The organism is Leptolyngbya sp. CALU 1928 (assembly GCF_056784215.1).
The window spans coordinates 57,672-115,342 of the sequence record NZ_JBXBCE010000002.1 but is presented as its reverse complement, the minus strand read 5'-3'; the positions used below and the strand labels follow the sequence as shown (position 1 = coordinate 115,342).

General features: G+C 48.0%; 51 protein-coding genes and 1 tRNA gene (2 of these 52 cut by a window edge). 26 read left to right on the top strand and 26 right to left on the bottom strand.

The window, feature by feature from the left end:
• The 4 genes from AC1S5B_RS16110 to AC1S5B_RS16095 form a co-directional block, all read left to right on the top strand.
• Positions 1–319, top strand: the end of a protein-coding gene (locus tag AC1S5B_RS16110) for a hypothetical protein (RefSeq protein ID WP_482036722.1). Its footprint begins 464 nt before the window's first position; only the last 319 of its 783 coding nucleotides appear in the window; its start codon lies off the left edge, out of view; it ends in the stop codon at positions 317–319.
• 261 nt (positions 320–580) lie between these two features.
• Positions 581–2,803 (top strand): tetratricopeptide repeat protein, encoded by a 2,223-nt coding sequence (locus AC1S5B_RS16105; RefSeq protein ID WP_482036721.1) that lies wholly within the window; start codon positions 581–583, stop codon positions 2,801–2,803.
• A 205-nt stretch (positions 2,804–3,008) separates the two neighbouring features.
• Positions 3,009–3,389 carry a DUF6972 family protein gene (locus AC1S5B_RS16100; protein ID WP_482036720.1) on the top strand — a complete coding sequence of 127 codons (381 nt, stop codon included), beginning with the start codon at positions 3,009–3,011 and terminating at the stop codon, positions 3,387–3,389.
• Entirely contained in the window at positions 3,337–3,615 is a 279-nt protein-coding gene (locus tag AC1S5B_RS16095) for a hypothetical protein (RefSeq protein ID WP_482036719.1), read from the top strand. The genes AC1S5B_RS16100 and AC1S5B_RS16095 overlap by 53 nt, the downstream gene beginning before the upstream one ends.
• Before the next feature lie 70 nt (positions 3,616–3,685).
• Here the strand turns inward: AC1S5B_RS16095 and AC1S5B_RS16090 are convergent, their stop codons facing one another.
• From AC1S5B_RS16090 to pgeF, 7 genes are all read right to left on the bottom strand, one after another.
• Complete coding sequence (locus AC1S5B_RS16090; RefSeq protein ID WP_458648376.1) at positions 3,686–4,048, bottom strand: ribulose bisphosphate carboxylase small subunit; 363 nt, start codon at positions 4,046–4,048, stop codon at positions 3,686–3,688.
• Positions 4,049–4,107: 59 nt separating this feature from the next.
• Positions 4,108–4,524: a RuBisCO chaperone RbcX gene (rcbX, locus tag AC1S5B_RS16085; protein WP_482036718.1), complete on the bottom strand. Its 417-nt coding sequence runs from the start codon at positions 4,522–4,524 to the stop codon at positions 4,108–4,110.
• A gap of 158 nt (positions 4,525–4,682) precedes the next feature.
• The gene (locus tag AC1S5B_RS16080) at positions 4,683–6,113 is read right to left on the bottom strand and encodes a form I ribulose bisphosphate carboxylase large subunit (protein ID WP_482036717.1); all 1,431 of its coding nucleotides are present in this window, start codon (positions 6,111–6,113) and stop codon (positions 4,683–4,685) included.
• A gap of 519 nt (positions 6,114–6,632) precedes the next feature.
• Positions 6,633–9,350, bottom strand: a complete 2,718-nt coding sequence (locus AC1S5B_RS16075) for a hypothetical protein (protein WP_482036716.1) — start codon at positions 9,348–9,350, stop codon at positions 6,633–6,635.
• An 876-nt stretch (positions 9,351–10,226) separates the two neighbouring features.
• Complete coding sequence (locus tag AC1S5B_RS16070) at positions 10,227–11,420, bottom strand: aminotransferase class V-fold PLP-dependent enzyme (RefSeq protein ID WP_482036715.1); 1,194 nt, start codon at positions 11,418–11,420, stop codon at positions 10,227–10,229.
• A gap of 94 nt (positions 11,421–11,514) precedes the next feature.
• Positions 11,515–11,586, bottom strand: a tRNA-Asn gene (locus tag AC1S5B_RS16065).
• Between the two features lie 142 nt (positions 11,587–11,728).
• Positions 11,729–12,511 (bottom strand): peptidoglycan editing factor PgeF, encoded by a 783-nt coding sequence (gene pgeF, locus AC1S5B_RS16060; RefSeq protein ID WP_482036714.1) that lies wholly within the window; start codon positions 12,509–12,511, stop codon positions 11,729–11,731.
• A 272-nt stretch (positions 12,512–12,783) separates the two neighbouring features.
• On the opposite strand from pgeF, the gene AC1S5B_RS16055 reads away from it, so the two are divergent.
• The gene (locus tag AC1S5B_RS16055) at positions 12,784–13,917 is read left to right on the top strand and encodes a M23 family metallopeptidase (protein ID WP_482036713.1); all 1,134 of its coding nucleotides are present in this window, start codon (positions 12,784–12,786) and stop codon (positions 13,915–13,917) included.
• Positions 13,918–13,933: 16 nt separating this feature from the next.
• Here AC1S5B_RS16055 and ribE read toward each other — a convergent pair whose 3' ends face one another.
• On the bottom strand, positions 13,934–14,626 hold the full coding sequence (gene ribE, locus AC1S5B_RS16050) for a riboflavin synthase (protein WP_482036712.1): 693 nt from the start codon (positions 14,624–14,626) through the stop codon (positions 13,934–13,936).
• A gap of 369 nt (positions 14,627–14,995) precedes the next feature.
• Here ribE and AC1S5B_RS16045 point away from each other — a divergent pair, with 369 nt between their 5' ends.
• Positions 14,996–15,502: a bifunctional nuclease family protein gene (locus tag AC1S5B_RS16045; protein WP_482036711.1), complete on the top strand. Its 507-nt coding sequence runs from the start codon at positions 14,996–14,998 to the stop codon at positions 15,500–15,502.
• A 37-nt stretch (positions 15,503–15,539) separates the two neighbouring features.
• Here the strand turns inward: AC1S5B_RS16045 and trhO are convergent, their stop codons facing one another.
• Positions 15,540–16,445, bottom strand: coding sequence for an oxygen-dependent tRNA uridine(34) hydroxylase TrhO (trhO, locus tag AC1S5B_RS16040; RefSeq protein WP_482036710.1), 906 nt, complete (start codon positions 16,443–16,445; stop codon positions 15,540–15,542).
• Positions 16,446–16,498: 53 nt separating this feature from the next.
• Between trhO and AC1S5B_RS16035 the strand changes: the two genes are divergently transcribed.
• Positions 16,499–17,971 carry a CoA-acylating methylmalonate-semialdehyde dehydrogenase gene (locus AC1S5B_RS16035; RefSeq protein WP_482036709.1) on the top strand — a complete coding sequence of 491 codons (1,473 nt, stop codon included), beginning with the start codon at positions 16,499–16,501 and terminating at the stop codon, positions 17,969–17,971.
• 68 nt (positions 17,972–18,039) lie between these two features.
• On the opposite strand, the gene AC1S5B_RS16030 is transcribed toward AC1S5B_RS16035, so the two are convergent.
• Positions 18,040–18,633, bottom strand: a complete 594-nt coding sequence (locus AC1S5B_RS16030) for a GIY-YIG nuclease family protein (protein ID WP_482036708.1) — start codon at positions 18,631–18,633, stop codon at positions 18,040–18,042.
• 177 nt (positions 18,634–18,810) lie between these two features.
• Between AC1S5B_RS16030 and AC1S5B_RS16025 the strand changes: the two genes are divergently transcribed.
• From AC1S5B_RS16025 to AC1S5B_RS16015, 3 genes are all read left to right on the top strand, one after another.
• Complete coding sequence (locus tag AC1S5B_RS16025) at positions 18,811–21,033, top strand: protein-disulfide reductase DsbD family protein (protein ID WP_482036707.1); 2,223 nt, start codon at positions 18,811–18,813, stop codon at positions 21,031–21,033.
• Positions 21,034–21,119: 86 nt separating this feature from the next.
• The gene (locus AC1S5B_RS16020; protein ID WP_482036706.1) at positions 21,120–21,839 is read left to right on the top strand and encodes a redoxin domain-containing protein; all 720 of its coding nucleotides are present in this window, start codon (positions 21,120–21,122) and stop codon (positions 21,837–21,839) included.
• Positions 21,840–21,841: 2 nt separating this feature from the next.
• Positions 21,842–22,438: a histidine phosphatase family protein gene (locus AC1S5B_RS16015; RefSeq protein ID WP_482036705.1), complete on the top strand. Its 597-nt coding sequence runs from the start codon at positions 21,842–21,844 to the stop codon at positions 22,436–22,438.
• Positions 22,439–22,514: 76 nt separating this feature from the next.
• Here AC1S5B_RS16015 and AC1S5B_RS16010 read toward each other — a convergent pair whose 3' ends face one another.
• On the bottom strand, positions 22,515–22,847 hold the full coding sequence (locus AC1S5B_RS16010; protein ID WP_482036704.1) for an HU family DNA-binding protein: 333 nt from the start codon (positions 22,845–22,847) through the stop codon (positions 22,515–22,517).
• 243 nt (positions 22,848–23,090) lie between these two features.
• Here AC1S5B_RS16010 and AC1S5B_RS16005 point away from each other — a divergent pair, with 243 nt between their 5' ends.
• Positions 23,091–24,200 (top strand): S-(hydroxymethyl)glutathione dehydrogenase/class III alcohol dehydrogenase, encoded by a 1,110-nt coding sequence (locus AC1S5B_RS16005; protein ID WP_482036703.1) that lies wholly within the window; start codon positions 23,091–23,093, stop codon positions 24,198–24,200.
• 50 nt (positions 24,201–24,250) lie between these two features.
• Here the strand turns inward: AC1S5B_RS16005 and AC1S5B_RS16000 are convergent, their stop codons facing one another.
• Positions 24,251–24,781, bottom strand: a complete 531-nt coding sequence (locus AC1S5B_RS16000; RefSeq protein WP_482036702.1) for a hypothetical protein — start codon at positions 24,779–24,781, stop codon at positions 24,251–24,253.
• Between the two features lie 148 nt (positions 24,782–24,929).
• On the opposite strand from AC1S5B_RS16000, the gene AC1S5B_RS15995 reads away from it, so the two are divergent.
• From AC1S5B_RS15995 to AC1S5B_RS15985, 3 genes are all read left to right on the top strand, one after another.
• Positions 24,930–25,070, top strand: a complete 141-nt coding sequence (locus AC1S5B_RS15995; protein ID WP_482036701.1) for a hypothetical protein — start codon at positions 24,930–24,932, stop codon at positions 25,068–25,070.
• 94 nt (positions 25,071–25,164) lie between these two features.
• Entirely contained in the window at positions 25,165–26,532 is a 1,368-nt protein-coding gene (locus AC1S5B_RS15990) for an efflux RND transporter periplasmic adaptor subunit (RefSeq protein WP_482036700.1), read from the top strand.
• Between the two features lie 9 nt (positions 26,533–26,541).
• On the top strand, positions 26,542–27,807 hold the full coding sequence (locus AC1S5B_RS15985; protein ID WP_482036699.1) for an ABC transporter permease: 1,266 nt from the start codon (positions 26,542–26,544) through the stop codon (positions 27,805–27,807).
• Positions 27,808–27,809: 2 nt separating this feature from the next.
• On the opposite strand, the gene AC1S5B_RS15980 is transcribed toward AC1S5B_RS15985, so the two are convergent.
• Positions 27,810–28,472: a response regulator transcription factor gene (locus AC1S5B_RS15980; RefSeq protein ID WP_482036698.1), complete on the bottom strand. Its 663-nt coding sequence runs from the start codon at positions 28,470–28,472 to the stop codon at positions 27,810–27,812.
• A gap of 375 nt (positions 28,473–28,847) precedes the next feature.
• Between AC1S5B_RS15980 and AC1S5B_RS15975 the strand changes: the two genes are divergently transcribed.
• Complete coding sequence (locus tag AC1S5B_RS15975; protein WP_482036697.1) at positions 28,848–30,272, top strand: NADP-dependent isocitrate dehydrogenase; 1,425 nt, start codon at positions 28,848–28,850, stop codon at positions 30,270–30,272.
• A gap of 113 nt (positions 30,273–30,385) precedes the next feature.
• Here the strand turns inward: AC1S5B_RS15975 and AC1S5B_RS15970 are convergent, their stop codons facing one another.
• Both AC1S5B_RS15970 and AC1S5B_RS15965 read right to left on the bottom strand, forming a co-directional pair.
• Positions 30,386–31,264, bottom strand: coding sequence for an XDD3 family exosortase-dependent surface protein (locus tag AC1S5B_RS15970; RefSeq protein WP_482036696.1), 879 nt, complete (start codon positions 31,262–31,264; stop codon positions 30,386–30,388).
• Positions 31,265–31,717: 453 nt separating this feature from the next.
• A complete protein-coding gene (locus tag AC1S5B_RS15965) occupies positions 31,718–32,131 on the bottom strand; it encodes an MAPEG family protein (RefSeq protein WP_482036695.1) in 414 nt (137 codons plus the stop codon).
• Between the two features lie 211 nt (positions 32,132–32,342).
• Between AC1S5B_RS15965 and AC1S5B_RS15960 the strand changes: the two genes are divergently transcribed.
• On the top strand, positions 32,343–32,858 hold the full coding sequence (locus AC1S5B_RS15960; protein ID WP_482036694.1) for a hypothetical protein: 516 nt from the start codon (positions 32,343–32,345) through the stop codon (positions 32,856–32,858).
• A gap of 220 nt (positions 32,859–33,078) precedes the next feature.
• Here the strand turns inward: AC1S5B_RS15960 and recF are convergent, their stop codons facing one another.
• Both recF and AC1S5B_RS15950 read right to left on the bottom strand, forming a co-directional pair.
• Positions 33,079–34,233, bottom strand: coding sequence for a DNA replication/repair protein RecF (gene recF / locus AC1S5B_RS15955; RefSeq protein WP_482036693.1), 1,155 nt, complete (start codon positions 34,231–34,233; stop codon positions 33,079–33,081).
• A 96-nt stretch (positions 34,234–34,329) separates the two neighbouring features.
• Positions 34,330–37,182 (bottom strand): cation-translocating P-type ATPase, encoded by a 2,853-nt coding sequence (locus AC1S5B_RS15950; RefSeq protein WP_482036692.1) that lies wholly within the window; start codon positions 37,180–37,182, stop codon positions 34,330–34,332.
• A 165-nt stretch (positions 37,183–37,347) separates the two neighbouring features.
• Between AC1S5B_RS15950 and AC1S5B_RS15945 the strand changes: the two genes are divergently transcribed.
• Positions 37,348–38,493: an ATP-binding protein gene (locus AC1S5B_RS15945; protein ID WP_482036691.1), complete on the top strand. Its 1,146-nt coding sequence runs from the start codon at positions 37,348–37,350 to the stop codon at positions 38,491–38,493.
• A 186-nt stretch (positions 38,494–38,679) separates the two neighbouring features.
• On the opposite strand, the gene AC1S5B_RS15940 is transcribed toward AC1S5B_RS15945, so the two are convergent.
• A complete protein-coding gene (locus tag AC1S5B_RS15940) occupies positions 38,680–39,135 on the bottom strand; it encodes an NUDIX hydrolase (RefSeq protein ID WP_482036690.1) in 456 nt (151 codons plus the stop codon).
• Positions 39,136–39,266: 131 nt separating this feature from the next.
• Here AC1S5B_RS15940 and AC1S5B_RS15935 point away from each other — a divergent pair, with 131 nt between their 5' ends.
• The 3 genes from AC1S5B_RS15935 to AC1S5B_RS15925 all read left to right on the top strand — a co-directional run bounded on the left by AC1S5B_RS15935 (position 39,267) and on the right by AC1S5B_RS15925 (position 41,287).
• A complete protein-coding gene (locus AC1S5B_RS15935; RefSeq protein WP_482036689.1) occupies positions 39,267–39,938 on the top strand; it encodes a cytochrome b N-terminal domain-containing protein in 672 nt (223 codons plus the stop codon).
• 258 nt (positions 39,939–40,196) lie between these two features.
• Complete coding sequence (locus AC1S5B_RS15930; RefSeq protein WP_482036688.1) at positions 40,197–40,853, top strand: hypothetical protein; 657 nt, start codon at positions 40,197–40,199, stop codon at positions 40,851–40,853.
• A 251-nt stretch (positions 40,854–41,104) separates the two neighbouring features.
• Positions 41,105–41,287 (top strand): CsbD family protein, encoded by a 183-nt coding sequence (locus AC1S5B_RS15925; protein WP_482036687.1) that lies wholly within the window; start codon positions 41,105–41,107, stop codon positions 41,285–41,287.
• 217 nt (positions 41,288–41,504) lie between these two features.
• On the opposite strand, the gene AC1S5B_RS15920 is transcribed toward AC1S5B_RS15925, so the two are convergent.
• The 3 genes from AC1S5B_RS15920 to AC1S5B_RS15910 all read right to left on the bottom strand — a co-directional run bounded on the left by AC1S5B_RS15920 (position 41,505) and on the right by AC1S5B_RS15910 (position 48,340).
• Complete coding sequence (locus AC1S5B_RS15920) at positions 41,505–46,619, bottom strand: ATP-binding protein (RefSeq protein ID WP_482036686.1); 5,115 nt, start codon at positions 46,617–46,619, stop codon at positions 41,505–41,507.
• A gap of 316 nt (positions 46,620–46,935) precedes the next feature.
• Positions 46,936–47,544 (bottom strand): hypothetical protein, encoded by a 609-nt coding sequence (locus AC1S5B_RS15915; RefSeq protein ID WP_482036685.1) that lies wholly within the window; start codon positions 47,542–47,544, stop codon positions 46,936–46,938.
• Positions 47,545–47,722: 178 nt separating this feature from the next.
• Complete coding sequence (locus tag AC1S5B_RS15910) at positions 47,723–48,340, bottom strand: thylakoid membrane photosystem I accumulation factor (RefSeq protein ID WP_482036684.1); 618 nt, start codon at positions 48,338–48,340, stop codon at positions 47,723–47,725.
• 215 nt (positions 48,341–48,555) lie between these two features.
• On the opposite strand from AC1S5B_RS15910, the gene AC1S5B_RS15905 reads away from it, so the two are divergent.
• From AC1S5B_RS15905 to AC1S5B_RS15890, 4 genes are all read left to right on the top strand, one after another.
• Positions 48,556–49,008: a Fur family transcriptional regulator gene (locus tag AC1S5B_RS15905; protein WP_482036683.1), complete on the top strand. Its 453-nt coding sequence runs from the start codon at positions 48,556–48,558 to the stop codon at positions 49,006–49,008.
• Between the two features lie 215 nt (positions 49,009–49,223).
• Positions 49,224–51,065, top strand: a complete 1,842-nt coding sequence (locus AC1S5B_RS15900; RefSeq protein WP_482036682.1) for a hypothetical protein — start codon at positions 49,224–49,226, stop codon at positions 51,063–51,065.
• A gap of 128 nt (positions 51,066–51,193) precedes the next feature.
• Positions 51,194–51,850: a DUF3386 domain-containing protein gene (locus AC1S5B_RS15895; RefSeq protein ID WP_482036681.1), complete on the top strand. Its 657-nt coding sequence runs from the start codon at positions 51,194–51,196 to the stop codon at positions 51,848–51,850.
• A gap of 55 nt (positions 51,851–51,905) precedes the next feature.
• Positions 51,906–52,148, top strand: a complete 243-nt coding sequence (locus tag AC1S5B_RS15890; RefSeq protein ID WP_171572984.1) for a NifU family protein — start codon at positions 51,906–51,908, stop codon at positions 52,146–52,148.
• 86 nt (positions 52,149–52,234) lie between these two features.
• Here AC1S5B_RS15890 and AC1S5B_RS15885 read toward each other — a convergent pair whose 3' ends face one another.
• Positions 52,235–52,705 (bottom strand): CYTH domain-containing protein, encoded by a 471-nt coding sequence (locus AC1S5B_RS15885; protein ID WP_482036680.1) that lies wholly within the window; start codon positions 52,703–52,705, stop codon positions 52,235–52,237.
• Between the two features lie 35 nt (positions 52,706–52,740).
• On the bottom strand, positions 52,741–53,553 hold the full coding sequence (gene cpdA / locus AC1S5B_RS15880) for a 3',5'-cyclic-AMP phosphodiesterase (RefSeq protein WP_482036679.1): 813 nt from the start codon (positions 53,551–53,553) through the stop codon (positions 52,741–52,743).
• A 183-nt stretch (positions 53,554–53,736) separates the two neighbouring features.
• Between cpdA and AC1S5B_RS15875 the strand changes: the two genes are divergently transcribed.
• Positions 53,737–54,435 (top strand): DevA family ABC transporter ATP-binding protein, encoded by a 699-nt coding sequence (locus tag AC1S5B_RS15875; protein ID WP_482036678.1) that lies wholly within the window; start codon positions 53,737–53,739, stop codon positions 54,433–54,435.
• A gap of 18 nt (positions 54,436–54,453) precedes the next feature.
• Here the strand turns inward: AC1S5B_RS15875 and AC1S5B_RS15870 are convergent, their stop codons facing one another.
• The 3 genes from AC1S5B_RS15870 to AC1S5B_RS15860 form a co-directional block, all read right to left on the bottom strand.
• Entirely contained in the window at positions 54,454–54,996 is a 543-nt protein-coding gene (locus AC1S5B_RS15870) for an FHA domain-containing protein (RefSeq protein WP_482036677.1), read from the bottom strand.
• A gap of 286 nt (positions 54,997–55,282) precedes the next feature.
• Positions 55,283–55,585 carry a hypothetical protein gene (locus AC1S5B_RS15865; RefSeq protein WP_482036676.1) on the bottom strand — a complete coding sequence of 101 codons (303 nt, stop codon included), beginning with the start codon at positions 55,583–55,585 and terminating at the stop codon, positions 55,283–55,285.
• A 75-nt stretch (positions 55,586–55,660) separates the two neighbouring features.
• A complete protein-coding gene (locus AC1S5B_RS15860) occupies positions 55,661–55,987 on the bottom strand; it encodes a 2Fe-2S iron-sulfur cluster-binding protein (protein ID WP_482036675.1) in 327 nt (108 codons plus the stop codon).
• Positions 55,988–56,090: 103 nt separating this feature from the next.
• On the opposite strand from AC1S5B_RS15860, the gene cimA reads away from it, so the two are divergent.
• Positions 56,091–57,671, top strand: partial view of a citramalate synthase gene (cimA, locus tag AC1S5B_RS15855; RefSeq protein ID WP_482036674.1) — the 5' portion only. The gene runs 48 nt beyond the window's last position; the window shows 1,581 of its 1,629 coding nt (coding positions 1–1,581); the start codon lies at positions 56,091–56,093; its stop codon lies off the right edge, out of view.

Below are 57,671 nucleotides of genomic sequence, written 5' to 3'. Positions count from 1 at the left end.
AACAGTGCGCTATCCCCGTGAAGATGTGATAGAACTACGCGATCGCCTAACTCTAGTAGAAACCAACTTGCAACAATTAGAGTATCAATTTAACGTTGAAAATTTGGATAGCCAAGCCGCCACTTTCCAACGCCTGACAACCGCCCTACGACAAGACCTAACCCAGCTTGCCACTGCCCACGAAGACCTGAAAGCCACGAACCAAGCCGATCATGAGCGCTTATCACGGGAAGGAAGAACCGCGATCGCTCAACTTAGCACCGATGGTCAGGTGCTTGATCATGTGCGTGAACTGATCCGCTTTTTCAAAGAGGCTTAAGGGGCAGTATCTCTTAATAACTCCGGTGAGGGGGTGTTATACGGAAAGAGTCTTGATACCCCCCCCTGTTCAGGAAGATATATGGAAAGAGTCCTGACAATCTTCCATCTGATGGTTATTATGCGGAAACAGCCGATGAACCAATAGTTATGTGGCTGTTGTATTTCTCTGACTATCCTGACAGAAGAGGGCTTGTTTTTAATCGCAATGGATAACACAACAATTCTGTATAACTCCATTCAACGCATTTACAGAAGTGCAATGGTTGATCTCATTCGTAGTACTCTTGAGGCTCCCAAATCAGGAGGAATTGAAGCGGTTCAGAAACTGTTTGCCAAGAAAAGTAAGGAATCCGATAGAACACAATGGGAGGAAATTAAATCGGCAGCAGAGCAAAGAAGATCAGGTGGAACAGGAGAATTATCTACTCCTATAAGAGATGAGTACGAGCTTATTGGCGTTGAACATTTCTACAATATCTTTGAATCTCACTTCGAGATTTTATGTCCAGTTCATGGTAAGAAGCCCAAAGCAGAGAAGAATCAAGCACGTCAAGCTTTATTAACGTGGATCAAGCAGATAAAAAATGTTAGAGATCCAATTTCGCATCCTACCACTGACGATATTAACTACGATGACTCGTGGAATGTTCTATACAATGCTCGTAAAATACTCGACTTTTGTTCGCTTCCTGATGCCTCATCTCAGATATTGCGCCTTCAGAAACAACTTTTAGGTGGATTTTCGTATGATAAGGAGTCCATATTGTCTGATCTGCCACCACCTGATGAGGTAGTTATAGATTTTGTGGGAAGGCATTCTGAGCTTGCAACTTTGAATGAGTGGCTCAGCAAGCACCTGTCTAGACGCTGGGCATTGTCTGGAGAAGGTGGAAAGGGAAAATCAGCGATTGCCTACGCATTTGCTAAGTCCATCTCAGGTAGGAATGATCACGGTCTAGATGGAGTCTTTTGGATGTCGGCAAAGCGGCGACGTTTTGTAGAAGGGAGCACAGTTCTTATTGACAGACCAGATTTTTACAACAAAGAAACAGCTATATCTGCAATTCTCAGATTCTTCGGTGAAGAGAGAGAAGGTGCTAATGAGGATACCGTATTCAGCCTTCTGACAGAATTCCCGTCTCTATTAATTATCGATGACATTGATACAGTGGAGACGGAAGGTGAAGATGCATTTCAATTTTTGGTCATGACTGTTCCAGACCGTACAAAGTCTATAGTGCTAATCACCTCTCGACGAGCTATTTTTGGTATGGCTAACCTCACAACCCAAGTCACAGGACTTACCCATCCAGATGCAGAGGAATTTATCAAGTCTCGATGTGATTTCATGGGAATTTCTTCACTCGCTATACTCGACCACAAGGAAAAACTCCTTAAAGTCACAGATGCATCACCACTTTTCCTTGAGGATTTGCTAAGGCTTAGTCAAACTGGTTTATCAATTGAAAGAGCAATCGGCTTGTGGGCAAGCAAGCGTGGAACTGAAGCCAGAAAATATGCTATTCAGCGAGAATATGACCGATTAGATGATGATGCAAAACAGATCCTTTTGGCGCTTAGCATCCATAGCCCATGTGATTCAGATACTCTTTGTCGAGGACTGGACTGGAGCGAGGAGAGGCTACTAGATGCTTTGCAGCAGTTACAAAAGATGTTTTTAATGCCGACTCATAATCCAAGTAGTGGCAAAAAAGGATTTATCCTTGGACAGAATACGCGGCTTCTAGTGCAGGATGTGTTTAGTGGTACCGAGGCTTATCGCCGAATGGAGCGGTCGATTAAAGCAGCAACAGGAGAGTTGCGGACACGACGTTCAGAGGATCAACGAGTAGATGCGCTACTAAAGCAAGCTCGTTACCTAGCTCAGTCAAAGTTGGAAGATGCTGAAAAGATTGTAGAGGATGCAACGGAGCAATACCCAGCTAGGTCTGACTTGTATGCAACACTTGCATGGATACAGCTAAAGTCAGAAAACTTTGCATCCGCACGTATGAACTTTAGAAGATCTCATGATTTAGGGACTTGTAATGCGGATGCATATTGGCATTGGTCTGCAATGGAATCCCGACTCAAAGAATGGAATGCATCAATGAATGCTGCTGAACTTGGTGTAGCGAAATATCCTGAAGATCAAGGCTTACTGTTCCGCCTTGGCTCTGCACTTCAGAGACAAGGAAAAGAATTGATGAGTGAAGATGATTCCGACGTTGGACTTAAGTCTCTCAAACGTGCAAGAGCCTACTTAGATCGTGCGCTTAACCATAAAAATCCAGATGGAAGAAACCGCTCGTTACAGCCTCAGATATTTCGTGCAATGGCTCTTACAATTGAATCTATGGAGGATTGGTCTGCCTTACCAAGTCTTTTTGCAAGATGGAAATCTGAATGTCCAGAGGATTATGTTCAAGAGACTGAGAGACAGCGGTTGGTTACAAAGTGTCCTGGTCTTAGACCCGCATAACAATCTAATGCAACGGACAGGATAAAACTAGTTGATTGAGTTGCCGAAGAAACTAGTGCAGCCCAGTAGAAATAACTGTCCAGTTGAAAAGCCGTAAAAGCTATGCAGGCTAGGCATTTTTAACTCTAATTTTTGATTTTTAATTCAGCCTTGCTGCACTAGCCGCGCTGATTTAGGGCGTTAGACCGCTAGGTTAGGTGTTAAGGTGCAGTCAAAAAGTTTTGTCGGGGCACGATCTCCAGAGCATTATGAGTGGATTGATCGTGAGATTTTTCTTGACCCTAGACATATTCCTAAACATCTACCCAATACTCCTCAATCACAGAGATTACTGCTAAGAGGGCGATCAATTCATGTCTTCAATAATGAGGACACGATGCTGCGAGTTGCTCAAGCTATCCTAGAAGGAGGTGAGTATACAGGCAGCGTTCGGAACTACGAGCGCTATGGGTTATTTTTTACTGAGGCAATCGGCGATCTCATTAGTCCAGACGGTTCAAGAACTCCTTTGTTCTACGGTGAGGTAAAAATTGATGCAAACAACAGATACCACGCAATCCCTCGTACCCGACTTAGTGAAGGATAACTGGAACTTCTTAGAAGTTTGGGTCGATCCAATGCAATCACCACCTTATGTATTGCTCTTACTAGGTGACGAAACGAGAGGCTGCTACATCTTCGATCCTGCCGATCTCTACAGTCTTGTAAAGGCTTTTCAAGGTTATGAAGAAGCACAACTTTGGCTTTTGGAAGATGAATATGAACCACTTGAAGGACGGCTATCTAGCTCCGAAATTCACCAGAGCGCTTAAAGCTTATCGAGTTCACAAAAATAGGGTGGAACATTTCTGCCCACCCTAAATCATTTAACTATTCAGCACTTTAGTAGCGGTAGCCGCTGCCGCCGCTGGTGTTACCTGTGCTGCCGGGTTTATGAACGATGAAGCTCATCACTTGGCACTGTTTGATGTTGTCAAATGCAACCACGCGAATGTAGCAGTTGCCATATTCTGAGCGGCACTGTTGCACTTCATTCAGCACTTCTTGAGGAGAAGAGCAGCCAAACATGGGCAATTTCCACAGAGTCCAGTAGTAGGTTTCTGCATTGGAGTCTTCATTAAACTCAACCGCAGGATGGAAACCTTGGTCAATGGTGTATTGAATTTGACGGGCGATTTGAGCATCCGTGAGGGGAGGCAAGTAAGAAAAAGTTTCGTAGCGCCGCTCTTTAGGGAGAGTCTTCATGAAAGTCCTCGGTAATGTCTAAAGGTTTAGGGTTGAAGTCAACAGTTTCTAGCGATTTGCTAATAGCTGTCGGGTTGATAGCCAGATTCCTGTTCAGGTTGTTCGGCTTGTTCAGGATGGCTTGCAGATGCAGTCGGATCGGTTTGTGTCATCCGTTCCAACTGTTGAGTCCGCTGCTGTAAGTTGGCTTGTTGGATTCCCGTGCGGAGCATTTCCGGTAGGTAATCCGCCATTTCTTCAACAAGATGTTCTCTGACAGTCAGAAGGCGAAAGGCGATCCGCTGTTCTTCTTGAAAGAGCGCTGTTAGATACACTTCGCTATCTTGAACGCTGACTCGATGGGAAAACTGGCGTAACCAGTAAGCCCGTTTCGGTTCAGTTTCATCTAACTGGGCAATCACCACTCTCAACGCCTGATAAGTCACATAGCTAATCAGGGTTTTGGTTGTATCTTTCGCAATTTGCTTGAGATCCATAGAGAAGCTTTAAGTTCTAAGTTTTGAATTTTGAAGATAATCGCCCTACTGACTGATAGAATTCAGCGACGAGTTCGGATGATTATCAGCGAACGGTGAATCGCTAACAGCTAATAGTGAACTAACTCAAAACTCAAAACTCATCACAGCGGCTGATCTTAGATCGTGTCTTGTGCTTCAAACTCAAACTTGATTTCCTTCCAGAGTTCGCAAGCGGTTGCCAACTCAGGAGACCAACGGCAAGCTTCACGAATGATGTCGCCACCTTCACGCATGAGGTCGCGACCTTCGTTCCGAGCTTGAACGCAGGCTTCTAGGGCAACGCGGTTTGCAGTTGCACCAGGAGCATTACCCCAAGGGTGACCCAGGGTGCCGCCGCCAAATTGCAGGACGGAATCATCGCCGAAGATTTCCACTAGGGCAGGCATGTGCCATACGTGAATACCACCGGAAGCAACTGCCATAACACCCGGCATCGATGCCCAGTCTTGGGTGAAGTAGACACCGCGAGAGCGGTCTTGCTCAATGTAGTTTTCACGCAACAGGTCGATGAAACCAAGGGTGATAGCTTTGTCGCCTTCTAGTTTGCCGACAACGGTTCCGGTGTGGATGTGGTCGCCACCGGACATCCGCAGGCACTTCGCCAAAACGCGGAAGTGAATCCCGTGGTTCTTTTGGCGATCAATAACGGCGTGCATGGCGCGGTGAATGTGCAGCAGCACTCCGTTAGCGCGGCACCATTTTGCCAGGGTGGTGTTGGCGGTGAAGCCAGCGGTTAAGAAGTCATGCATGATGATGGGCATGTTGAGTTCTTTGGCGTACTCAGCCCGTTCCAGCATTTCTTCACAGGTGGGAGCGGTGACGTTCAGGTAGTGACCCTTGATTTCACCAGTTTCAGCTTGAGCTTTATGAATAGCATCTGCCACGAACAAGAAGCGATCGCGCCACCGTTGGAAAGGCTGAGAGTTGATGTTTTCATCATCTTTGGTGAAGTCCAAGCCGCCGCGCAAACATTCGTAAACCGCACGACCGTAGTTCTTCGCCGATAGACCCAACTTGGGTTTGATGGTGCAACCCAACAACGGACGACCATATTTGTTGATTTTGTCGCGCTCAACCTGAATCCCGTGGGGAGGACCTTGGAAGGTCTTCAGGTAGGCAACAGGAATCCGCAAATCTTCCAAACGCAGAGCTTTCAGCGCTTTGAAGCCAAACACGTTCCCCACAAGGGAAGTCAACAGGTTCGTGACAGAGCCTTCTTCAAACAGATCTAAAGGATAGGCAATGTAAGCAATGAACTGATTATCTTCGCCGGGAACGGGTTCGATATCATAGCAACGACCTTTGTAGCGATCGAGGTCAGTCAGCAAGTCAGTCCAAACCGTCGTCCAGGTTCCCGTAGAAGATTCAGCCGCTACTGCTGCTGCTGCTTCTTCGTAAGGAACTCCAGGCTGAGGCGTGACCCGAAATGCCGCCAGGATATCCGTATCCTTAGGGGTGTAATCTGGGGTGTAGTACGTCAAGCGGTAATCCTGTACCCCAGCCTTGTACCCAGCTTTTGCCTGGGTTCTAGTTTGCGCGTAAGACATAAATCTCCCTTCCAATAAACTGAATCTAAAAAACCTCGCGACCCCTCTGTAGGAGAAACCGCTGGACAAACTGCAAAACGCCAAGAAGATTGAACATCACCATGTGAAGTTTGGGGAGCTTGGCACTCGCCCGAGTGTAGCTAGAGAAACAACCGACTAAAACCCTAGAAAACCCTAGAGCAAATGGTTTAGACTCAATGCCTTTGATGCGTAAAGATGCATCTTGACTGAATCATATCAGCATTCAGATCATTTAAGATAAGCTCAACTTTAGTTATTCTGTTTAGTTAAATAAACAATAGTTATAAAAAAATTACTAATTTAACATCTCGCAAGAATTGAAGCAGCGCTGAATCAGTTTGTGAATTTCGTCACTTGCCTTTATCTTAGTCTTAGCCCGTTGGACGGGGACTGGACTTCTGCTTCTTTTCCCTAGAGAGAAGTTGGGGATGGGGGCAGCTACTCGTTACTCAGTTGAAACTTGAACCTATTAATCCAGTAATCAAGCTTCATAGCCCTCTATTTTGGTAGTTCCTTTTCTGACAGGGAAGCAGGTTTTGTCCCGGTGTTACGGACATTCATGAGCTTACTCATGAGATCGAACCAAAAAGGCGCACCCATAGCGATCGCAATTCCAGTGACTAACCAGCCCAGCAAAATTCGAGCAAGAGTCGAGAGCCGATTCAGCACCACCTCGCCCAATAGCGGAAAATTAAATTCATTACTCCCGGCTCGACCAAGCGGCAAACAGGCACGATAGAAACTACCCCATTTGTTTGAATCACCCGGTGCCATACTGGGCAACTCTGGAGGATTACCAATCGATTGTGGGTCTGGAGCTAAACAATCAAACTGCTGGGTTAAATTGGCAGGAGTCCATTGAATCGGAAAGGCGACTTCTTGCAAAACTGCATCGGTTTCCCGTTTAAGCACTCGCAAATCGTCTCTAGTAATCTTGCGTTGATCAGGATTATTGATCGCTGAGCGTTGAGTTATGGTAGCAGCCTGTTGAGTAATCACTTGACGTAAATCGTTATCGGCTGACAACCGCCTAATAATATGAAATGTATCTGCATTAAAGAGAATCGCGATGGTGAGACCAATCATAATGGCAACGCCTTTAGCATTTCGCTTATAAACACCCGATGTCCGATTCATCGAGCGATCGAACCAAACTGATACCTCATTTCTAAACTGATTAATTTGCTTTTCGGTTTCCTGAACTTTTGTTTGAGCGCGTCTTGCCAAAATCGCCAAACTTTGTTTAACAGATATAGGAACTCGACTCAGCAAATCTTGAATTTGATCATAAGATTGATAGCTGCGATAGACCTTACGCTGCTCCAAAGTCAGTTTATTAAGAGCAATGTTAATTCGCAATTGCTGCTCTTCATTAGAGAGTTTTCCTAAAGAATATTTAACGTAATCCGACAGGGTAACTGAATCAATCGCTTGATAGGGCTGAATCACATACTCATCTTTGCGATAAAGTCGATTTTCTGATTGAACCTGTTGAGCAATTACGTATTGATTTTCACGATTAAATAGTCGTCCTTTAGCCTGAAGTTGATCGGCAAGATCTTTTATAACTTTGGACACAATTTGCTGATAAATTTTCCAGCCTTTATAGGCTTGCTGATAGGCTTTTTGCTCTGCTGGAGATAGGCTATCTAGGGCAATTTCTATATAGGTTTGATATTCAGTTTTAAGTAGATCTTCCTCAGTAAATTGACCCATCAGCGGCGCGATAGATTGGGCGATCGCAGTATCTCGGCTTGTAGTAGAAATGGGACGCTGAACCACTTCATCTGGATCGGTTGTGGATGCTGATGAAATGATGGGTGGCTCTGAGATAGCGGGGGGAATTCGAGTTATGGGTGAAACCGCATTAGGAGAAAATGGCGGGATTTCTGTAATGTAGGTTGGAGCCTCATTAGTGGATTCGGATTCTGTAACAGGCGCTGGGTGATTAGTAAAGGGTGGAGAGTCAGCAATTGTTAAGGTGGGAATTGTGACTTTCGCAGCGGCAACGTCTGTGCTTTCTGTAGGGATGGTTTCACGACTTTCCCCAGGTGATGCTTCACTGGATGGGATCGGTAGATTGTTGCTGTTGTTGCCGATTAATTCACTAATTTTGGTGGTTAGCGTTTTTAGAAAAGGTTCAATTTCGCTTGGTTTTGTCCCGGCTTGATAAGCCGCAGCAATATCTTGATAGGCACCTTCAATTTCTTGATAGGTGGTGCTAGTGCGGTCAAATATTTCAGCAATCTCTAATAAGCTAGGCTTAAGTTTACCAGCAGCGATCGCGCGTTCACTTTTATCACCAAACGTACCAGATCGAAGCGCATCCAGACGTTTTTTAAAATAAGTAAGCTGTTGCCGCTCAATTGGCAATAAATTACTTAAACTTGCGCCTTCATTAGTCGCATTTGGCATCGTTGATAGAATCAATTCTCCAATTTGATTCACATATAAATCCAGTGCTTCTTTCAATCGCTCCACACAAGTTTCTAGATTGGCTTCTCCTGCCTTAAAGTCCCTTAAAATATCATCATATTCTTCTACAAGTGCTAGAAAATCAGGATTGGCATTACTTAGGGTTAGCATCGAGATCGCAGCAGATCCACTTTGATTAGGAGGTTGGGCTAAATTCTTTGCCTTCCCTGCTAAAACGCGAATGCTTCCTTTTTCCCAATTATCTTTTAATTCAAACTCTTGTTCAGTTGGCAGCGTAATTGCGTGCTGAATGCTTCCAGTCTCTTGAGTAATTTCCTCAAGATTATAAAGTCCTACAATTCGAGAAATAAATTTTTCAAGCCGAATCTCTGTTAGTTTATCAACAAGAGTTGACATACCTAACTGTTCAAATAGTGCCGTTGAAAATGTTTCTGGTGAAATGTAAGAAGGTGCAGTTGATTCTTTACCAAAGACACCTTTACCAGGATAGACAATTCGATAGATAGTATGACCCAAACTACCTAACAGCCCTCTTGAGCTTTGGTTAATATTTCTAATTAATGGATCACTATAAATAGACTCAATAAAATCAGCAACTTTTTCTGTATCTTTGGTTCCATATCCACCTGATAATAGATTTTGGATAGATTCTCTTAAGTGTTTTGCTCTCCATTGCAACAGGGTAGAAACAAGCTCTTGAATTTCGGATGCAAGCAAACTAAAAATCAGGTAAATAAATATCAACCCGATCGCAATATCCAACACAACGGGCAAATTCATGTAGCACACCTTGATTGTAAACAGTGCCCATCCGAGAAAAAGGCTTTTGGACTATAGGCGATGAATGCTGTCTCACTGATGGTGTCTTAAATAAACTTAAAATAGGAAAAGCGATCGCCCCACGGTTACAATCTGAGGCGATCGCTTTAATCAAAAAAACAATTTGAAATTCGATGCTGCAAACTATAGATTCATGAACGGGCAGCAGTTGCCAACTTTTTAATCGAGGATAGTACTAAACGGGGCTTAAGATTCATTCCCATTTCTAGTTCTAAATCAGGTACTTCCTGCCAGCAATGAGGGCAGAACCAATAAATTGATCCATGACGAACATGACGCAGAACTTTGGCAGAGCAGCATGGGCAAGTGATCATAGCTACCTTTTATTTTTTGTTAAAGTAAACTTTTGTTAAAGTGAACTGGTGAGACTTACAGCAAAAAACTGCTTAGTTTAAAACTCGGTGTTGCTGAATCTGGGGATGATTTGAAAATGTTGCCCCTTACTGTAGGGGCGCTTCGCAAAACGTCCCTACGAAATTCATCTCTTAAATCAGCAACGCCTAAAACTCTTCTTCCCAAGACATTTCCTAAGACACTTTAAAGATAAAAAAAGAAATTAGAGATAACAATCCGTCGAAAGGCTATTTCCTAGTACTTTCACTATCCCAAGGCATTTAATTTAGTATTTTTTAATACTAAGAAATGGTTGAATCCACTCAGATTTAACCATTTGCAAAACCTTTGAGCGGTAACAAACTTACTCTCAAAAGAAATACAAATTTATCTAAAGATTTATTTTATTGACGATTTTGCAATAATCCGAAGCATCTCTTCACGCTATTCACTATTCACTTACCTTCAATTAATAAAATTCAATCAAAATGAGCGGAGTAGTTCGGTCAGCGCGATCGCTAAATACTCATACTGAGCAGGATCGTTGTAAATCTGAGCAGAAATGCGAATTTGCCGACCTGTTGGGTGTCCCCAGGGAATGATCGGTACTTCAATCTGGTACTTTTCGAGTAGCGCATTATGTAGCAGTTGCCAGTCTCCATCAGGGAGCGGCACCACCGCCAGAGAACCGAGCATGTCCCTGGGGCAAGGGAAAAAAACATTCAGCGCCCGACAAAGAGTTGCTCTAGCAGCGATCACTTTAGTTCGATTCGTTGCCATTACTTCTGTCCAACCGCCGGGTAACAGAGAACCCATAAATTGGATAGCGGTAGGAACACATAGATACGCTGTTGGATCATCAGTTCCCATCCAATCAAACTCTAAGTGAAAGCGGCTACGATTAGGGCGATCAGCATTGGCACCATGGCTGATGGTTAGGGGGCGAATTTCAGGCTGGCGATCGCGCTGTACATATAAAAACGCTGCCCCTTTCGGCGAACAAAGCCATTTATGGCAATTGCCAGTGTAATAAGTGGCGTTCAACTCGCGTAAATTCAGCGGTATCATTCCCGGCGCGTGGGCACCATCAATTAACGTTTCAATACCGCGCTGGTTGAATTCCTGAACGAGTTCAGCCAGAGGAAACACCAATCCTGTTTGACTGGTGACGTGATCGAGCAACGCTAACTGAGTCCGGCTAGAAATTTTGTTTGTAACCGCTTCCAAGATTTGGCTAGAAGATGTAAGCGGAAAAGGAATCTCTGCAACGACCACTTTCAATCCTTGTCGCTCAGCAATGTAGTTCAGCGCATTGCGGCAAGCATTGTACTCATGATTGGTGGTCAACAATTCTGCTCCGGGCTGAAATGTCAGCGATCGCAACACCGCATTCACCCCCGTCGTCGCATTTGGCACAAACACGAGGTCGGCAGCATTAGCACCCACAAAAGCCGCGAGAGCTTCCCTTGCGTTATCCAGCAGTGGCTCAAAATCAACTCCCAAAAACTGGAGTGGCTGCCGTTCCATTCGCCGCCGATACTGCTGCTGCTGTTTTAAAACCGCAATTGGGCAAGCTCCAAAAGAGCCATGATTGAGAAATGCGATCGCTGGATCAAGCGACCAATATTGGGCAAAAGACTGATGAGCATTGGTGGCTCGTGTCCAATCTATTGACATGTGAACTTGGTTATTTGGGTAAGGCTTCTCAATTGAATATTACAAATTAAGCCGCTACGAATCGACATTGTATAAGAATAAACTTTGTGAAAAACTCCCCAGGCTGGATTCGAACCAGCGACCAATCGATTAACAGTCGATCGCTCTACCACTGAGCTACTGAGGATTACAGCGTGCTTCTTATCGTAGCGACAAGCGGTTCATTTTGACAAGGCTTTTTAAAAAATAGGTGGCAGGAGTTAGGGATTCAGAGCTTAGAACTTTACCTTAGCTGCAACCCGAAACCCAGAACCTGAAACCTTTAGCCTCTATTCTCCACTCACAATCCCTGACCATTGAACTTTTTTCTCACGGCTGCGGCGATAGGAAAAGAAATAGCTAGATTCCTGATAAGTGCAGTGGGGCGCGATCGCAATTTGATCGGGGTGAATGCCTAACTGGGTTAACTGAAGGGCGTTGACTTGGCGGACATCCAGCCGCGCTCGTCCGGGTTCGGGGTCGTCAAATACTGGAGAGTGTGGCATTTGGCGGAGATAGGCGATCGCGTTGGGTAAGTTGCTTAAATCAGGTGGGGCGATCGTCGCGCCTACTTGTGCCGCCACTTGTTCAGATACTTGATAGACCTCTCCTGCGATCGCGGGACCCATGGCAATCCGCAAGTTTTCCAGGCGACTGCCTTGAGATTGCAACTGGGCGATCGCCTCAGGCACAATTTTTTGCGCTGTTCCACGCCAGCCTGCATGAACGGCGGCAACCTGTCCTGTCACTTCGTCCCCAATTAACACGGGAGTACAGTCAGCGCTACACACCCATACGGCTTGATTCGCTTGCTCAGTCACCAACCCATCGGCGGCAGGTAGTTCCGGTATATCGCTGTGATTTTCCATTCCAACCTGAGTGGGTGTAAAAATCACGCTGCCGTGTACCTGTTTGACTCGATACGATACAGCGGTTGGCTGTAAAACTGGTGTTAAGTCTTCGGGTAAGCGCGGGTAAAACTGCTGGGTAAAAAAGCCGTGTTTCCAAGGCTCTAAAATACTACAAGCTAGATAAGGAAGGTCGTTCCAGGTGCGCCACTGCCAACTATGCATAGATGTATTTATTGAGATCACCCTGCTAACCGTAGCATTCTGGGTTAGCAGGGCGATCGCTTGAATCTTCTAAAGCCAGCCAGATCCTGTGCAAGCCATGGCACGCAACAGATTCAGACCGATTGGTCATAAAAGTTTCACGAAAGCCAAGTACAATCAATCTGGGCTATTAGTTGTCAGGTTCACTGAGACAGTTTTGATAGTCGCGTTGGAACTTTGCAGCCCTGAGAATCGACAGTCTGGTGTGAGCGTGTTGTCTTGGAATCTAAATAATGACAGACAAAAGAACGGGTAAATCTACTCATGAACTAGCGACTTGCTTGTTTAGGCTGATGCAAGGAATCGCATGGCTCGGCGGCGTGAGTGCCCTTAGTGGTGGCATGGCGATCGCGCAATCTTCCACCAGCGATCCCTTTTCAGCATCACCCTCTCAACCTGTCATGGCTCCCATAGAAACGACTCCCAGCGCTCCGGTGACTGCTCCAGCGGCTCCTGAATCGTTTCCCAGTGAGTTCTCGGCTCCCTCTCCAGCGGTTCCCACCTATCAACCGCCAACTTCTGCGGCTCCTGCGGTCGTTGCTCCTCCGAGTCGCGCTGCGGAACCCTATGCTGCTCCCAGCACCATCATTTTCTCGGAGCGCTCGTCGGGTTGCCAAGCAACAGTGCGATCGGGTCAAGTGCCCGATGAGTTATGTGGCGGCGCAGCGGTGAGCAATCCTGCTAGACAACCCTTCAATCCCGGACAGCTTGATGCTGGGAGTCGGGTAACAACCAGTCAGCTATCCAACCTTCCCGCCGTGCAGGTAAGTACTCTACTTTCCACGGTCACCGGGCTAAATCCTGGTACTCCTTCTCTCAAAGACTACTATCGCCGCACCATGCGCCCCCCTGCCCAACTGGGGAATGGCAACATTCAGCTTTTGTTTCCGTTGTCGATTCCTGCCGCTATTTCCTCATTGTTTGGCTGGCGAGTCCATCCGATTAGCGGTGATGCTCGGTTTCATAGCGGCACCGATCTGGCGGCTCCCCTAGGCACCCCCGTCTTGGCAGCCTATGCCGGACAAGTCGTTCTAGCGGATCTGTTGGGTGGCTACGGACTCGCGGTGGCGCTAGAACATAACAAAGGCACCGCGCAAACCCTCTACGCTCATTTGTCGGAAATTTTTGTGCAGTCTGGAGAAGTCGTTAAGCAGGGCGATGTGATTGGTCGCGTTGGCAGTACCGGCAACTCCACTGGACCTCACCTACATTTTGAGTTTCGCCAACTGACGACGGAAGGCTGGGTGGCGCTGGATGCAGGCGCTCAGTTGGAATATGCCCTTGCCCAACTGGTGCGATCGCTCGATTTTGCTCAAGCTCCTCCCCAATCTGCCAAAGCCAATGCTGGAGTTGAGGGCGTTCTATAAAAAATTTAGCCTTTTCCTATAAATATCCATGCTCTGCCAAAAAATTTGGAGTCATGGTTTCCAGCGATCGCGGCAAATCTGTGCCATCCCAAGCCTGATCTGCATGAGGAGCCGTTCCCGATCGCAGGAATTTCTCGACATACTTTCCTAAAATATCGCCTTCCAAATTCACCAAACTTCCAGGAACGAGATATTGCAGGTTAGTTTCGGCATAAGTTAAAGGAATGACAGCAGCCGTGAAGCAATTACCCTCAAGGTTGCAGTCCGCAACAGTCAAGCTGATGCCGTTAACCGCAATACTGCCTTTGGAAATGATGTAGCGGGCAACTTGAGCCGAAGCGGTATGAAAGGTCATTTCCCAAGAGGTAGCCGTCTGAACCGCAGATTTTAGGGTGCCCGTGCCGTCTACATGCCCTGTGACAAAGTGCCCCCCTAACTTGCTGCCTACTTTTAGTGAAGTTTCTAAATTAACGTATTGTGCGGAATTGCCCAGCGTAGAGCGATCGCGGGTTTCTGGCGATGCCACGGCAACAAATCCCTGTGGCAAAATATCCACCACGGTCAGACACACACCATCAACTGCTACACTGTCCCCCATCGCCAAACCCGACAGGATTAAGCCAGCAGATTGGGGCAAACAGATAATCTGTAATTTATCGGAGTCGATCGGCTGCAAAGTGCCTAACCCTTGAACTAATCCTGTAAACATTGGTGTAAGTAGGGGGCGATTGGATTAATGAAGCTTAGTCAATCACGCAAAATTCTTAGCCTACAGGCGATTATGAGGATTTTGCAAACGTAAATTTAGCATATAGTTCGATAGGATTTGGGCAGCAATCAGGGCATACTAAGTGTCATGGAGATACCGCTATTGTATAACTGGTTCATTTAGCTAGAATGCCTGCTGAGAATCTGTAAAGCCGAACGAAGCTTTAGACCCAATTCTTGGCTGTCAGTTTTACGGGCTGATAAGCGATTGGTTTCCCCGTTTATGCTTAAGAATGTACTAGATTAGAGTTCCTTTGGTTGTTTCTCCGATAGTTTAGAGTTCGTTTCAGGTGTTCTAGAGGCTAAAACGATGATTGAAATGAAAGTCGCTGGAATTGCGTTGGATGCGGTAACGCGCAGTCCAATTGTGCTTTTGAGAGATTTCACCGAACGCCGAGCGCTGCCTATCTACATCGGAAACGACCAGGCAAAAGCGATTATCAACGCGATCGAGAATCAGGCACCTCCTCGCCCGCTGACTCACGATCTATTGGTCAACATGCTGGAAGCATGGGGCATGACCTTAGAACGAATTGTGATTCACTCTTTGCAAGACAACACCTTTTATGCGTCGCTGACGGTGGTTCAAGGGGATGTGAAAAAAGAAATTGATGCTCGCCCCAGTGACGCGATCGCCCTAGCGCTGCGAACAAATTGTCCCATTTGGGTGCTAGAAGAAGTGATCGCTGATGCCTCCATTCCGGTAGATCGGGATGCCGACGAAGCCGAGCAGCAAGAATTTCGTGATTTCATCTCTAGTCTGCGTCCAGAGGATTTTACCCAACGCAGCAAATTTAGCAGCGAAGAAGCTCAATAAGACTTTACCTATAAATTTTCGTTGACTTATCGTTGGCTTAACCGGGTTGTGACTGCTGCCATTGACGTTGGCGTTCGATCTGGCGATTCGTGAAACGATCCCTACGGGAATCGCGTTTTTCAGGTGTCATGGATTCGGCGCAGTGAGGACAGCAAATGCCCTCTTCATACTCAGGCAAGGCTTTATCAGCGTCAGAAATTGGATGTCCACAACTGCGACACATCCCATAGGTTCCTGGCTCTAATCCCTGTTTGACAGAAACGCGATCGTCAAACACAAAACATTCTCCTTGCCACAGGCTGGCATCTTTGGGCACTTCTTCCAGATATTTCAGAATGCCGCCTTGGAGATGATAGACCTGCTGAAAGCCTTGGCTGAGCAGATATGCCGATGCTTTTTCACAGCGAATGCCACCTGTACAAAACATGGCAACTTTTTGATGTTGCGTCGGATCAAGCTGCTGTACATAGTCTGGAAATTCTCGAAACGAAGTGGTTTGAGGATTAACGGCTCGTTGAAAGGTGCCAATAGTGACTTCGTAATCATTGCGGGTGTCGATCACCAGCACTTCTGGATCGGCAATGAGCGCATTCCAGTCTGCTGGGGTCACGTAGGTGCCCACTTGCACACCCGGATTTGCCTCTGGTTTGCCCAGGGTGACAATTTCGCGCTTTAGCTTTACTTTCAGTCGCTCAAACGGGGGCGTTTTAGCCAGGGATTCTTTATGATCTAAGTCTTTTAGTCGTGGATCAGCTTTGAGCCATGTCAAAACAGTGTTGATCGCCTGCCGAGATCCAGCGATCGTGCCATTGATCCCTTCATGCGCCAGCAAAATCGTTCCTTTAATATCCTGTGCCTGACAATAGTTCAGCACAACGGGTTGCAGTTCAACCCAGTCCGGCAGCGGCACAAACTTATAGAATGTGGCAATAATCCAACTCATAAGCTTTCTATTCAAGAACCTGTCTTAAGCGAGGTTGGCATCTACTAAATCCTATGACATCTACAATTCTAAAAAACTATATCAATGGTGAGTGGGTTTCTTCCAACACATCTGATTATTTAACCGTAATTAATCCGGCAACCGTGGAAATTTTGGCACAGGTGCCGCTGTCTGAAGGGCAGGAAGTGGATCAGGCAGTGCAGGCAGCGCAACAGGCGTTTGCAATATGGCGGAGGGTTCCAGCCGGCGATCGCATCCAATATTTGTTCAAACTCAAAGTTTTGTTAGAAGCAAACCTGGATGACTTGGCGCAAACAATCACGATGGAATGCGGCAAAACCCTAGCAGAATCAAAGGGAGAACTGCGGCGCGCGATCGAAAATGTGGAAGCTGCTTGTGGCATTCCGATGATGATGCAGGGCTACAACTCGGAAGATATTGCGAGAGGAATTGACGAGTTTCTGATCCGGCAGCCCTTGGGCGTGGTGGGGATTATTTGCCCGTTTAACTTTCCAGCCATGATTCCCTTTTGGTTTATGCCCTATGCGATCGCCTGTGGCAACACCGTGATTCTGAAACCATCCGAAAAAGTGCCGCTGACGTTGCAAAAAGTGGTGCAGTTAATTGAGCAAACCGGGTTACCCGCTGGCGTGGTCAATTTGGTGAATGGCACAAAAACAGTGGTGGATGCCCTGCTAGATCATCCCGCAATCCGCGCCATTAGCTTTGTTGGGTCTACTCCCGTTGCTAAATATGTCTACAGTCGGGCGGCGGCGAATGGCAAGCGTGCCCAGTGTCAAGGCGGGGCAAAAAATCCGGTGATTGTGCTACCCGATGCGGATATTGCTACGACCACGCGAATTATGGCAGATAGTGCTTTTGGTTGTGCTGGACAGCGATGTTTAGCAGCATCGGTGGCGATTACGGTGGGAGACGCAACCCAGACGTTTACGGAAGCGATCGCGGAGGTGGCGCAAACTCGCAAAGTCGGCTACGGGCTGGACGACGGCATTCAAATGGGAGCCGTGATCACCTCTGACAGCAAAACTCGGATTGAGCGCCTGATTCAACAGGGAGTTGATCAAGGCGCAACGGCGCTGGTGGATGGTCGTCAGCCCAAAATCATTGGCTATGAGCAGGGTTATTTTGTGCGTCCTACCATTCTGCAAAATGTGAATCCCTTGGGCGATCTTGCCAAAACCGAGATTTTTGGTCCCGTGCTGAGTTTGATTCACCTAGAAACAATTGACGAGGCGATCGCGCTCATTAACCAAGGGCAATATGGCAACATGGCGTGTCTGTTCACTTCCAGTGGTGCCGCAGCCCGACAATTTCGTTCAGAAGCTGAAGCTGGCAATATTGGCATCAATATTGGCGTAGCGGCTCCCATGGCACAGTTTCCTTTTAGCGGGTGGAAAGATAGCTTTTTTGGCGATTTGCATGGACAGGGGCATCACGCCGTAGAATTCTTCACTCAGACCAAAGTAGTGATAGAACGCTGGCATAGCTGGACGCGGCAGTTTTAGAGATAGTTTTAGAGATAAGAGATCTGTGCTTCCAGAACAGCTATCTCGTTACTTTACGCCTTGTGCTGCTACCCTTCGCTGACGAATGGAGTGTTCCAATAGCTCCAATTTTCTTTGTTGAAGGGCGATCGCCACTTATGAATGAGCGTCGATTCTAACTTTTGGCGATCGCGAGTATTCGTCGGCGCATCCGCCCAAAAGCTAATATTGACGGCGACAGGTAAACCATGGGGACGGTGGGCAGAAACATAATTGAGGATATACCGCTTGCAGTCATGTTCCCCTTTCCATCGCTGTCCTGACTTCACAGTTTCTCCTACATACAGCACAATCGGCAACTCGTAATCCACTACAAAGTAAAGCGCTGAAACTCCCTGATCATCTGCTTTCCACCGCCAAAATTCCGTATTCTGTCGTGGCAATTTAAATAAATCAATGCTTTCTGCCACATCTGCGACGGTAGGCGACAGCGCAAATAAACTGCCTTGCTGGGCAGGCGAATTCATCGTTACTTGTTGTTGGTGCTGAAAAACTTGCTGCTTCCACGACTGCAACGCCTCAACACTCATTTGAAGCGGTTCCACGGGCGCTACTCGATAGCCTCCCGGCATATCTGATACCGAAAACAGAGCGGTCTGATGCCCGGTTGTATACTTCGTCAAATTCAAACTCTACCTACTTTGAACTGAGCAAAGATAGCATGATCTGATTGGCTGGATGCAAGGAATTTTGTAAACGGGATGGCGTTAAGGGTCAGGAGCGCGGTTTATCTGAGAACGCCCCCTCAATTAAGCTTCTAGTCGCTACACTGGCAACGGGTCTGTAAAACTGAGATCGGCATGATAAAACACGTTGCACAGTCTGTCCTGGTTGGATTTTTCGCTCGGTTGTTCTGGATGCTGACCTCAATAACGTCTGGGCGATCGCTGCGATTATGTACTGGGTTTGGCGCGATCGCGATTCTTTCCAGCGCGATCGTTAGTTTCCCTGATCTCGCGTGGGCGCAACCGTCTCAGCCTGAAAATGCCCAAGCTCAACTAATCAGCGAAGTCAAAACAATGCAGGCGGGCAAACCGTTTTGGGTAGCATTGCAGCTTAAATTACGCCCAGAGTGGCACGTTTACTGGAAAAATCCGGGCGACTCTGGTAGCGCCCCCTCCATTCAATGGAATTTGCCCCCAGGATTTCAAGCGGGAGAACTGGTGTTTCCCTACCCCAAACGGATTCCGGTCGATCCGCTGATGAACTTTGGCTACGAAGATGAAGTGTATTTATTAACGCAGATTACTCCGGCGGCTCAAGTGGCAAGCAACCCCATCATCCTCCGCGCCCAAGCAGAGGTGTTGGTTTGTAAGCTGGAGTGCATTCCTGAGCAAAAAACGTTGGCGCTGACGATCCCTGTTGCCAACACGTTTCCCATCAAAGACCCAACTTGGGCAGATGCGTTTACCCGGACTCGCCAAGCTCACCCACAGCCTTCACCGTGGGAAAGTTCCTTTGCAATGGATGACAAAGACTTGACGCTATTGGTGAATGCGCCCGGTTTAGCCGCAGGGCAATTGAAACAGGTCGAGTTTTTTCCGAACAAAGACGGCATTATTCAAAATGCCGCGCCTCAACGATTGACGGTCGATCAGGAGCGGATCACATTACAAATTGAGCGCGGCTATCAGGAAAAGCCGGATCGGGTTGAAGGGCTGCTGGTGATTCAGGAAACCAGTGACGACAAAATAAACACTCAGGCATTTGCGATTCAGGCGAAACCTCAGTCTGCGAATGCGGCAACTGCATTAACACAAAGTACTGAAGTTGCTAATTTCCCAATTTGGCAGGCGCTCTTATTGGCATTATTGGGTGGCATGGTGCTAAACCTGATGCCCTGTGTGTTTCCGGTGTTGTCGCTCAAGGTGCTGACGATCGCTCAGCAATCACAGCACAATCCCCGTCAGGCGAGACTCAGTGGGCTGGCGTTTACCGCTGGAGTGCTTGCTAGCTTTGCGCTGGTGGCTGGGGTATTGCTGATCTTGCGATCGCTGGGGCAGCAGATTGGTTGGGGGTTTCAGCTTCAGTCGCCTGTGTTCGTGTTGCTGATGGCGTATGTGCTGTTTGCAGTGGGGCTAAGTTTGTCCGGCGTGTTCACCGTGGGAGCCTCGATTATGGGCTTGGGTCACGGCTTGACGGCAAAACCGGGCTATGGAGGCGAATTTTTTACGGGGGTATTGGCAACGGTGATGGCAACACCCTGCACGGCTCCATTTATGGCAACGGCGGTGAGTGTGGCGTTGGTGCAGCAGCCGACCGTGGCGATCGCAATTTTGCTGACTTTGGGCTTGGGCTTAGCACTGCCTTACTTAATCATTAGCCTCACTCCTGCCCTCCGTCGCTTTTTGCCAAAACCCGGAGCCTGGATGGAAACGTTGCAGCAAGTGTTGGCGTTTCCAATGCATGGAGCGGCGGCTTGGTTGGTGTGGGTGCTGACCTTGCAATCAGGCACCAATGGATTGGCGATCGCCCTAGTGGGCATCATTTTGATCGGGTTCGCGGCTTGGCTCCATCAAAAGACCCAACTGTCTAAAACCATTTGGCAGCGAGTAGGATTGGTCGGCTCACTGGCAGCGATCGCGATCGTCTTGACTCTCACACCGCTGGTTAATACTCCTATTCCATCCTCGTCGTCTACTCAAGCCAATAGTGCCAACAACTCAGTTTGGGCAGCTTACACACCTAGCCAGCTAGATAAGTTGCGCCAATCTAAGCAGCCTGTGTTCATAAACTACACTGCCGCTTGGTGCATCACCTGCTTGGTAAATGAACGAGTCGCCCTCAGCCAGCCAGATGTACTTGCCGCCTTTCAGCAAAAAGGAGTGGCGTTAGTCAAGGCAGATTGGACAAACCGAAACGCAGACATTACCCAATCCCTCAGCCAGTTTGGGCGTAGCGGGGTGCCGCTCTACATTCTCTATCCCGCTGGATTGGGGCAAGGTGAACCCGTCATTTTGCCGCAGGTGCTCACGCCAGATTTATTGCGGAATGCCGTCGCTAATGTTTCTGTGTCATCATAACCAGTGTGAAATTCACCTGTGGTCGCGAAATTCCAATTGTTATTTTCGATCTTGCTCCACGCTACTGAGTTAACCAGGAAATATCCATGAAATTAAGTCGTTCACAAATCCAAACCCAGTTCTTAAAAGTTGCAGTGGTGGGCGCTGCTGTCAGTGCATTAGCAGGAGCCAGCGCTGCGATTAGTGCGTCTAAAGCTCAGCTAACCTCGCAGTCTCAAATTGCTGACTCTACTCGTCTGCCGATGCAAATTGCCGCCGCGCCTGTGCGAATCGGGCAACCTGCCCCCAACTTTATCGCCACAGACAGTAACGGTAAGTCCCATCAGTTAAGCAACTTTAAGGGCAAAACGGTGGTGATGGAATGGACGAATCACCAATGTCCGTTTGTTCGTAAGCACTACGACTCGAGCAACATGCAAAAGCTACAAAAGCAGGCAACTGGAAAAGGAGTCGTCTGGCTATCAGTGGTGTCTTCGGCTCCAGGCAACCAAGGCTTTGTGGATGGCAAAAAAGCGAACGACTTGAGCAAGAGCCGAAGTGCCTCTCCCACGGCGGTATTGATTGATGCGAATGGCAAGTTGGGTCGGCTTTACAGTGCCCGCACAACGCCTCATATGTTCGTAATTGCGCCTAACGGAACGCTGGCATATATGGGCGCGATCGATAGCAATCCTTCCAGCAACCCTGGTGATATCGGCGGTGCGAAGAATTATGTCGCCTCTGCCATAGACGCGGTTTTAAAAGGGCAAAAGGTTAATCCATCTGTGACTCAGCCCTATGGTTGTTCAGTCAAGTACAAGAGCTAGAAATGAATAGAGTGAGGGCGATCGCGTTTGGTTGTGGGGTGAGCATGGTGCTAACAACCCAGACCGCCATATATGGGAGGGCGATCGCCCAATTCAGTACTAGGGAAGCCACTTGGAAACTACTGCAACAGCAGAAATCGGGTTACGTGGTGTTGATGCGCCATGCCGAAGCACCGGGAACAGGCGATCCAGCTAACTTTCAGCTAGGAGATTGCTCAACCCAACGCAATCTATCAGCCGCTGGGAGATCGCAAGCCGCAAAAGTGGGTCGAGAATTCCGCGATCGCGCCATCCCAATCGCCAAAATTCTTTCAAGCCAATGGTGTCGCTGCCTAGATACGGCTCGATTGCTAAACTTAGGTGCAGTGCAACCCTTCCCCGCCCTCAATTCATTTTTTCAAAATTCAAACCGTGAACCCAAGCAAACTGCAAGGGTTCGCCAATGGATTAAAACGAACTCTAAACAAAAAGGTGTGAGTATTTTAGTGACTCACCAAGTGAATATCACCGCACTAACCAATATTTTTCCGCAACAGGGAGAGTTGATTGTGCTAAGCACAACTGCGGATGGAACAATTCGGGTCGTTGGACGAATTTAGGAAGCCTGAGGGCACTGTTTGTCATCTCAACATGACGAAGCAGTGACCTTCAGCCGATTCCTTGCTTGAAATTGATTTATTTTTTCTTAGTAGTGGCTTTCGTGGCTTTCTTTTCTTCTTTCACATCTTCTTTTGCAGGGGCAACCTTTTCCTTAAAAGACTTACCTGCAGAGAACGCCGGAACCGTTGTTGCTGGAATTTTAATCGGTTTGCCCGTGCTAGGGTTACGCCCTTCTCTCGCTTGGCGTTGACGTGCCTCAAAAGTTCCAAAGCCAACCAAGGTCACCTTTTCCCCTTCAGCAACAGCTTCCATAATGGCATCAACAACTGCGCTTAAAACTGCATCAGCATCTTTTTTGGTGATCTCTGCTTTTGCCGCGATCGCATCAACTAATTCACTTTTGTTCATAAAAAACCTCGTAGGGTATCGAATAGCCTGCTGCGATTATACTTGAGCCGTTTCAAAATGAACCGACTACGATGGCATAGATCTGCAAATTATTATCAAAAATACTAATCTATTTGCCCCTCTAGCAGCTATTTCGTGGGTTTAGACTAATACTTTCGCTGTTTTAGCCGTTAAAAACGTGATTTGCAGAAATACGCGAGATAATTAAACCACTACGCACAGGATGCGATCGCAGGAAAAAAGATGGATGTAAAAGCCGCTGTTGCTTACGAACCGGGAAAACCCCTCACGGTAGAAACAATTCACCTAGAAGGACCCCAAGCCGGGGAAGTATTAGTCGAAATCAAAGCAACGGGAGTCTGCCATACCGACGCTTACACCCTCTCTGGCAAAGATCCAGAAGGACTATTTCCCGCCATTTTAGGGCATGAAGGAGCCGGAATCGTCGTCGAAGTAGGGGCTGGCGTGACCAGCCTCAAACCCGGCGATCATGTGATTCCGCTCTATACGCCTGAATGTCGCAACTGCGCCTATTGCTTAAGCCGGAAAACGAACCTGTGTCAGGCAATTCGGGCAACTCAAGGAAAAGGACTGATGCCCAATGGCTCTAGCCGCTTTTCTAAAAACGGCACCCTGATTCATCACTATATGGGCACCTCCACCTTTGCCAACTACACCGTGCTGCCCGAAATTGCCCTTGCCAAAATTCGTGAAGATGCGCCTTTTGACAAAGTTTGCTACGTCGGCTGTGGAGTGACCACGGGCATTGGAGCCGTGATCAACACTGCAAAAGTAGAAGCAGGTGCAAATGTGGTCGTGTTTGGCTTAGGCGGCATTGGCTTAAATGTGATTCAAGGCTGTCGCATGGTGGGGGCAAACAAAATTATTGGGGTCGATATTAATCCAAGTAAAAAAGCGATCGCAGAACAGTTAGGGTTAACTCACTTTGTCAATCCGAAAGAAATAGAAGGTGATTTGGTTGCCCATTTGGTGGAACTGACCGATGGCGGTGCCGATTACAGCTTTGAGTGTATTGGCAATGTCAACCTGATGCGGCAAGCCTTGGAATGCTGTCACAAAGGGTGGGGGGTGAGCGTGATTGTGGGAGTTGCCCCTGCGGGAGCCGAAATTAGCACCCGACCGTTTCAATTAGTCACAGGACGGGTGTGGAAGGGAACCGCCTTTGGGGGAGCTAGAGGTCGCACGGATGTTCCCAAGATTGTGGATTGGTATATGGAGGGCAAAATCAACATTGATGATCTCATTACCAACGTGATGCCGATTGAGCAGATCAACGAAGCCTTTGATCTGATGCACAGCGGCAAAGGCATTCGTACCGTTTTAACGTTTTAGCTCAGTGAAGTCGTTCTACAAATCAGCTAGCGCTTAAATCATAGACTTTCTTACTTAAAGTCAAGCGCTTTTTCGATCGCTTTCAGCATCTCAGATTCATCTCGGCTGACTCGTTCGCCGCCAATTCCAAACAAACCGCCTTCTTTCACTGCTTCGGCAATTTGGCGGGCGATCGAGAGAACCCAAGCTTTGAACTCTTGTGCCTGAACCCCCGTTACTTTACTGCTCAAAATCACACTGACCTGCCTAAAGTGATCGAGGGTGTTTTTCCGCCCTTCAGATGCATTCTTGAGATTTTGAAGTGCGCCTAGCAGTTCAAACTGTTTTTTGAGCAAAAGCTGTTCTCCCTGTAAAGGATCTTTTGCATCGGTTTCTTTCATGGATGCGGTCAATGACTTTGCTAAATCACTGGTTAGATCAGTGCGGTTCTGCTCATTTACCACTATCTGAACGGCAGCTTGGGTTTCTTGTAGAAAGGAAACCGGATCAGTTTTGTCAGCAAGTGTCATTGCCATGATGATCATGGTGGGAGTTTGCAGCAGAGTTGACCACTCACCTTCTGGAAAATATTGTTGACTCATGATGGAAAACCTTCTTCAAAGAAACCTTGTATTTTGACCAATATACTTTCTATCCTTGCGTAGGAACAGGCTAATTGCCTTTAAGCAAAGATTTCAATTTGGCATCAGGACGGACGATAAGATTAGAAAAAATATCAATGGAAGCCCTATGTCAGCGCCCTATAGTGACGACCTGCGAAAAAGGCAATTCTCTTCGAGACACTGTGTGAACGTCGCTGCCAGACGAGGCGATCGCAAGAACAAAGTCAGCCAGATGTTGAACGCTAGCCGTAATACCTTAGACCAGTGATTCAACCGAGAAGTCCAAAATGATTAGTTTTTTCTTATCATGTGGAGATAGATACCTGGCTAAGATACTGCTAGTTTGAAAAAGGCGCAGACCGATGAAAGACCTAAAAAAACTAAGAGTACCCAAGTGGCTGATTACTCTGTTGATATTAGGTCTGCTGGCAGGCGTTGGTTATGCCGTGTATGCCCAGATCACCGCTGCCAATTCCAAAGAAGGCAAACGGCGCGGAAGAACGGTGGCAGTTGAGCAAGTCAATTTGCCCGTGACGATCGCGGCAAATGGCACCGTGCAGCCAGAACGCTCAGTGAACGTGAGTCCGAAAACATCCGGGAAACTGAGAGAACTGCTGGTGAAAGAGGGCGATCGCGTGGAGCAGGGACAAATTCTTGCTTACATGGATGATTCCAATTTTCAAGGACAGCTTACCCAAGCAAAAGGGCAAGTTGCATCCGCTCAAGCCAATCTGCAACGGTTGCTAGCAGGAAATCGCACTCAGGACGTTGCCCAAGCCCAAGCGCGGGTTCGGAATGCAGAAGCCACTGTGAGACGCGCAGAGCAAACGTTACGGCAAAATCAGCAATTGTTCAATACCGGGGCAATTTCTCAACGAGAGCTAAACAACTCTTTGGCAGACCGGGATAGCGCGATCGCCCAACTGACAGAAAATAAACAAGCGGTCTCCTTACAACAGGCAGGGTCGCGCCCTGAGGAAATCGCGGAAGCCCGTGCCCAAGTGACCACGGCTGAAGGTGCCCTGCAAACCGTGCAGATCCAGATTGCCGACACCGTGATTCGTGCGCCATTTGGTGGCGTTGTTACCAAAAAGTTCGCCGATCCCGGAGCCTTCGTCACCCCAACGACTTCGGGAAGTGCGGTGTCTTCCGCCACATCCTCTTCAATTTTGTCTCTCGCTTCTAACAATCAAATTATGGCAAACGTGGCAGAGTCCAACATTGCCCAAATCAAATTAGGGCAACCTGTTGAGATTAAAGTAGATGCCTTTCCCGGCAAAACGTTTACAGGAAAGGTAATTCAACTGGCAACCCAATCCACCACGGTGCAAAACGTCACCAGTTTTGAAGTGAAATCTTCGATCGCCGATCCCGCAAAGGTGCTTCGAGCCGGAATGAGTGTAGATGTAGAGTTCAAAGTGGGCATGTTGAGCAATGTCTTGGTGGTTCCCACCGTGGCGATCGTGCGGCAAGAGGGAACCAGCGGCGTGTTGGTGATGACCGAGGGAAAAAGCGATTCCCAGGGCGATCGTTCCACAAATCGCCCTTCAGAATTTCGTCCCATCACCACTGGAGTCAGCGTCACCGACAAAACAGTGGTGCTATCTGGGTTGCAGCTCGGCGATCGCGTCATGCTTAGTTTTGCTCCAGGAGATCGTCCTCAATCTCGAACCCCCTCAGTGCTTCCAGGCATGGGTGGTTCTGGTAGTGGCGGGTCACGACAGCGTTAAGAGGATTGTATGGTAAAGCCTGATCAAATTCGCCCGACGGCCGTTCCTGTGCTTGAAGTGTTGACCATGGCACTCAATGCCCTCTGGAGTAACCGCCTGCGTACCGCGTTGACCATGTTGGGAGTTGTGATTGGTATCGCCTCTGTGATTACAGTAACCTCAGTTGGGCAAGGCGTTCAAAAAGCAACCGAGCAGCAAATTCAGGCATTGGGATCAAACGTGATGCTGGTGTTGTCTGGGGTTGCCCGTTCGGGTGGCATTAGCCAAGGCAGCGGTTCCGCCTCGACGTTGACCTGGGAAGATGCCCAAGCCGTGGCTAGTCAGGCTCCCGCCGCCAAAGCCGTCACTGCATTTCTTCAGCGCCCTACTCAGGTAGTCTATTCGGGCGAAAACACGTCAACTAGCCTTTTAGGGGTTGATTTGAATTATCCAGAGGTGAAAAATATTTATCCTCAAACAGGGCAATTTTTTAGCCAAGCCGATTTGGATGCCGCCAACCCCGTGACGGTATTGGGCAGTAAGGTGCGAGACGACCTATTTGGATCGGGCGGCAATGCTCTGGGAGCTAGCATTCGCATTCAAGGAGGGAGTTATGCAGTGATTGGAGTGATGGAGCCGAAAGGCTCGGTGGGTGGGCAGGATCAAGACGATCGCGTATATATTCCCTTGACCAACATGTCGTCTCGAATTGTGGGAAATAATGCGATTAATGGTATCGCTGTGAGTGGTTTTTGGCTTCAAGCGGAAGATGATGCGGCATTGGAAGCGGCGCAATTTCAGGTAACCAACCTCCTACGCATTCGGCATAATATCTACCCACCTCAACCGGATGACTTCCGGCTGAGTAATCAAATTGACATCATTAATGCCTTTGGAAACATTGTTGGCTTATTCACAGTGATGGTGGGGGCGATCGCCGGTATTTCTTTGATCGTTGGCGGGATTGGAATTGCCAACATTATGCTGGTATCTGTAGTGGAGCGCACCCGTGAAATTGGCATCCGTAAAGCAGTCGGAGCGACGAACAGTGCCGTACTCAGCCAGTTTTTGACGGAAGCGATCGTCGTATCGATCATCGGGGGCGCGATCGGTATTGCTTTAGGGGTCGGCTTAGCCTTTGCTGCCGCTCAACTCTTTCGCTTTCCCTTTGTGCTTTCTCTCTGGGCGATCGCGGCGGGACTTGCCCTCTCTACCACCGTCGGGTTAATCGCCGGAGTGATTCCTGCCCGAAATGCGGCGCAGCTTGATCCGATCGCGGCTTTGAGAAGCGATTAGCTCTACGCTTGTTCCGTGATCCGTGGCTTATAGCCGCGCTCAAACGCAAACCGCACTAGTTGAGACCGATTTTCTAGCTCTAGTTTGTTCAGAATATTACTCAAATGAGTTTGTACGGTGCGGGGGCTAACAAATAAGCGATCGCCGATTTGCTTGTTAGTCAAACCCTGCACCACTTCCCAAAACACTTTTTCCTCGGCTGGCGTTAATGGTAACGCTGGCTGCGGTGTCACCGGACTAGTTGACTTCTCCAAATCAGACTTTTGCATCAGCCGCACAATTTCAGAATGAACCCGGCGCGATCGCTCCAATTGCGCCTCAATTTTTGCTAACAGTTCACGAGGTTCAAACGGCTTCATCAAATAGTCATCAGCTCCCATAGAATGCCCTTGGATGCGGGCTTCTACTTCCCCCTTGCTAGAGAGAAATATAAATGGGACCAGTTGCCCAACGCGAGTTGCCCGCAATCGACGGCAAAACTCAAACCCATCCATCTCCGGCATCATCACATCTGACACAATTAGATCTGGCGGATCTGCTTCAACTGCACTCAGAGCTTCTGTTGCTGACCCCGCACTTTGAACGAGGTAGCCTCGCTTTTCTAAGTAACGCGTTAGCGCCATTCGCAAAGTCGTGTCATCATCAACCACGAGTACTCGTTTCATCTGAATTTCCTGTAGAGTAGATCACGCGAAAATACTATTAACTGGCACTTTTTGAGCCTGTACGAACCACATTTCAGCAATTATTCTGCTTGATTCATTTAGCATTCCCAGAGACGCGCAAACTTTATAGTTATCTGACACTTTTTCTGAAAGAAAGCCCAAAATTTGACCCCAAAAAAGTAGCGAATCAATTTGGGCAGCCCCTTTCTGTCTGGTGCCAAAGACTATTTTTTAGGAGGAATTTTGCAATCTGCTCAAAAAAGACAGTTCACAGTTCCCAACTTGAGATACCCTAACCGAGCGGCATGAAGCAGGTCACTCAAATTGTTACTCCCTGACCCGACGATTGCCTGCCTTTATATTGGAGCGACAGCAATGACTTACGAAAAGATTAGCCCTCCAACTACGGGTTCTACAATTACATTCAAAAATGGAGAGCCTGTAGTTCCAGATGACCCGATCATTCCGTTTATTCGGGGAGATGGAACCGGAATTGACCTATGGCCCGCGTCTCAAAAAGTCTTTGATGCGGCAGTGGCGAGTGCTTATGGGGGAAAACGCAAAATTTCCTGGTTCAAAGTTTACACCGGGGATGAAGCCTGTGAACTGTATGGCACCTATCAATATTTGCCTGAGGATACGCTGACTGCAATTAGAACCTATGGCGTGGCAATTAAAGGCCCGTTGACTACCCCCATTGGCGGTGGAATTCGATCGCTGAATGTGGCACTCCGCCAAATTTTTGATCTGTATACCTGCATTCGCCCCTGTCGCTATTACGAAGGTACGCCCTCGCCCCACAAAACGCCTGAAAAGCTAGACGTGATTATCTATCGGGAAAATACAGAGGATATTTATCTAGGAATTGAGTGGAAGCAGGGCACGGAAATGTGCGATCGCCTGATCAAAATTCTCAACGAAGATCTGATTCCTGGAACCCCGGAACACGGTAAAAAAAAGATTCCCCTGGATGCAGGCATTGGCATCAAACCCATCAGCAAAATGGGATCTCAGCGCCTAGTGCGTCGTGCCATGCAACATGCCTTGAGACTGCCCAAAAATAAGCAAATGGTGACCCTCGTCCATAAGGGCAACATCATGAAATATACGGAAGGGGCATTCCGCGATTGGGGCTATGAACTGGCAACCAGTGAGTTTCGGGCAGAGTGCGTCACGGAGCGGGAATCTTGGATTTTAGGCAATCAGGCAAAAAATCCAGACCTTTCCCTTGAAGATAATGCTCGAATGATTGATCCTGGCTTCGATGGGTTGACCATGGAAAAACGAGAGGTCATTTGTGCCGAAGTGAAACAAGTGCTGGATGAGATTGGAGAAAGCCACGGAAATGGCAAGTGGAAGGAAAAGGTAATGGTGAACGATCGCATTGCCGATAGTATCTTTCAGCAGATTCAAACCCGTCCTGATGAATACTCCATTTTGGCAACCATGAACCTAAATGGCGATTATCTCTCGGATGCCGCAGCGGCGATCGTTGGGGGACTGGGCATGGGACCAGGAGCCAACATTGGCGACTCCAGCGCTATTTTTGAAGCAACCCACGGCACCGCACCGAAACACGCGGGATTGGATCGGGTCAATCCCGGCTCGTTGATTCTCTCCGGCGTAATGATGCTGGAATATATGGGTTGGCAAGAAGCTGCAGACCTGATCAAAAAAGGTTTGGGTGAAGCAATCTCTAATCGTGAGGTGACTTACGATCTAGCGCGATTAATGGAACCGCCTGTGGAGCCGCCCTTGAAGTGTTCTGAGTTTGCCGAGGCGATTATCAAACGCTTTTAGCGATCGCTGGCTATAACTTTCCCAAAAAAGAGCCAGATCCTTTACAGATCTGGCTCTTACTATTTATCTCTGCTTTACTAACACCCTGATCTGGCTAATAACTCATCAATCACTTAGCTTGCTGCTGCTTCTTTACGACGACGGGCGCGCTTCAGCTTCCCGATTGCCGCAATCCCCAAGGCTGCACCTGCCATAGTTGTTGGTTCTGGTGCGGCTTCAGAGGAACCGGAAAATGCGATGGCATCGTTGCCGCATTCAAGGAATAGGTTTGCCATGAAAGAACCACCGGGCAATGCGCCTCGATCAAAGCTGAAGCCAAAAGTGTTGTCACTGGCAGCCCCACCCCCAAAGTTTAGCCCTATTGCAGATAGGTTTTGGGCGGTTAGAAGATTGACATTACCTACTTTGTTTCCAGAATCAATCACATTTTGAATGCTATTGGTTGCGCCATAGTAGCTATTGGCAGCAGCACGAGTCGCGATCGCGGTTCCCTGCGTGTTTTGCTTATTAAACGCACCGCCTGAAGCCGTGTAGTACTGGTTGAGGCTGCTATAGCCGTCGTTTTGTAAAGCAACACTGGCGGTTTTCACTCCAGAGTAAACGCCCAGACCCACCTTAGAATCGTTGGCGGCTGCAAAGCGAACTCCAAACAGTTGACCTGCTGCGGCGGCATCATTGAAGTTTTTGCCGGAGAAGTTGAAGAATAGGTCACCAAACCCGATCGATCCACCTTGGGCACCAGCGTGGTTAACGCCTGCCAATGGGGTTCCGCCCGTCAACGCCACAAAGAGCTTGTCACCTTGGACACTCATTGCCATGCCCTTGATGTCATATTGGCTACCACCAGAACCGTCTCCAATTGCATCATATTGATAGCTCCAACCGCTGCTTAAGGATTGAGCATTAGCGCGATCGCCGGAGGTGGCGATCATCCCCAACGCAGCCACACTACCAACAACAGTCGCAACGGTTACTTTTAACATTGTGTTCATGGGATTTACCAGCCTTATAAGAATCAGGTGAGAGATGTTTTCTCAGTGAAGAATGTTCACTATGAACTGTATTTATCTTTCCCAAGCATACTCATCGGACTAACAGAAATGAGTAAAAATCTCGCAAAGAAAGGCTCTGGCATGAAAAAATTCCGTAAGGGTTTTCCAAAAACTGATCCTCAAATACACGGAGATGTACGTACGTATAGGTGGTTTATTGCCATCCGACTATACGCATAATGGAGAAATAATTGACCTAACAAGAAGCGGCAGCAGAACAGTGAATCTAAACGTTCAAAACGCAAGTAGCCCTTCCTCTCTATTATTTTCAGCATAGTTATTCCTTGCTTCAAAATCGCCATTCATGCGAATGTGCAACTCTAGACCGATTATTTAGAGTATTTGATCCTCAAATTTTCAGGTTGCCGCAACTGATACAAGCAACGAGGACGGTTAACCTTTCATCAAGGCTAATATTGGTCCTATCAAGGAACCTAACAACAAAACTGCCACACTCAGAAAACTAATGCCAAACCCAGGGCCACGTTTTTTTGCTTCTTGGTAGTATCCCCATGCATAGAGAACGCGACCCATCACCCATACTGCCCCAATTCCGGCACCCCAATAGGGATTTACATAAATTGAGAACAACCACAAAGCAGGCAGAAACAAAATCATCTGTTCTAAAGTATTTTGCTGCACTCGCAGCACTCGCTCAAAGCTAGGATCGCCCGTCGTCGCGGGTGGCATGACTCCATATTTCATCCGCGCCCGACCCACGTTTAGGGTGATAACCAAATACAGCACCAGTGCCAAGCTAGTAATCAAACTGGGAAAAGCATAAATAGATAGGGGAGAACCAGGCATAAATAATTTTGGATAATGGAACCTTTAAATATTAGGGTAATGAGTTGGTTTTAACTGGTGTGTGACTATGAAGTCATTTCACTGTAAGCGCGATCGCGATTTTCAGCCTTTCCCTCTCCTTTTATTAAGAAAACTTGAGTCGTGACGCTTGCTTCGTTACCCTGAGTTGCTGGAGAAATACCCCATCTGCGCGATCGCTCTAGAAGATTAAATGCCTAAGTTTCAAACAATGCAAATATGGCAGCAGGCAGAACTGCTGATGCAGCCTGCGTTTATTCGGCTAATTGCCAATGTGGAAAAGCAACTTGAAGACTCTGCTTGGAAGGGCACCTATAAAGATGTGCAGGTGTGGGCAGAGGGCACCAGTGAAGAGACGAAAGCACTGGTGATGCAGTTGCGTAGTCAATTAGACGGAGCAACGGAGGAGGAAACTGAGGCGATCGAACACCAGTTATCTCAGTTTCCGGCACCCTTTCCAGGGTATTGGTTATGTCTTTCCCGTGGCAATCATCAGCTTACGGTTGACCTATGGGATTTGTGTTATCAAATTTGCTTCCAAAATTACGACTCAATTCATGGCACTTCCCACGCTGCCGATGAGCCGATTGGAGAAAGTGTTGCGGTCGATGTCAATTTGTTTGATGAAACGGGCGAAGTTGATTGGCACCGCTTAGACGATAAAACCTGCCAGACTGTTAAACAAGTTTTTGATGCGTTACCAGCGTAGACCCTGCTTCAAGGTGGCAGGGTCAAAACTAATTCAACGCTACATCGGAGCCGCTAGCTTGAACAAAATGCTGAGACATAGGATCAATAAGGCATCGATCGCAAATTCACGAGGCTTGTATCGTCTTGCCATAGAAAGGGATTCCTACTCAGCGGGTAACAGGATGGTGAGTTGCTATCTATACTACAGTCGTTTTCTACTTACTTTCACCTCTCGCCTCTCATAATACCTGCCCAGCTTTAACCGTAAAAACCTGTGAGGAATTGAGCCATTGAGCATCAAAAGAGCCGAGGTGTGTGGTTGTAATTAAGGTTTGGAAGCGATCTTGAATGGCATCGAGCAGTTGATTTTGGCGGTTTAAGTCTAGCTCTGCCAACACATCATCTAGCAATAGCAACGGCGGTTCACCGATGACATCTTCAATCAGCTTGAGTTCAGCCAGCTTTAATGCCAATACGAGAGTACGCTGTTGTCCTTGAGAGCCATATTGTCGGGCAGATGTTTGGTTGATGCTGAAATTCACTTCGTCTCGATGAGGACCCACTAGGGTTGTGTGTTGATATTGCTCCGCGATCGCCCGCTCCTGGATTTTTGCTAAAAATGTCTGCTGTACGATAGCGGGGTCATCGCTTTGCAACTCCACATTCGGCAGATAGCTGATGATTAATTCCTCGGTACTGCCGCTAATTTCGCGATGCCAATAGGTCGCCAACGGTGCAATTCTTTGAACAACCCGTGCCCGTCGCCGAATCACCCGCGTTCCAGCAACGGCAAGTTGGGCATCCCACAGAGCAAGTTCAGATGTAGAAGGTGAGTGGTGAGTGGTGGGTGGTGGCTGGGAGTTCGGTGCCTGATCTCTAACTCCAGCCACCTGCCCCCTGAGTAAGGCGTTGCGCTGCCGCAGAATATGGGTATATTGCTGCAAGATAGACGCGTAAATCGGCTCTAGCTGAATCAGCAACGAATCGAGCCAGTGGCGGCGCTGCTCCGGTCCACCTCGAACTAAATCAAGGTCTAAGCTGGAAAACTGGACGATGTTTAGCGTTCCCAGAAAATCTAGCTGGCGGCGCAGGGATTGCCCGTTTAAGGCAACGGTGCGACGGCTGGAGTTTCTTAAAGTGATAGCGAGGTCAACAGTCCCTAAATCCCGCTCCAGTTGGGCAGAAATCTGCCCGATCGCCGCCGCATCTCGAATCAAATCGCGATCGCGAGATGCCCGATGCGATCGCAAGGTCGATAATAACTCCACCGCTTCCAGCAGATTGGACTTCCCTTGAGCATTGTTGCCCACCAGAATCGTTTTGGGAGCCGAAAACTCCACCGCTTGGTCTAAATAATTGCGAAACTGACGTAAATGAAGCGATCGGAGATACATGACACCTGAAATAACGGCAGAGATCTAAACCTGGCAAAAGCGTATCACTCAGTGCCAAGGATTCGCCTCAAGCGTACGACCTGTAGATTCTGCCTATTATTTTTTCCGCAGTGCAACCCAGCGGTAAACCAGTTTTTCCATTTCAATCCAAACAAACATCAACAAGCTAAATCCAATGCACACGCCTAACTCATTCAAGCTGAGAAAGTGAGTTCCAAAGAAGCTGCGGAGCGCTGGCACATAGATCAACATCAGTTGCAAAATGCTAGTCAACACCACCGATGCCAGCACATAAGGGTTAGAGAATGGGTTCATTTCGATCGTCAAGCGAGTGCTAGAACGAATTGCCATCGCATGACCCATTTGGGCAAGACAAAGGGTGGTGAATACCATTGTTTTCCAGCGATCGGGTTCGGGAGTGCCTTTCGTATAGTTGTAGGCTCCCACCATCAACACAATCGACAAAATGGCAAGAATTAAGCCAATTCGGAGCATATAAGCCCCCAAACCACGAGCAAAGATGCTTTCCTGCGGATCATAGGGAGGACGCTTCATTACGTTGGGGTCAGCCGGTTCGACCGCAAGCGCGAGAGCAGGCAACCCATCTGTGACCAAATTCATCCACAAAATTTGTAGGGGAGACAGCGGCACACCTCCCAATCCAATCAAGGGTGCGGCTGCGATCGTCAGAAGCTCACCAATGTTACTTCCCAAAATGTATTTAATAAAGCGGCGAATGTTGTTGTAAACTACCCGACCTTCTTCTGTTGCCGCTACGATCGTCGCAAAGTTATCATCCAGCAACACCATATCGCTGGCATCTTTACTCACGTCTGTGCCTGTAATGCCCATGGCAATGCCAATATCTGCCTGTTTTAGGGCGGGAGCATCATTCACCCCGTCACCCGTCATTGCCACAATGTGATGTTTGCGCTGCAATGCCTGCACAATTCGCAGCTTATGTTCGGGTGCCACTCGCGCATACACACTCACATTCTCAACCACTTGATCCATCTCAGCATCTGACATGGCTTGCAGATCGCGTCCGGTGAGGGCACGACTGGATTCAGTATCAGTTTTACTATCGTCTACTTGGACAATGCCTAGATCTTCTGCGACGGCTTGGGCGGTTAGTTGATGATCGCCGGTAATCATCACGGTGCGAATTCCGGCGGATCGGCACCGGGCGATCGCTGCTCGAACTTCAGGGCGGGGCGCATCTAACATGCCGATTAAGCCCAGCCAAACAAGGTCTTGCTCGACAAGCTCTTCATTCTGAGTATTGGGAACGGCGGTTAGCGGTTTGCATGAAAAACCGAGAACACGCAACCCGCGTTGTGCCATCTGATTGTTGCGCTCTAGGATGCGATCGCGTTGCTCAGCGGTTAGCGGTTGCGCTTCATCATTCACTTGAATTTTGGTGCAGCGCTCTAGAATCAACTCTGCCGATCCTTTGGTAAACATCATGTAGCGAGATGTGTCTGTGGTTGCGATCTCGTCTTGATTGGGTGCCTCCACAATCACGCTCATGCGTTTACGTTCTGAGGAAAAAGGAATTTCAGCCTGACGAGGCAGTTTGTCTGTTAATAAATCCTTTTGAAATCCGGCTTTTCCGGCGACCGATAGCAGCGCTCCTTCGGTTGGATCTCCTAAAATGACCCAGTCTCCGGCTTCTTTTTGGAGGACAGCATCGTTGCAAACGGTACAAGCAGTCAGCAAATTCAGCAGTTCCGGTTCGTCTTCTGGAGCCACTGGAAGGGCAGAATCTAGCTTTTCAGTGACGGTGTAAAATTTGCCGTCTGGATCATAGCCTTCGCCGCTAACTCGTAGAGAGGTCGTGCAGGTATCTAGCAGCTTGACGACCATTTTGTTTTGGGTCAGTGTGCCTGTTTTGTCAGAGCAAATAGTGGTGACGGAGCCAAGCGTTTCGACGGCAGGCAATTTGCGGATCAAAGCATTGCGGCGCACCATCCGTTGGGTTCCCAAGGCAAGGGTGACGGTGATCACGGCGGGTAAGCCTTCGGGCACGATCGCCACTGCCATACTCAGAGACACTTCTAATAGCTCTTGCCATGCGCCTAGACCGAGATAGAGGATGCCGCCGAAAACAACGATCGCGACTAACACCAATGCCCCGGTTACCAGCGTTTTGCTGAGTTGATCCATCCGCTGTTGTAAGGGCGTGGGTTCAGACTCCACGGATTGCAGCAAGGTGGCGATGCGCCCCAGCTCGGTTTTCATGCCCGTGTTGGTGACGATCGCGCTGGCTCGTCCTTGAACCACATCGGTTCCCTGAAAAATCAAATTAGTGCGATCGCCCAGAGAAGTATCTTCTGGTAGCTCCACATCCACCGCTTTAGTGACTGCCAGCGCTTCCCCAGTCAGCGCCGCCTCGCGGACTTGCAGATTTGCTTCCTCAATCAATCGAGCATCAGCCGCCACTTGCACCCCAGCTTCCAGCAGCATCAGGTCTCCGGGCACCAAGTCCTTAGAGTCTATTTCTGAGGGTTTGCCATCTCGAATCACCCGCACCCGTGAAGAAGTCATTCGCTTCAGAGCAGCTAAATCTTTTTCAGCTTTGATCTCTTGAAAGTAACCCAACATTCCGTTCAAGATGACGATCGCCAAAATCGCGATCGTATCTTTAAAGGGAATTTCGTTTGGTTTGAGGTTACCCGCTTGCAAATTGACAAAATCTAAGACCCCAGATACCACCGCCACTGCAATTAGCAAGATCAGCATGATGTTGGTGAACTGATCAAGCAGAATTTGCCACGGGCTACGTCCAGCAATTTCTTCAAGCTCGTTAACTCCATACCGTTCGCGGCTTTGGGTGACTTGAGACGTGGTCAACCCGGCTTGGCGATCGCTTTGAAAAGACTCTAGAGTTTTATCTACACTGGCTGAATGCCAAGATACAACGGGATTTGAAGCGGGATGGATTGTCATAGCAAGGTAGGGGAAAGGGATTACAGAGCAAGCAGCCGTTGAGTAGCGTGTTAGGATTCTACCTGACAGCACTATTATATAGTGCGAACTTTGTAAAAGTTAAGCCGCCAGAAAGCGCTGAAATTTGCTGAGTATTCCGTTGTTTGACTTGCCCTCCATTGCTTTATGGGTTCCAATCTTTTTACCATTGAACACTTAATTGGTCGGCAGGCTGAGCTAAATCAGGTCAGCCAAGTTCTGGCGACAGATGGCGACTTGCTCATTGCTGGAGTGCCTGGGAGTGGTCGCCGTACCCTGGTTCGGTATGCGGCTGAGCGTGTGGATGCTCGCATTATCGAAATTGACTGTTTGAGAGCCACCGACCGCGATCGCTTTCTGCATTTATTTACTGAAGGGCTGTTGCAAGCGTTTGAGTCTGCGGCGGAGCGATCGCTGATTCAACAATGGAGCGCCCAGCAGCCTATTCGTTTAGAAGATACTGCTAATGGAACGCAGCTAGTGTGGCATGGATCTACCGATGAATGGACGTTGCTGGAAGCCCTATTAGGGTTGCCTCAAACGTTGGCAGAAGGGTTAGTTTGCCGCGTTGTGATCGTATTTCAAAACTTTCCCCACATTCGGTCTTGGGATCGATCGCAGCAGTGGGAGAACTATCTTCGCCAAGAAATTCAGCGGCAGCCGCAGGTGAGCTATGCGTTTATTGCCACCGTTGCCGAAAGCTGGGTGCAACAGAGCGAGTTGCAAGTGGTGTTGTTAGGTCCATTGAAATCAGAAGATCTTCAGCCTTGGTTAGAGAAAGCCATGGCAACTCAAGGAATTACCTTTGCACCTGAAGCGCTAGACTTGCTTCTGGACTACGTGCAAGGCAACTTTGGCGATGCGATCGCCCTCATGCGCCGCCTTTGGCAAAATCACCCGCTTACAAAAATTGCTGAAGTGAGTCGCTTTCCATCTTTGCTCAGCGATGCGCCTCACGCTTCACTGCCTCCTTCCTCTTCCCCTCATCCGATTCAACCGGAGCAGGTTCACAACAGCACGCTTGAACTGGTTGAAGATCTAGCCCGAACTTTTGAAGCTTTGTTAATGTTGCTGCCGCCTAGCCAAGTAAGACTGCTGGAAAGTCTGGCGCTTGACCCAACTGATAGCCCTCATTCGCGGGAGTATATTCAAAAACATCATCTATCCCGTGGTGGCGGATTGCAAGGGGCGATCGCCAGCCTCCAACAAAAAGGCTTAGTCTATGGGGCTGAGTATGGCTACCGAATTACCATGCCCCTACTGGCGTTTTGGCTGAAACATCGATTGGCATAGATTAAAGAGTTCGGAGTTCAGGGTTTCGGAGTTCAGGGTTTCGGAGTTCGGGGTTTCGGAGTTCGGGGTTTCGGAGTTCAGGTACTCCCAACTCCGTACTCCCAACTCCGTACTTCCAACTCCGTACTTCCAACTCCGTACTTCCAACTCCGTACTTCCAACTCCGTACTTCCAACTCCGTACTCTCTACCCCGCGCTTTTGATGAAGTTAAGCAAAATCTCCCGATGAGGTTTTCCTAAAGGGCGCACTTGCTTGATCTTGGCAGAGTAGCGATCGCCCCGTTCAATGTCTTCCGATGTCAGCCACTCCAAATCCATGCCTTCGCCTAACACCAGTTCACTCACTGCTTTATCGAGTTGTCCATGGTAGACATAGCGAGTCACGTAGGTATCTTGATGGCAATCGAACAGAGCTAGATTGGGCGGGCAATAGCTGAGTTCTTCCATTAGTTCGCGCTGCACGCCCGTTTCAGCAGTTTCTCCAGGCTCTAAATGACCGCCAAAAAAGCCCCAGTGTCCGGGGTACAAAATATCAGGATTATCGTCTCGTAGCTGCATCAAAAACTTGCCACCTTGATGCAGAATCGCGATCGCTACCTTAGGAAGATCAGAAATTAGTTCAGTCTGAACGTCAGAGATCATGTAGATGATACCTCTCCAGTGATTCACAAATTTAGCTAAATCTGCTTATAGATTACGCAAAACAACTTAATAGTTCGTTAAGATTAAGCTTAATAGAAATACACATACTTCTCAGCAATCATCTCCCTCATATGAAAAGTACCTCCTTTGCATTGCGGCGCTCTTCCACCATTTTGGCTGTTAGTGTTTTGACTCTAACATTGCTAGCTGCCATTACCGGAGGCTTGCTTGCATTCAACTATCAGCCCACAGCAGGGGGCGCATTTGAGTCTTTGAGCAAAATAACGACTGATGTGCCCTTTGGCTGGCTGATTCGCCGAGTCCACGATTTGGCAGGTAATTTGGTGATTGTGGTGGCGTTGATTCAAATGGTGGTGATGTTCTTGGGTGAACGTTTTCGCCGCAGTTGGTTGACCGCTTGGATTAGTGGGATTTTGTTCATTTTGGCGGCGATCGGCTTAGGCTGGACTGCCATGCTGCTAGACTGGTCCCAAATTGGATTCTGGCGCTTGCGGGTGGAACTGGGCATCATTGAATCCATTCCGATCGCTGGACCGATTATTCGCAATATCTTGACGGGCGGCGGCGCGATCGGGTCCATTGCAGTCGGTCATATGTATGCATTGCATAGCTATGTCTTATCCATAGGAGCGCTGGTATTGTCTGTAGTCCATTTAACGGGGCTTGTGTTTCAAGAACGAGAAATTGCTCAGTTAGCGGTTCAGCAATCTACTTCAGAAGTAGTTCCTCAATCTACGCTTCCAACGCCCGATTCAGACAGCAACACAGTTGTACCTGTTTAACGCCATCTGGGGATTGACTCCCACTCAATTGCCGCTCCTATCCCTTCCTTTGCTGAAGCAGTAGGGTTTCTCGAAGAATATTGACGAACAATCAAAGACTATCACTCCTTCAGATAGAGAAAGTTTCATATATTCTCCTGTATAAACAGTTGAGAGAGCATTTTGAAGCGCCTAAAAAAGTGTCACTGACTACCTTCTAGTGCTTCTTTAAAGAACTTGCCCTAAACATGTTTGTATTATTTATTGGGAGAGAGAATCATGTCCTATACTGACCGACCTATTGACCGACCCATTGATTATGTTGCTGAACGTCCCATGGCGATCGCCACTGCTGAATATCACGATCGCGTTCGTTGGGGTCCAATTTTTGCCGGATTGGTGATTGCGCTGAGTACCCAACTAGTATTGAGTGCAATAGGTGCCGCGATCGGATTGACAGGACTTTCAGGTTCCGGTGCGCCTCGTTCTAATGCAGGTGATGTTGGCTCTGCTGTGGGTATTTGGTCAATTATCAGTTTATTCATTTCATTGTTTGTCGGGGGATGGGTCACGACTCGTTCCTGTGGAGCAATGAACAAAAATACAGCATTGCTGAATGGAGCTATCTTGTGGGCAACAACTCTAGCCATTAGCGCTTGGCTGCTTTCTAGCGGGGTTTCCGGCGCTTTCGGTGTCGCAGCTTCCAACGCTGGCGAAATTATTAATCAAGTTCAACAGGGCGGTGTTGATGTTCCAAACGCAACCCCTGGCAATGCGCCCAATGTGACCGCTCAACAAACGCGAGATATTGCGGGTAATGCAGCTAAAGTTGGCTGGTCGTTTGCTTTAGGTTCTCTATTGGGGTTGGTAGCTTCTCTGTTGGGGGCTTCTGCGGGTGCGCGTCGTCCTCGCGTTTCCACAACCAATACGCTCTAATCCTAGCGATCGCGTGAATTAACATCTTGATATTGGAATTGATATCGTTCGTTTTAAGCTTCGGCAAAGAAACGAACGATATTTTTGTTTGAGAATAACTACCTTTTATGTTCCGATTCGGCGCATTGGTAGCAAAGTATCTCTGCTGATAGAGGAGGCTTTATGAGTGCTTCGTTACAGTGTGATTAATCAAGTGAATCACCTATTCAATTGATCCCCAAGATTAAAAAATTATACATCGGAGAAAAACCATGTCTTTAGAAGATAAAGCAAAAGCAGCCGCTAAAAAGGTTGAGGGCACCGTCCAAGAGGGCGCAGGAAACCTTGCTGGAGATAGAGAAGCGGAAGCAAAAGGGAAAGCAAAGAAAACTGAAGGCGAAGCTCGTGAAGGGGTTGAAAAGGCAAAAGACACCGTCAAAGATGCGATTGATTAATCTTAGTTATCTCCTTTAACCACAGGGATTTAAGGAAGCGTTTGCATTTTTAGGAGTGCAGACGCTCACTCATTTTAAAGTAAGCGCAATAAAGTATTAAGTTGGCAGTGTGGGCTTTTGCAGCATCGGAGTTGTGCCCAGTGAAGCCGAATCACTCAATTGTTTGGCGGGTTAGGAACAGTAAAAAATCACGTTGTAGATATCAATACGGGCTTGTTTAGGTGCCGGATTGGTGGTTGTTCCAATTTGAGTTATTTTGGTTCGCTAACTGCACGATCGCATTGATTAGCTTTTCCGGTTCAACTGGCTTTGTAACATGGTTTTGAAACCCTGCATCAGCAATCTGCTGCTGATCTAATTCTCCAGCATAGGCAGTTAACGCGATCGCTGGAATTTGGTTTTCTGGTGATAGTTGAGATCGAATAGCACGAATTAACATATAGCCATCCATTTCTGGCATTCCAATATCGCTCACCAGGATATCGATCTTCGACTCCTGTAGAGCCGCGATCGCCTCCAGCGCAGAGGTGGCTGAGATCACTGTGGCTCCATCTTTCTGCAAAACAAATGTAGTAAAGTCACGTGAATCGGCATTGTCATCAACCACTAATATTGTTAATCCAGTGAGCGATCGCGATTTGAACGTGAGTGTAAAACTAGAATCATCTGCATCAGATGTAGAGGTTTTTTGATCAAGTAAAGGAAGCTGCACTGTAAAAGTGGCTCCTTGCCCTTCGCCAGGGCTGGCTACAAAGATCTTGCCGTGGTGTAGGTCAACAATTTGATGTGCGATCGCCAGCCCCAAACCCAATCCGCCAAATTTACGAGTTGTGGCTCCGTCTGCCTGTCGAAAATAATCAAACACATAAGGAAGAAATTCTGGACTAATGCCCTTGCCAGTGTCGCTAATTTGAATAGTGGCATGGTTAGAGGCTTGGGTTAAGCGAATATTAATCTGTCCCCCTTCAGGTGTAAACTTAATGGCGTTGGAAAGTAGATTCCAAACAACCTGTTGGAGTCGGGCAGCATCGCCTGGAACGTTACCAACATTTGGCTCAAAAAACGTTTGAATTTTGATTCGTTTTGCATCAGCGCTCAGGCGAACTGTTTCCTGAGCAGCAGTAATCATAAAAGTTAAATTAACTGGATAGATCGACAGCACTAACTTCCCTTGAAGAATGCGAGAAATATCGAGTAAATCTTCGATCAGTTGAGTTTGGAGTTTGGCGTTGCGCTCAATGGTTTCAAATGCTGCCGCGTGCTTATCGGGGGCTACCTTGCCAGTCCGCAGGAGTTTTGCCCAGCCCAAAATGGGATTCAGCGGAGTGCGAAGTTCATGTGACAAAACTGCCAAAAAATCATCTTTCATTCGGTTCGCATGTTCGGCTTCTGCTCGTGCCGCGTGTTCTTGCTGCAAAATGCGATCGCGTTCATGTTCCAGTCGTTTTTGATCATCGATATCAGTTGCCGTGCCAAACCATTTAATCACTTGCCCAAGTTCGTTTTTGGCAGCGATCGCCCGGTGCAAATGCCAGCGATATTCTCCATTTGCCCGTCGCATTCGTCCTTCGGCTTGATATTGTTCACCGCTTTGTTGAGCTTCCTGCCAGCATTCACTGAGCCTTGCCAGATCATCTGGATGAATCAATAGCTGCCAGCCTGCCGTTTGAACTTGAGAGAGAGTTAACCCAGTAAAATCTAGCCACCGCTGATTTACATCCAGCAGAGTCCCGTTTAGGTCGGCAGTCCAGATGATTTGCGGAATCGACTCCACCAAATATCGATATCGTTCTTCGCTTTGCCGCAGCGCCTTTTCTGCTTCCTTTGCTTCAGTGATATCAATCGTACTGCCTACAATTCGTATGGGCGCTCCGGCAGCATTACGTTCTACCAACCCCCGGTCATAAATATGTACATAGTGTCCCTGTTTATGACGAACGCGATATTCAACCCGATAGCGATCGCTGTGCTCCTTTTGTGCCCGCCCTTCTGTCCGACACTGCTGCAAATCATCGGGGTGAATGTGCTGATCCCACCAAGCTAGGGTCGGTTCGGCTTCGGTTAACGAATAGCCTAGAATACGGGTTAAACCTTCTGTTCGAGCAACAAAACCAGTTTGAATATCTACGTCATAAATCATCCCTCTAACTGCCTTGGCGGCGAGTTCAAAGCGATCGTTTGCCTGTTGAAGCTGAAGTTCGATCATCTTTTGGGTATGAATATCGGTAGAGGTTCCATACCATTGAATCACCTGTCCCTGCTCATTTTTAACGGGCACTGCTCGCCCTAAATACCAGTGATAAATGCCATCGGAGGCTCGTTGCAACCGAAATTCGGCTTGATAAGGGGTTTCAGTGGCGAGGGCAATTTTCCATTGCTCTATGTTTGTTTGCACATCATCTGGGTGCATAAACTGAGTCACCTGATCGCGATCGCGGGTTTGTTCTAGCGTTAGCCCGGTGTAGTGAACCCATTGATCACTCACATACTCCAGTTCGCCCACGGCATCAGTTGTCCAGACAATTTGCGGCATGGCATTCGCAAGCTGACGAAACTGCTCCTCGCTTTGCTTCAGAGCAGTCTCGGACTGGTGACGTTCCGCTTCAATTCGTTTTGCTTCGGTGATGTCTCGGTAGAAAATTCCTAAGCCTTGCGCCGATGGATAGGCATGGATTTCTAGCCAAGTATCATAGTTGGGTGGATCAAAGTAGTGATGTTCAAAATGCACAGGAACTTGTTCTGCCATTGCCTGTCGATATTGGCGTTCTAAGTTGGTGCCAACGGATGCTGTCCACACTTCCCAGTGGCTTATACCCAAAGTTTCTGCTCTGGGTCTGCCAGCAATTCGCTCACTTTCAGCATTTTGATAGATCACGCGCCAATCGCGATCGAGTGCCACAAAGGCATCGGTCATACTTTCCAAAATTTGACTGACGCGCTCATAGGCTAGTTCCGCCTCCTGTTGGGCAGTTTCGCTAATCAACCGTAGCTCGCGTTCCCGATTTGCGGCGACCCGTCGAATTTGCGAGAGTTTTAAGGTTGCTTCCACCCGTGCCAGGAGTTCCCGTGCTGAGAAGGGTTTCACCAAATAATCATCGGCTCCGACTGCCAGCCCTTCCACCCGCGATTCTTCGCCTGCGCGCGCTGATAGAAGAATTATGGGCACTTCCTTGGTCAGCGGATCGGCGCGTAATTGCTGCACTAACTCCAGCCCGTTGAGATTGGGCATCATCACATCGCTGAGGATTAAATCAGGCTGCTGCTCACGGGCGATCGCCAACGCAGCCGCGCCATCTGCAACCGTAGTCACTTGATATTGAGGAGTGAGCCTCCCCTTCACATAGTCCCGCATATCAGCGTTGTCGTCCGCTAGGAGAATGTGAGCAGTAAGTGTTGAATTTTGAGTTGTAGGATTGGGATTGAACTGAGCACTTAAAACTAAGAACTCAGAACTATTATTATTGTCTGGTAGCCAACGCAGTGCTTCTTCCACGTAGGGTGTGACACCAAGGGATGGGGATGTCAGGGCGGGAGTGGTGCTCAGGCGGTCGGGGGATAGGTGAGCGCTGCCGGTGGGAATGCGAATGGTGAAACAGGTGCCGCTATCCACAACGCTAGTGACTGAAATTGCGCCTCCATGTAGTTTGACCAGATCTTGAACGAGGGATAGTCCAATGCCAGAGCCTTCGTAGCTGCGTCCTTGTGCGCCTTCAACGCGATGGAACCGCTCAAATAAATGAGGTAGCTCTGCGGCGGGGATGCCGGTTCCGGTATCGCGCACTTGGAGGGTAACGTGATCGGTGTGCCAGTCTAGCTTGACTTCAATTTCGCCTGCAAACGTGAACTTAAAGGCGTTGGAAAGCAGATTGAGCACAATCTTCTCCCACATATCGCGATCGACATAAATCAATTCTGGCAGAGGTGGACAGGTGACTTGGAGGGTGATTCCGGCGCGTTCGATCGCCGACCGAAACATACTCGCCAACTCGCTCGTCAAGCTGGCTAAATCTATAGGCGCATAGATGACTTGCGATCGCCCTGCTTCCATCCGAGAAAAATCGAGTAGGGTATTCACCAGTTTTTGCAAGCGCAATCCATTGCGATGCATCATTTTTAGCTGGTCTTGTTCCTGTGAGTCCAACTTGGGGGCAGTGGTGGCAAGCATCTCTTCCAGCGGACCGAGCATCAGCGTTAATGGCGTGCGAAACTCGTGGGAAACGTTGCTAAAAAAAGTGGTTTTGGCGCGATCGAGTTCTGTCAAGGCTTCCGCCCGACGACGTTCTTCTTCATAGGCGGTAGCGTTGGCAATACTAGAGGTAATTTGAGCGGCAACCAGATCAATAAATCCTTGATATTCATCGTTGAAGAGGCGAAATGGGTTCAACCCAACAACCAATACTCCAGCCTTTCCGGTTCGTCCAGACGGTAAAATTGGCAGAACCACGGCTTGATGGGGAGAACGATCCCAAGCACCTGTTGGCAAATCATCCAGTGATGTCAAATCAGAAATCAAAACCGTCTTCTGTGTTGTGAGGACTTCTGCCAATGACCAAACCGAATCAGCGTTAAGGTCAACGATTCCAGGAACGGCGGCGTGTCTATAATCAATCCCACTGGTTCCAGCCAAAACAATCTGCTGCTGATCGGTATCAAGCAGATAAATCATGGCAAAGGGCAGGTCATATAGGTTTGTTTGCAGACATTGAATGCTGCTAGTACAAGCTTGGTCAAAGGTGCGAGCATCAGACGTTTTGGCGGCGAGTTCTCGCAGTAGCGCTAATTGCCGCCCGCCCACAATACGCTCAGTGTCGTCTGTATTAGCGCAGATAATTCCCCCCGGACTACCCTGATCATCGGGAATTGGACTGTAGGAAAACGTGTAGTAGGTTTCCTCTAGATAGCCGTTTCGCTCCATGATTAACAATAAAGCTTCGTCATAGGTGCCTTCATTGTGGAGAATGGCGGATTCTGCTCGCGGTCCAACTTGCTCCCAAATCTCATGCCACACGGCTGAGGCAGGTTGCCCCAAAGCCTTCGGATGTTTGCCTCCAACAATATCTCGGTAAGCGTCGTTGTAAAGATTAATCAGTTCCTTTCCCCACCAGACAAACATTGCCTGACGAGACGTTAGCATGATCCGCACCGCAGTCTTCAAACTCCGCTGCCATTGCTCTGGCGATCCTAGCGGAGTGGATGACCAATCAAACGATCGCATTAGGGCACCCATTTCGCCGCCGCCGTCAAGACATCGGATTGTCTTAAATGGGGTTATGTCGTTGCCGATTGGTTCTGCTGAAGAGTGCGATCGCATTCTGTCCTGTGCATCCATCATCGGCGATCGGCTCCATGGCTAAGAAGCATTACAACAAATAGCGTGGCAAAATTTTGTGTTTTCAGCAACGTTCTACAACGATGTAGCAACGAGGTTAGATCATTACCCATCCCATCCCTAAGCAAGATGGATTGAGAATCCTAATGAGAACACAGTATTTTCTACCCGTAATTATCTACTTTTAGACAGCCTCAATGCTCTACCTTTTGGGTGAAGTCAGAGTGCAAAACGGGGCATAGCGAGAGAATATTGTTTGGAGAAGAGGTGCCGCTATGATAAGCAGCCTAAACTGTTGACAATTCTGAGTTCACTTGGCTCAAATAAACGGCTGATTACCCGGATTGACTGCGTGGATATACTCACTGCCAGATTCTGGAAAACCATGACGGTAAGTCGCGTCTTCTGGATTGCCCCAGCCTAATTGCAAAATAACCTCAAGCTGACTAGGGTTTCCTTGCTGGCTTAAGCTTGCCCACTCAGTGCGTTGCATAATGCGATCGCCATCCTCCCGCGCCACCAGCCGATAAGCTTTACCCCCATTCAGGCTGAGATATAAATCCATCCCCTGCGTAACTCCATACCAAAACTCAAATAACTGAGTCTTTGCCGCTCTCAATAATTCCAAGTCTTCTGGGAGCGCTGCCAGTTGCTCATCAACCTTGGGAAAGTGCAAATGGTGTCCTTTTAGGGTTAACGTTTGCCAGACAATCCCTGAAATTTTATGTTGTCGCTGATAATCATGAACAGTGGCGCGAAAGTTGCGGTAGGCAGTAAATCGTTGGAGTCCTTCTGCTTGCAAGAACTTATCGATAAAGGGGCTGCCTGATGGACTCACCGCTAAATTTAGGCGTTTTCCAGCCATGCAAGCTTGCCGTTCATCTGCCAAGATTTTGATCAGGTCTGCGGTGCTATGGATCTGGGACATCAGCAACCTACCGAACGAAGGGCAAAAGTTTACTTGAGAAGAAGCATTCGTTTAAGTAATACGAGTTCTGCTATATTTATTCAGATATTTCGGCTACTTTCTCACACCTTCTTCGATTTTTTTAGATTGTGCGCTTCAGTATGGAGCGCGATCGTCGCATCAGAACAATCATTCCATCCTACTGAACTAACTCGGTGTTGATCTCATTAACAGGCTGGCGTTTTAGCTCAGACGATTCGGAGCGAGGCAACAGCTTAAACACTTTACGCAACACATCATCTAATTGTTCATAGGGAACGCTGCCTTTCTGATTGAAAACAACTTTACCTGTTTCATCAAACAGAACGGTTTGCGGCACTACTCCACTGTAGTAATATCCTGCTTCGGTTTTGGCGTAGTCTTTTTGGGTCGGAATGGCATCCACTCGTAAGGCAATAATGTCGGATACCCGACCATAGAAGGCTTGCAGTTGGGAGACAATAGTGGAATATTGTTTGCTATCACTATTATCGTCTATGTAAAAGACTAGTATGATTGGGCGTTTTCGCTCTAAAGCTTGCTCTAAGGTAACTTTAGGCGGTACAAGAGCGCCATTTCCTGCATACAGGGTGAAAATATCACCGTCATAGCGATCGTCGTTCAACCCTGCGATCGCCATCGGCATATTCAACACCGCTAATCCACTAACCAAAATCAGTAGGCTGATCGCAAAGAGGCTTAGTTTACGCCAAGACCACCGCGATCGCAGCCGAGAAAAAATAGGAAACCCAAAGAAGCACATACCATTCAGACTCATGTTTTATTCTTTAATTGTGAAGCAACGAAGGACAGGCGTGAACCCTAAACGCAAATGGCTTAGCTCGCAGCCTTAAACCAAAGTTGTAGCGAGTTTACTTTAGCTATACTAGAACTATACTTGGAAGCATGATGTGTAAAAGCACCTAAGACAGATTGTATCTAGCTATAGCCGCATCGCATCAGAAAGCTTGGTTGGAAAAAAAGCGGTTAGATATGAAAAACAACACGATTAATCAAAAACCAATTCGATCGCTTGATGATGCTCTAGATCGCTGTCAGGATTTAGGGATGCGCTTGAGTCGCCAGCGTCGTTTTATATTGGAACTGCTGTGGCAAGCCCAAGAACATATGTCTGCTAGAGAGATTTACGATCGCCTAAATCTGCAAGGCAAAGAAATTGGGCATACGTCCGTTTATCAAAACCTAGAAGCGCTTTCTAGCCAAAATATTATCGAATGCATTGAGCGATCGGATGGCAGGCTCTATGGCAATATCAGTGATTCTCATAGCCATGTGAACTGCTTAGATACCAACCAGATTCTAGATGTTCACATTGTCTTGCCAGCCGATATTCTTAAGCAAATTGAAGAGCAAACGGGCGTTCGGATTACGGACTATCACATTGATTTCTTTGGCTACCGCAACCCAGACCCCGCCAATAGCTGAGCAACCCCGAGGACGATGCTTTGATTAACCATGACTGTGCGATCGCGAAAAATTTCACTATTTGCGATCTAAACTATGTTTAAACAAAAGCTAGGGACTATACAATAGCGGCAAGCTGGAATGGGGATGAGTCCACTGATCAGGCGATCATCCTATCTCAGTTAGGCTGTTTATAGCAGTCGGCACTGAATTGTTGACACGGAAGCGCTGAAGGCATGGCACATAAGGCAATTGACCGATTTCGTCCCCAATTAGCGACGGAGCATCAGGCTGCATCCGACTCTCATTCTCCCGTTCCGCCTACTGAGCCAGAAGCCACCCTTCCCATAGAAATCGTCTCACAAACCGCCGGGCTGGAAATCTCAGAAGGAGCAAACCAGTCAACTCAATCTGAGCCTAATAGTCTAGTAGATGCGAGTAGCCCTAAAGAGGTAGAGCCATCAGTCGATGACCTTGATTTGTCTGTAAAAGCCGAGACACAGAAGCAAACAACGGCGGAATTATTTGCTCAAGTGACCTTAAAGCTGAAGCAAGGAGCAAAAGCGTTAGGAACGCCTTTGGTGTGGTTGGGAGTGGTGGCATTTTGTGGCGGCACCGGAGTGGCAGCGATCGCGTGGCTAACGGAGGTGCCGCCGAATCCTAATTGCCAGCAGCTATGGTTTTTTTCATCTGATGCCGAGCGGTTATTTTGTGCAGAACAAGCCGTGAGATCGGGCAGTGCAAGCGCGCTGGTAGCTGGATTAAAACTGATTGAACCGTGGCAAAATAACCACACATTAGAAAAGCCTGCCAAGCGACTCATGAGCGACTGGTCTAAAAATACGCTGGCGATCGCCAACCAAAAAGCAGGACAAAATAACTTAAAGCAGGCAATTTATTTAGTGAGTAAAGTTCCTGCCAATAGTCCGTTTTATAAAAATGCTCAACAAGCTGAAACTCGCTGGCGAAAAAGCCAAATCAAAGGCACCGCACTAGAGGCTGCGATTGAGAGTGCTTTAAAGCAACAAGAGTGGCAAAAAGCCGAAGCGCTGATTTTACCGTTTGCCAACCAACAAGATGAGTATTGGCAGCAGCAATTCATTCGGATGCAAGAGCGCATCATGACCGAGCGCCTATCCCACAATCAGCTTCAAGCAATCCGGGCAGACATCGGAACCGATCTCGTCAAAGCAGCGGGAAAATTGGGATCGGCAATCGCCCAAGTGGAGCAGTTACCGCCTAAAACCTATGCTCGTGCCAATGCCGAAGAGGAAGTAGTTCGCTGGCGCAAGGCATTAACCGAAAGTGCAACTCGGCAGTTGGAGCAGGGCAACTTGACAGCGGCGATCGCTCAGGCAAAATGGCTTCCTGTCCAATCTTTATCTCCCAACTTACAAAACCTGATTGAATTTGACCAGGCAACTCAATTAAACCGACAAATGCCTGCCGCCATCCCTACAGAGGAGAACTTTTGGCAGCTAATCAGCACCCTATCGACGTTGCGCCAGATTCAGCCCGGTCAACCACTGTATAGCGCAGTGCAACCCACGATCTCACCCTTAGAAGCCCGACTACAAGATTTAACCCAACTGCGGCTTGCTAAATTGGTCTCAGAGGCGCGATCGCTTCCAGTGCTGCCGTTTGCCATTCAAATAGCTCAAGGAATTACCCCTACTCGCCCTCATCGTCTTTATGCTCAAACGTTAATTTCGGTTTGGCAGCAGGATACTCAACAAATGAGCGATCGCGCCAATATCATTGCGGCTGAAAAATTTGCGGCACTGGGAACAACCCCGGCATTGACCACCGCGATCGCCCACGCGAGTCGAGTGCCCCTAGGAAGACCGCTGCGCCCCACTGCCCAAGCTGCCGTTTTTGACTGGAAACAACGTCTTCTCGACCTTGAAGATCAAGCAATACTAGACCAAGCCCAAAAATTGGCAACTGCAAAACAGTATACTCAGGCGATTCAGCTTGCGAATAAGATTGGGGATGGTCGCCCACTGTACAATTCAGCGCAAACTTTTGTTCAACAGTGGAGCCTTAATGAAAGCGATCGTTCTCCAGAAGAGCAGTAGCACGGGTTGCCAGACAAACCTTCCTAACTACGGTTGAACATAATCTTAAGAAGGAAGTCAATAAGCAAGTTAATATCCTGAGTAAAAGTCTCTAAACTGGATAAAAGACCCAACCAAGGAGAATCTACATGACTGTAGCGCAAGTATCGGCACAGGAGCTATTTCAAGCCGCTTATGAAAATCGTTATACCTGGGAGCCTTCGTTTCCTGGCTACACGGCTGATGTGGCTCTGAAGCTAGATGATCAAGAATTTAAGGGCACCGTGCGGGTGAATCCTGACCTGACGGCTGAAGTCTTTGATATTGAAGATGAACAAGCGAAAAAGCTAGTTCACGGGCAGCTTTGGGAAATTGCGATTCATCGGGTACGACGTTCCTTTGAAGATACTCACAGCAAAAACACCTTTGCTTACGGCAAAGCAAACGAAGCAGGTGCGGTCGAAATTTTGATGGGTGGCAAATCTGAGGGCGATCGCTATGAAGTTCATAACGGCGAAGTCAGCCTAGTTCATCGTCATATGCACGGCGTTGTCATTACCATCAACACGTTTAGCACCCATAATACTGGCGAAGGCTATCTCCCTCATCGCTATGATTCTGTTTATCAAGACCCCAAAACAGGTGAACAAAAAGGCGGCAAGACAGTCTTTGAAGATGAATATGAACAAGTCGGTGGCTTCTTCATTTTGAATCGCCGTTTCATGGAAACCGATGTTCACGGCAAAACCTCAACCCAAGAGTTTCTCTTTTCCAACATCCAGCTTTTGTTACCCAACGCCGCTTAGAAAGTAGCGTTAGGATCAAGTGAAATGATAGCTTTACAACAAACCAAGGTGAATTATGTCTGAAACGCTGACCCTAAACACTGAAAATGTAGAAACCGTCTTAGACGAACTGCGCCCTTATCTCATGGCAGACGGCGGCAACGTGGAACTTGTCGAAATTGATGGTCCCGTCGTTAAACTGCGGCTTCAAGGTGCCTGCGGCTCTTGCCCTAGCTCTGCCATGACGCTGAGAATGGGAATTGAACGCCGCCTGCGCGAATTCATTCCCGAAATCGCTGAAATTGAACAGGTTATGTAGGCAGTAAAAAGTTGATATCCCCCGCTTAAAAGACGGGGGCTTTACGCCTTCACCAGGTAAGTTTGCTGTTGCTTTCGGTCTGGCATCTACTTAGCCCAATGAGAGTAAGGGTGTTTTGATAGATTGGCATTGTAATAGCGGGGATCATGGGAGACTTCTGCGCCAATCCACGCGGGTAGGGCGATCGCTTGCTGTTCATCCGCAAGCTCAACTTCTGCCACAATCAAACCCTGATTCTCTCCATTAAATTCATCAATCTCCCAGACTAATCCGCCCCATTCCACTCGATAGCGCGTTTTTTCAATCAACGGGGGTTCGCACAAAGTTTGCAGTAGCTCTTGAGCCTGATCTACTGGAATTGCATACTCATATTCTGCACGGGTAATTCCTGCTGTGGCTCCTTTAATCGTCAGATATGCCTGTTCGCCTGCAATTCGCACTCGCACTGTTTTAACTGGAGAACTGAGCAGGTACCCTTGGCAATAAAATGTTCCTGTTCCCAGCGATCGCCAATCATCATTCTTGACTAAAAACTTCCGCTCAATTTCAGTTGGCATGGGAAATCACTCTAATAAACAGGACTACCTTTCTATTAATAGCCTGCCGCAGCCAAATCAAGATCGCAGCTATAAGCCACCCGCTCAATTTGGCTTTCCCATGTGCCATCGGCATAAAGCGTAACTAACCGCAAACCGGGTTGTTCTTCATCTAATGCGAAGTCAACGCTGTTCGGCTTAAATTGAATGCACGTTGAGGGAGTGCCCAAATAATGGACTTGGTTGCGCTGCCGACTGAAGTGTTGGTGGATGTGCCCAAACAAAACGAGCTTAACGTGAGGATGGCGATCGCAGACCCGAAAGAATTCGTTCGCATTCCGCAGCCCAATATCTTTCATCCAGTCGGAGCCGCTTAAAAAGGGCGGATGGTGAAAGGCGATCAGGGTAGAAACATTCTCCGATTGACTCAATTCTCGATCGAGCCATTCCAAGCTTTCGGGCGAGAGTTCGCCATGAACACAGCCCGGTACGCTGGAATCTAACAAAATAATCTTCCAATGATTCGCATAAAAAGACTTTTGAGAGGAAATGGGCGATCGCGTCAATACCTGCGCCATCGTCTTTGGGCAATCGTGGTTTCCAGGCACCCAATACGCTGGAATTGCCAGCGGTGACACGATCTCTTGCAACACTTCATAGGACTCTACCGTACCATCCTGAGATAGATCACCGGTTAAAAGCAGTAGGTCGGGTTGTCTTGTTAAAGCCTTGACTTGCTCAACCACGGCTTGAAACGATGCCAGAGTGTGTAAACCCAACAACTTTGTTTGGTCGTCGGCAAACAAATGAATGTCTGTAATTTGGGCAATTAGCAAGGATGAGGGGGGCTTGACGGCGATCGCGCTCATAAAAAAATTCCAGTGGTGCAATCAATAATTTTAGCCAGTTGGGAAAACACGTTAGGCTGAGAAAAGTAGGACTGAGGACTCTATGCATAAAGTAGTATGACTAAAGTTTTAGACCTGCGATCTCCCTCAGTAAGCGATATGATTTCGATCACATAGAAACTCCGTATAGAAAGGTGTTAATCCGTGCGGCAAGAACCAATCATTGCAATCGATCATGTGAATCACTACTTCGGAGCAGGGCGACTCCGAAAGCAAATTTTGTTTGAGATCACGACAGAGATCCAACCCGGAGAAATTGTGATCATGATGGGTCCTTCTGGTTCTGGAAAAACTACTTTGTTGACGTTGATTGGGGCGCTGCGATCGACCCAAGAAGGCAGTATGAAAGTGTTAGGTCAAGAATTGAATGGTGCTCCCAATCGCTTGTTGGTGGAGTTGCGGCGCAACATTGGCTATATTTTTCAAGCGCACAATCTGCTAAATTCTCTGACCGCTCGCCAAAACGTGCAAATGTCCATGGAGTTGCATGAAAATTTATCTGACCGAGAGCGACGGCATGGAGCCGCAGAAATGTTAGAAGCGGTTGGGCTAGCCAATTGGAGCCACTCCTATCCTCAAGAGTTATCGGGTGGGCAAAAACAGCGGGTGGCGATCGCCCGTGCCCTTGCGAGTCATCCCAAAATTGTTTTAGCCGATGAACCGACTGCCGCTTTAGATAAGCAATCGGGGCGAGATGTAGTAGAGATCATGCAAAAACTAGCAAAGCAGCAAGGCTCATCCATTTTGTTGGTGACCCATGACAACCGGATTCTAGATGTGGCAGATCGCATTCTCTATATGGAAGATGGCTATCTGTCGGCTTTGGAAGCGGCTCCAGTCTAATCCAGGTTCATTTAGCTTTTAATAATGGGTTTCTTGGATAGTAGATTGAGGCTCAGCGCAGCCAGACACAAAGAACTCTGCGCGAATTTTATTGAACTCAAGCAAATCTCCATCGCTTAGAAACCGCTGCTGCAATGGAACTAGCTTGGAGCGATTCACCCAAGTGCCATTACTGCTGCCTAAATCCATGATGTAAAAACCCTCATGCGGATGATGCCCGATCGCCGCATGACAGCGGGAAATAGATTTGTCTAAAAGGGCGATCGCGCAATTACTGCTGCGCCCAACCAGCCAACTAGTTGCCATTTCAGTCACTTGAGTCGAGCGAACATTGGTCAGGTTCGTCGTTAAAAAAGTGGTTCGCCCCGTAGTGACCGCTTGAATGTAATTAGCGCTAACTTCACAGCGACTTGGCGCATTTAAAATAGGTTCGATAAAGGTTGCAACTTGGCTAAGATTTTGTCCAAGTTCTTCAATGAGTGATTCTGAAATAGACGGATTTTGCCTGAGGAATAAGTGAGTACGTGGGTCAACTTGACCAGAAGATTTCAGATTCAACATGCTTACCTAATCTAGAAAACTTATGACAATACAACAACAAGCGCTTAAACCGAGTTGCTGAGTCTAGACCCTTAGTGCAACCTATCTGATGATTAAAATTTATCCGAATAGTTAAAATGACATTGAATTTAACTTGGGGTCTAGCTAAGTGCGACTACGTAGACTAAACACTAGCTTCATTGCCTAACGCAATCATCTCAGGCAAACTTTTCTCAACCTTTATGGAGTCTATAAGTATTGCAAACTTTCGTTAAAGTTTTCTTCAGCATTTATCCGCTGTTTTTTCTCACCATAAGGCGCGCTGTCCCTGACCAGAAACCCTATCATTTTGATTAGACTCTATTGAGGTAGGCGGCGAAGAAGGGTTGCCTGGGTTTAACGGCTGAGTCCCAATTGGAACTTCAGATGAATTGGCAGATTGAACGCTGAATCCGGTATTGATCGTTTGGTAAGTTTGGCTACTCGAATTAAACTGATTTTCCCACCAGCCTTGGGAACTGGCATATCGAATTCCGATCGCGGCTAGAATCAGACCAATCAACACTGGAACCCACCAGCCTGCTTGTTGGCGCTTCTTTTCCGTACTCATGATTGACACTCCGTTGAGTTTTTATTGTCCGCGATCGCATCCAGTCTCTAGCCCAGATCAGTCGCTTCTCGTCTTCTATGGCAGGATCTCGTCCGCTTGTCCCCAAAAACCTTGATGCTTAATCACCGTTAAGTCACCCAACACTTCCACCTGACAGGACAAGCGACGATTTTTTTCTAAAGAATGCGGGGGTAAAGAGAGCCGTGCTTGTTCTCGCCAGCCCATTTCCGAAACCGCTCCTTCAATTTCAACCGCACACGTCCCACAAGTGCCCAATCCATGGCAATTAATCGTATTTGCTGCGCCATTGTAAACCGCCATTCCGCTGTCCAGCATAACCTGACGCAGATTCGCGCCTAACTCACACTCAAACGTTTTACCTTGGGCTTTGATAGTTGGCATCGTGATGGACTCTTTTTGTAGGTTTCCACTCTTAGGGTATCGTCTGACAGCCTGAGTTTCCTACAATAGAAGGGGTTGCCAAAAACTTTACTGCCGTGCTGTCATGACTTTAGACCGCCCAATCTTGATATACGACACCACTCTCCGCGATGGGGCACAGCGGGAAGGGCTTTCCCTATCTATCGAAGATAAAATTCGGATTGCCCGGAGGCTCGATCGCCTGGGAATTCCGTTGATTGAAGGCGGCTGGCCCGGTGCGAATCCTAAAGATGTCCAGTTTTTTTGGCAACTTCAAGAAGAACCGCTGACCCAAGCGGAACTGGTGGCATTTTGCTCCACTCGTCGTCCTGGAATAGCGGCAGCGGATGATGCCATGTTGCAGCCGATTTTGGCAGCGGGAACTCGCTGGGTGACGATTTTTGGCAAGTCCTGGGATTTACACGTCACGGAAGGCTTGAAAACGACGCTCGATGAAAACCTGGCGATGATCGGTGACACGATCGCCTATCTGCGTGCCCAAGGTCGCCGGGTAATTTATGATGCCGAACATTGGTTTGATGGCTATAAATGTAATCCTACCTATGCTTTAGAAACCTTGAACAGCGCGATCGCGGCAGGGGCAGAATGGCTTGTTTTCTGCGACACCAATGGCGGCACCTTGCCTCATGAAATCTCCCGAATTGTCCAGAATGTCATTCAACATTTCGACCAACCCTCACTCGTCACTCCCCAATTCGGCATCCATACCCATAATGATGCGGAAATGGCGGTAGCAAACGCGATCGCGGCAGTCATGCAAGGAGCCACCATGGTTCAGGGCACCATCAACGGCTACGGCGAACGCTGCGGCAACGCCAACTTGTGTTCGGTCATTCCCAACCTGCAAACCAAATTAGGGTTTTCTTGCATCTCGCCTGACCAACTGGCGCAACTGACTGACACCAGCCGATTTATCAGCGAAGTGGTGAATTTAGCGCCAGACGACCATGCCCCCTTTGTAGGATTATCGGCATTTGCTCACAAAGGCGGCATTCACGTTAGCGCGGTCGAACGAAACCCGTTGACCTATGAACATATGCAGCCAGAAATCGTGGGAAACCGCCGCCGCATCGTCATTTCTGAGCAATCTGGTTTAAGTAACATCTTGGCAAAAGCCCGCAGCTTTGGAATTGAGCTAGAAAAACAAGACCCTACTTGCCGCCAAATTTTGCAGCGCTTAAAGAATTTGGAAAGCGAAGGCTACCAGTTTGAAGCTGCCGAAGCCAGTTTTGAACTGCTGATGCGGGAAGCTTTGGGACAACGCCAATCCCCTTTTGAGGTCAAAGGCTTTCAGATTCACTACGACATGATTTCAGGCAAACAGTTGCTCTGCGCGACTTCCATGGCAACAGTGAAAATTGCAGTGGGAGGCAAAGATATTTTGGAAGCAGCGGAAGGCAATGGTCCTGTGGCGGCAATGGATGCCGCGCTGCGAAAAGCGCTGGTCAACTTTTATCCTGAAATTGAGTCGTTTCACCTGACCGATTACAAAGTGCGGATTTTGGATGGAGCCGCTGGCACTTCTGCCAAAACCCGCGTCTTGATTGAATCGAGCAATGGTCATCAGCGCTGGACGACGGTCGGCGTTTCCGACAACATTCTGGAAGCTTCCTACCATGCCGTGGTTGAAGGCTTGGAATATGGT

Excerpts from the sequence above, each read along its gene's own strand:
- AC1S5B_RS15940 (WP_482036690.1), bottom strand. The coding sequence starts at position 39,135 with ATGATCTCTGACGTTCAGACTGAACTAATTTCTGATCTTCCTAAGGTA.
- AC1S5B_RS16035 (WP_482036709.1), top strand. The coding sequence starts at position 16,499 with ATGACATCTACAATTCTAAAAAACTATATCAATGGTGAGTGGGTTTCT.
- AC1S5B_RS15985 (WP_482036699.1), top strand. The coding sequence starts at position 26,542 with ATGGTAAAGCCTGATCAAATTCGCCCGACGGCCGTTCCTGTGCTTGAA.
- AC1S5B_RS15885 (WP_482036680.1), bottom strand. The coding sequence starts at position 52,705 with ATGCCAACTGAAATTGAGCGGAAGTTTTTAGTCAAGAATGATGATTGG.
- AC1S5B_RS16055 (WP_482036713.1), top strand. The coding sequence starts at position 12,784 with ATGACAGACAAAAGAACGGGTAAATCTACTCATGAACTAGCGACTTGC.
- AC1S5B_RS15935 (WP_482036689.1), top strand. The coding sequence starts at position 39,267 with ATGAAAAGTACCTCCTTTGCATTGCGGCGCTCTTCCACCATTTTGGCT.
- AC1S5B_RS15975 (WP_482036697.1), top strand. The coding sequence starts at position 28,848 with ATGACTTACGAAAAGATTAGCCCTCCAACTACGGGTTCTACAATTACA.
- AC1S5B_RS15910 (WP_482036684.1), bottom strand. The coding sequence starts at position 48,340 with ATGAGTCTGAATGGTATGTGCTTCTTTGGGTTTCCTATTTTTTCTCGG.
- AC1S5B_RS15995 (WP_482036701.1), top strand. The coding sequence starts at position 24,930 with ATGTCAGCGCCCTATAGTGACGACCTGCGAAAAAGGCAATTCTCTTCG.
- rcbX (WP_482036718.1), bottom strand. The coding sequence starts at position 4,524 with ATGGATCTCAAGCAAATTGCGAAAGATACAACCAAAACCCTGATTAGC.
- recF (WP_482036693.1), bottom strand. The coding sequence starts at position 34,233 with ATGTATCTCCGATCGCTTCATTTACGTCAGTTTCGCAATTATTTAGAC.
- AC1S5B_RS16015 (WP_482036705.1), top strand. The coding sequence starts at position 21,842 with ATGAATAGAGTGAGGGCGATCGCGTTTGGTTGTGGGGTGAGCATGGTG.
- AC1S5B_RS16025 (WP_482036707.1), top strand. The coding sequence starts at position 18,811 with ATGATAAAACACGTTGCACAGTCTGTCCTGGTTGGATTTTTCGCTCGG.
- ribE (WP_482036712.1), bottom strand. The coding sequence starts at position 14,626 with ATGTTTACAGGATTAGTTCAAGGGTTAGGCACTTTGCAGCCGATCGAC.
- AC1S5B_RS15915 (WP_482036685.1), bottom strand. The coding sequence starts at position 47,544 with ATGTCCCAGATCCATAGCACCGCAGACCTGATCAAAATCTTGGCAGAT.
- AC1S5B_RS15865 (WP_482036676.1), bottom strand. The coding sequence starts at position 55,585 with ATGAGTACGGAAAAGAAGCGCCAACAAGCAGGCTGGTGGGTTCCAGTG.
- AC1S5B_RS16090 (WP_458648376.1), bottom strand. The coding sequence starts at position 4,048 with ATGAAGACTCTCCCTAAAGAGCGGCGCTACGAAACTTTTTCTTACTTG.
- AC1S5B_RS16075 (WP_482036716.1), bottom strand. The coding sequence starts at position 9,350 with ATGAATTTGCCCGTTGTGTTGGATATTGCGATCGGGTTGATATTTATT.
- AC1S5B_RS15930 (WP_482036688.1), top strand. The coding sequence starts at position 40,197 with ATGTCCTATACTGACCGACCTATTGACCGACCCATTGATTATGTTGCT.
- AC1S5B_RS15890 (WP_171572984.1), top strand. The coding sequence starts at position 51,906 with ATGTCTGAAACGCTGACCCTAAACACTGAAAATGTAGAAACCGTCTTA.
- AC1S5B_RS15965 (WP_482036695.1), bottom strand. The coding sequence starts at position 32,131 with ATGCCTGGTTCTCCCCTATCTATTTATGCTTTTCCCAGTTTGATTACT.
- AC1S5B_RS15990 (WP_482036700.1), top strand. The coding sequence starts at position 25,165 with ATGAAAGACCTAAAAAAACTAAGAGTACCCAAGTGGCTGATTACTCTG.
- AC1S5B_RS16080 (WP_482036717.1), bottom strand. The coding sequence starts at position 6,113 with ATGTCTTACGCGCAAACTAGAACCCAGGCAAAAGCTGGGTACAAGGCT.
- AC1S5B_RS15945 (WP_482036691.1), top strand. The coding sequence starts at position 37,348 with ATGGGTTCCAATCTTTTTACCATTGAACACTTAATTGGTCGGCAGGCT.
- AC1S5B_RS16070 (WP_482036715.1), bottom strand. The coding sequence starts at position 11,420 with ATGTCAATAGATTGGACACGAGCCACCAATGCTCATCAGTCTTTTGCC.
- AC1S5B_RS16005 (WP_482036703.1), top strand. The coding sequence starts at position 23,091 with ATGGATGTAAAAGCCGCTGTTGCTTACGAACCGGGAAAACCCCTCACG.
- AC1S5B_RS15905 (WP_482036683.1), top strand. The coding sequence starts at position 48,556 with ATGAAAAACAACACGATTAATCAAAAACCAATTCGATCGCTTGATGAT.
- AC1S5B_RS16000 (WP_482036702.1), bottom strand. The coding sequence starts at position 24,781 with ATGAGTCAACAATATTTTCCAGAAGGTGAGTGGTCAACTCTGCTGCAA.
- AC1S5B_RS15900 (WP_482036682.1), top strand. The coding sequence starts at position 49,224 with ATGGCACATAAGGCAATTGACCGATTTCGTCCCCAATTAGCGACGGAG.
- AC1S5B_RS16095 (WP_482036719.1), top strand. The coding sequence starts at position 3,337 with ATGCAAACAACAGATACCACGCAATCCCTCGTACCCGACTTAGTGAAG.
- AC1S5B_RS15895 (WP_482036681.1), top strand. The coding sequence starts at position 51,194 with ATGACTGTAGCGCAAGTATCGGCACAGGAGCTATTTCAAGCCGCTTAT.
- pgeF (WP_482036714.1), bottom strand. The coding sequence starts at position 12,511 with ATGCATAGTTGGCAGTGGCGCACCTGGAACGACCTTCCTTATCTAGCT.
- AC1S5B_RS16105 (WP_482036721.1), top strand. The coding sequence starts at position 581 with ATGGTTGATCTCATTCGTAGTACTCTTGAGGCTCCCAAATCAGGAGGA.
- AC1S5B_RS15925 (WP_482036687.1), top strand. The coding sequence starts at position 41,105 with ATGTCTTTAGAAGATAAAGCAAAAGCAGCCGCTAAAAAGGTTGAGGGC.
- AC1S5B_RS15950 (WP_482036692.1), bottom strand. The coding sequence starts at position 37,182 with ATGACAATCCATCCCGCTTCAAATCCCGTTGTATCTTGGCATTCAGCC.
- AC1S5B_RS15920 (WP_482036686.1), bottom strand. The coding sequence starts at position 46,619 with ATGATGGATGCACAGGACAGAATGCGATCGCACTCTTCAGCAGAACCA.
- cpdA (WP_482036679.1), bottom strand. The coding sequence starts at position 53,553 with ATGAGCGCGATCGCCGTCAAGCCCCCCTCATCCTTGCTAATTGCCCAA.
- AC1S5B_RS15970 (WP_482036696.1), bottom strand. The coding sequence starts at position 31,264 with ATGAACACAATGTTAAAAGTAACCGTTGCGACTGTTGTTGGTAGTGTG.
- AC1S5B_RS15980 (WP_482036698.1), bottom strand. The coding sequence starts at position 28,472 with ATGAAACGAGTACTCGTGGTTGATGATGACACGACTTTGCGAATGGCG.
- AC1S5B_RS15960 (WP_482036694.1), top strand. The coding sequence starts at position 32,343 with ATGCCTAAGTTTCAAACAATGCAAATATGGCAGCAGGCAGAACTGCTG.
- AC1S5B_RS15860 (WP_482036675.1), bottom strand. The coding sequence starts at position 55,987 with ATGCCAACTATCAAAGCCCAAGGTAAAACGTTTGAGTGTGAGTTAGGC.
- AC1S5B_RS16010 (WP_482036704.1), bottom strand. The coding sequence starts at position 22,847 with ATGAACAAAAGTGAATTAGTTGATGCGATCGCGGCAAAAGCAGAGATC.
- trhO (WP_482036710.1), bottom strand. The coding sequence starts at position 16,445 with ATGAGTTGGATTATTGCCACATTCTATAAGTTTGTGCCGCTGCCGGAC.
- AC1S5B_RS16020 (WP_482036706.1), top strand. The coding sequence starts at position 21,120 with ATGAAATTAAGTCGTTCACAAATCCAAACCCAGTTCTTAAAAGTTGCA.
- AC1S5B_RS16045 (WP_482036711.1), top strand. The coding sequence starts at position 14,996 with ATGATTGAAATGAAAGTCGCTGGAATTGCGTTGGATGCGGTAACGCGC.
- AC1S5B_RS15870 (WP_482036677.1), bottom strand. The coding sequence starts at position 54,996 with ATGTTGAATCTGAAATCTTCTGGTCAAGTTGACCCACGTACTCACTTA.